This window comes from Chitinophaga silvisoli, assembly GCF_003412465.1.
GTDB lineage: Bacteria > Bacteroidota > Bacteroidia > Chitinophagales > Chitinophagaceae > Chitinophaga > Chitinophaga silvisoli.
This window is the reverse complement of sequence record NZ_QTJV01000004.1, coordinates 865,073-910,679: the sequence shown is the minus strand read 5'-3', so window position 1 is coordinate 910,679 and position 45,607 is coordinate 865,073. Positions and strand designations below refer to the sequence as shown.

The 45,607-nt window shown below is 35.8% G+C and carries 36 protein-coding genes and 4 pseudogenes (1 of these 40 only partly in view); 20 read left to right on the top strand and 20 right to left on the bottom strand.

What is annotated here, in order from left to right; genetic code table 11:
- Positions 1 to 372: 372 nt before the first annotated feature.
- The 5 genes and pseudogenes from DXN04_RS35800 to DXN04_RS15725 form a co-directional block, all read right to left on the bottom strand.
- Positions 373 to 762: pseudogene (locus DXN04_RS35800) on the bottom strand (transposase); the annotation flags it as partial.
- A 148-nt stretch (positions 763 to 910) separates the two neighbouring features.
- A complete protein-coding gene (locus DXN04_RS35795) occupies positions 911 to 1,201 on the bottom strand; it encodes a transposase family protein (RefSeq protein ID WP_394337841.1) in 291 nt (96 codons plus the stop codon).
- Between the two features lie 287 nt (positions 1,202 to 1,488).
- Positions 1,489 to 2,156: pseudogene (locus tag DXN04_RS15735) on the bottom strand (ATP-binding protein).
- 230 nt (positions 2,157 to 2,386) lie between these two features.
- Complete coding sequence (locus DXN04_RS15730) at positions 2,387 to 2,827, bottom strand: DDE-type integrase/transposase/recombinase (protein ID WP_158569039.1); 441 nt, start codon at positions 2,825 to 2,827, stop codon at positions 2,387 to 2,389.
- 132 nt (positions 2,828 to 2,959) lie between these two features.
- Positions 2,960 to 3,259, bottom strand: a complete 300-nt coding sequence (locus tag DXN04_RS15725; RefSeq protein WP_116854295.1) for a hypothetical protein — start codon at positions 3,257 to 3,259, stop codon at positions 2,960 to 2,962.
- Positions 3,260 to 4,094: 835 nt separating this feature from the next.
- On the opposite strand from DXN04_RS15725, the gene DXN04_RS35615 reads away from it, so the two are divergent.
- Entirely contained in the window at positions 4,095 to 4,322 is a 228-nt protein-coding gene (locus tag DXN04_RS35615) for a transposase (protein ID WP_116854293.1), read from the top strand.
- Positions 4,323 to 4,511: 189 nt separating this feature from the next.
- Here DXN04_RS35615 and DXN04_RS35790 read toward each other — a convergent pair.
- Positions 4,512 to 4,706 (bottom strand): annotated as a pseudogene (locus DXN04_RS35790) (ISL3-like element ISAzs13 family transposase); the annotation flags it as partial.
- Between the two features lie 779 nt (positions 4,707 to 5,485).
- Here DXN04_RS35790 and DXN04_RS15705 point away from each other — a divergent pair.
- Together DXN04_RS15705 and DXN04_RS35610 are read left to right on the top strand one after the other, a co-directional pair.
- Positions 5,486 to 8,128: a lanthionine synthetase LanC family protein gene (locus DXN04_RS15705; RefSeq protein WP_116854292.1), complete on the top strand. Its 2,643-nt coding sequence runs from the start codon at positions 5,486 to 5,488 to the stop codon at positions 8,126 to 8,128.
- Between the two features lie 182 nt (positions 8,129 to 8,310).
- On the top strand, positions 8,311 to 8,754 hold the full coding sequence (locus DXN04_RS35610) for a transposase (RefSeq protein ID WP_116854341.1): 444 nt from the start codon (positions 8,311 to 8,313) through the stop codon (positions 8,752 to 8,754).
- Between the two features lie 32 nt (positions 8,755 to 8,786).
- On the opposite strand, the pseudogene tnpC reads toward DXN04_RS35610, so the two are convergent.
- Positions 8,787 to 9,476, bottom strand: a pseudogene (gene tnpC / locus DXN04_RS35395) (IS66 family transposase).
- Positions 9,477 to 10,010: 534 nt separating this feature from the next.
- Here tnpC and DXN04_RS15685 point away from each other — a divergent pair.
- From DXN04_RS15685 to DXN04_RS15670, 4 genes are all read left to right on the top strand, one after another.
- Positions 10,011 to 10,625, top strand: a complete 615-nt coding sequence (locus DXN04_RS15685) for a transposase (protein ID WP_116854289.1) — start codon at positions 10,011 to 10,013, stop codon at positions 10,623 to 10,625.
- Between the two features lie 39 nt (positions 10,626 to 10,664).
- Entirely contained in the window at positions 10,665 to 11,555 is an 891-nt protein-coding gene (locus DXN04_RS15680; RefSeq protein ID WP_158569037.1) for a Mu transposase domain-containing protein, read from the top strand.
- Between the two features lie 38 nt (positions 11,556 to 11,593).
- Positions 11,594 to 12,331 (top strand): IS21-like element helper ATPase IstB, encoded by a 738-nt coding sequence (gene istB / locus DXN04_RS15675; RefSeq protein ID WP_116854287.1) that lies wholly within the window; start codon positions 11,594 to 11,596, stop codon positions 12,329 to 12,331.
- A gap of 76 nt (positions 12,332 to 12,407) precedes the next feature.
- Positions 12,408 to 13,901, top strand: coding sequence for an ISL3 family transposase (locus DXN04_RS15670; RefSeq protein ID WP_158569036.1), 1,494 nt, complete (start codon positions 12,408 to 12,410; stop codon positions 13,899 to 13,901).
- On the opposite strand, the gene tnpA is transcribed toward DXN04_RS15670, so the two are convergent.
- Together tnpA and DXN04_RS15660 are read right to left on the bottom strand one after the other, a co-directional pair.
- A complete protein-coding gene (gene tnpA / locus DXN04_RS35785; RefSeq protein ID WP_116854285.1) occupies positions 13,838 to 14,110 on the bottom strand; it encodes an IS66 family insertion sequence element accessory protein TnpA in 273 nt (90 codons plus the stop codon). The genes DXN04_RS15670 and tnpA overlap by 64 nt on opposite strands.
- A gap of 235 nt (positions 14,111 to 14,345) precedes the next feature.
- The gene (locus DXN04_RS15660; RefSeq protein ID WP_116854284.1) at positions 14,346 to 16,985 is read right to left on the bottom strand and encodes a S9 family peptidase; all 2,640 of its coding nucleotides are present in this window, start codon (positions 16,983 to 16,985) and stop codon (positions 14,346 to 14,348) included.
- Positions 16,986 to 17,385: 400 nt separating this feature from the next.
- Here DXN04_RS15660 and DXN04_RS15655 point away from each other — a divergent pair, with 400 nt between their 5' ends.
- A complete protein-coding gene (locus DXN04_RS15655; protein WP_116854283.1) occupies positions 17,386 to 18,384 on the top strand; it encodes a helix-turn-helix domain-containing protein in 999 nt (332 codons plus the stop codon).
- A gap of 209 nt (positions 18,385 to 18,593) precedes the next feature.
- On the opposite strand, the gene DXN04_RS15650 is transcribed toward DXN04_RS15655, so the two are convergent.
- Positions 18,594 to 20,129: a hypothetical protein gene (locus DXN04_RS15650; protein ID WP_116854282.1), complete on the bottom strand. Its 1,536-nt coding sequence runs from the start codon at positions 20,127 to 20,129 to the stop codon at positions 18,594 to 18,596.
- A gap of 101 nt (positions 20,130 to 20,230) precedes the next feature.
- Positions 20,231 to 21,751 carry a hypothetical protein gene (locus DXN04_RS15645; RefSeq protein ID WP_116854281.1) on the bottom strand — a complete coding sequence of 507 codons (1,521 nt, stop codon included), beginning with the start codon at positions 21,749 to 21,751 and terminating at the stop codon, positions 20,231 to 20,233.
- A 195-nt stretch (positions 21,752 to 21,946) separates the two neighbouring features.
- Between DXN04_RS15645 and DXN04_RS15640 the strand changes: the two genes are divergently transcribed.
- The 4 genes from DXN04_RS15640 to DXN04_RS15625 all read left to right on the top strand — a co-directional run bounded on the left by DXN04_RS15640 (position 21,947) and on the right by DXN04_RS15625 (position 25,927).
- Positions 21,947 to 22,429 (top strand): TlpA family protein disulfide reductase, encoded by a 483-nt coding sequence (locus DXN04_RS15640; RefSeq protein WP_116854280.1) that lies wholly within the window; start codon positions 21,947 to 21,949, stop codon positions 22,427 to 22,429.
- Positions 22,430 to 22,483: 54 nt separating this feature from the next.
- A complete protein-coding gene (locus DXN04_RS15635) occupies positions 22,484 to 23,992 on the top strand; it encodes a hypothetical protein (protein ID WP_147319944.1) in 1,509 nt (502 codons plus the stop codon).
- Positions 23,970 to 25,481: a hypothetical protein gene (locus DXN04_RS15630; RefSeq protein WP_147319943.1), complete on the top strand. Its 1,512-nt coding sequence runs from the start codon at positions 23,970 to 23,972 to the stop codon at positions 25,479 to 25,481. The genes DXN04_RS15635 and DXN04_RS15630 overlap by 23 nt, the downstream gene beginning before the upstream one ends.
- Positions 25,482 to 25,720: 239 nt before the next feature.
- Positions 25,721 to 25,927: a YjzC family protein gene (locus DXN04_RS15625; RefSeq protein WP_116854277.1), complete on the top strand. Its 207-nt coding sequence runs from the start codon at positions 25,721 to 25,723 to the stop codon at positions 25,925 to 25,927.
- Between the two features lie 231 nt (positions 25,928 to 26,158).
- On the opposite strand, the gene DXN04_RS15620 is transcribed toward DXN04_RS15625, so the two are convergent.
- Positions 26,159 to 27,220: a hypothetical protein gene (locus tag DXN04_RS15620; RefSeq protein ID WP_147319942.1), complete on the bottom strand. Its 1,062-nt coding sequence runs from the start codon at positions 27,218 to 27,220 to the stop codon at positions 26,159 to 26,161.
- A 636-nt stretch (positions 27,221 to 27,856) separates the two neighbouring features.
- Between DXN04_RS15620 and DXN04_RS15615 the strand changes: the two genes are divergently transcribed.
- The 3 genes from DXN04_RS15615 to DXN04_RS15605 are packed head-to-tail and all read left to right on the top strand — an operon-like array spanning position 27,857 to position 30,797.
- The gene (locus tag DXN04_RS15615) at positions 27,857 to 29,179 is read left to right on the top strand and encodes a sugar porter family MFS transporter (RefSeq protein WP_116854275.1); all 1,323 of its coding nucleotides are present in this window, start codon (positions 27,857 to 27,859) and stop codon (positions 29,177 to 29,179) included.
- Positions 29,176 to 30,009: a phytanoyl-CoA dioxygenase family protein gene (locus tag DXN04_RS15610; protein WP_116854274.1), complete on the top strand. Its 834-nt coding sequence runs from the start codon at positions 29,176 to 29,178 to the stop codon at positions 30,007 to 30,009. Before DXN04_RS15615 ends, DXN04_RS15610 begins: the two co-directional genes overlap by 4 nt.
- A 59-nt stretch (positions 30,010 to 30,068) precedes the next feature.
- The gene (locus tag DXN04_RS15605) at positions 30,069 to 30,797 is read left to right on the top strand and encodes a sugar phosphate isomerase/epimerase (RefSeq protein WP_147319941.1); all 729 of its coding nucleotides are present in this window, start codon (positions 30,069 to 30,071) and stop codon (positions 30,795 to 30,797) included.
- On the opposite strand, the gene DXN04_RS15600 is transcribed toward DXN04_RS15605, so the two are convergent.
- The 4 genes from DXN04_RS15600 to DXN04_RS15585 all read right to left on the bottom strand — a co-directional run bounded on the left by DXN04_RS15600 (position 30,772) and on the right by DXN04_RS15585 (position 34,770).
- Positions 30,772 to 31,503, bottom strand: coding sequence for a class I SAM-dependent methyltransferase (locus DXN04_RS15600; protein WP_116854272.1), 732 nt, complete (start codon positions 31,501 to 31,503; stop codon positions 30,772 to 30,774). The genes DXN04_RS15605 and DXN04_RS15600 overlap by 26 nt on opposite strands.
- Before the next feature lie 10 nt (positions 31,504 to 31,513).
- A complete protein-coding gene (locus DXN04_RS15595) occupies positions 31,514 to 32,335 on the bottom strand; it encodes a glycosyltransferase family 2 protein (protein WP_116854271.1) in 822 nt (273 codons plus the stop codon).
- A 548-nt stretch (positions 32,336 to 32,883) separates the two neighbouring features.
- The gene (locus DXN04_RS15590; protein ID WP_116854270.1) at positions 32,884 to 33,144 is read right to left on the bottom strand and encodes a hypothetical protein; all 261 of its coding nucleotides are present in this window, start codon (positions 33,142 to 33,144) and stop codon (positions 32,884 to 32,886) included.
- 444 nt (positions 33,145 to 33,588) lie between these two features.
- A complete protein-coding gene (locus DXN04_RS15585; RefSeq protein ID WP_116854269.1) occupies positions 33,589 to 34,770 on the bottom strand; it encodes an acyltransferase family protein in 1,182 nt (393 codons plus the stop codon).
- Between the two features lie 370 nt (positions 34,771 to 35,140).
- On the opposite strand from DXN04_RS15585, the gene DXN04_RS15580 reads away from it, so the two are divergent.
- A complete protein-coding gene (locus tag DXN04_RS15580) occupies positions 35,141 to 36,661 on the top strand; it encodes a hypothetical protein (RefSeq protein WP_116854268.1) in 1,521 nt (506 codons plus the stop codon).
- Positions 36,662 to 36,972: 311 nt separating this feature from the next.
- Complete coding sequence (locus DXN04_RS15575; RefSeq protein WP_116854267.1) at positions 36,973 to 38,625, top strand: NAD(P)/FAD-dependent oxidoreductase; 1,653 nt, start codon at positions 36,973 to 36,975, stop codon at positions 38,623 to 38,625.
- A 6-nt stretch (positions 38,626 to 38,631) separates the two neighbouring features.
- On the opposite strand, the gene DXN04_RS15570 is transcribed toward DXN04_RS15575, so the two are convergent.
- Positions 38,632 to 39,540, bottom strand: a complete 909-nt coding sequence (locus DXN04_RS15570; RefSeq protein WP_116854266.1) for a helix-turn-helix domain-containing protein — start codon at positions 39,538 to 39,540, stop codon at positions 38,632 to 38,634.
- Positions 39,541 to 39,855: 315 nt separating this feature from the next.
- Between DXN04_RS15570 and DXN04_RS15565 the strand changes: the two genes are divergently transcribed.
- From DXN04_RS15565 to DXN04_RS15555, 3 genes are all read left to right on the top strand, one after another.
- Positions 39,856 to 40,296, top strand: coding sequence for a MauE/DoxX family redox-associated membrane protein (locus DXN04_RS15565; RefSeq protein ID WP_116854340.1), 441 nt, complete (start codon positions 39,856 to 39,858; stop codon positions 40,294 to 40,296).
- Positions 40,297 to 40,354: 58 nt separating this feature from the next.
- Positions 40,355 to 41,338 (top strand): hypothetical protein, encoded by a 984-nt coding sequence (locus DXN04_RS15560; RefSeq protein ID WP_147319940.1) that lies wholly within the window; start codon positions 40,355 to 40,357, stop codon positions 41,336 to 41,338.
- A 103-nt stretch (positions 41,339 to 41,441) separates the two neighbouring features.
- Positions 41,442 to 41,669 (top strand): DUF6520 family protein, encoded by a 228-nt coding sequence (locus DXN04_RS15555; protein WP_116854264.1) that lies wholly within the window; start codon positions 41,442 to 41,444, stop codon positions 41,667 to 41,669.
- A gap of 35 nt (positions 41,670 to 41,704) precedes the next feature.
- Here DXN04_RS15555 and DXN04_RS15550 read toward each other — a convergent pair whose 3' ends face one another.
- The 3 genes in view from DXN04_RS15550 to DXN04_RS15540 are tightly spaced (at most 29 nt apart) and all read right to left on the bottom strand, a layout consistent with a single transcriptional unit that may run on beyond the window.
- Positions 41,705 to 43,033, bottom strand: a complete 1,329-nt coding sequence (locus tag DXN04_RS15550) for a TlpA family protein disulfide reductase (protein ID WP_158569035.1) — start codon at positions 43,031 to 43,033, stop codon at positions 41,705 to 41,707.
- A gap of 10 nt (positions 43,034 to 43,043) precedes the next feature.
- Positions 43,044 to 44,411, bottom strand: a complete 1,368-nt coding sequence (locus DXN04_RS15545) for a RagB/SusD family nutrient uptake outer membrane protein (protein ID WP_116854262.1) — start codon at positions 44,409 to 44,411, stop codon at positions 43,044 to 43,046.
- Positions 44,412 to 44,440: 29 nt separating this feature from the next.
- On the bottom strand, positions 44,441 to 45,607 hold the 3' end of the coding sequence (locus tag DXN04_RS15540) for a SusC/RagA family TonB-linked outer membrane protein (RefSeq protein WP_116854261.1). The gene runs 2,091 nt beyond the window's last position; the window shows 1,167 of its 3,258 coding nt (coding positions 2,092-3,258); the start codon falls outside the window, past its right edge; its stop codon occupies positions 44,441 to 44,443.

Sequence of the window (45,607 nt, the reverse complement as noted above, 5' to 3'; positions counted from 1 at the left end):
TGGTTCTCGGTGAATCGTACTTTTTTCATAATTGTATTTAAGTTAGAGATTTTTCTCTAACCTCACCGGACCATTTTCGGGGAATCTTACACCTCCATTGATAATTGCTTTCTTTTCCGATAAAGTAATAGACTTACTTTTCTTGCAGACCAGTATGGCATTGAAGAGGATGAGATTGTTGGATATCGTTTCCCTTTCTGATATCCCTTTAAGTGTTCATAGAATACGCTTTTGCATCCCTTATATCCTCTTTCTTTGACTTCATTCCATAACTGTATGATGCCTACCTCTGGTTCTTCTCTCAATCTAGACTGGATATAATCTACATATCTGGTTAAGTTACTTCTGGCGGGTGTCTTAGGTGGGGGCTCGTTAAGGTGTAAATTTTTTTTTTACTGTATTCCTACTAGCCCCTACTAATCTTGAAATGGTTCGTATTGGTACTCCGTCCTTATAATATTTCCTAATTTGTTCGAACTGGGAAAATCGCTTCGGCAATGAGCCATGGGAGGATTCTTTCAATACCTGATTTCCTGACTCCAGATATTCGTTTGCGGCTATCGCCTTTGTTAGCAATTGGGGCTTCATGCTTTGCCGAATCCGTTCTAATAGTTTAGTCAAGGCATCGCCCATATTCTTTATCAGATGCCAACGGTCTGCAATTTGTAATACCTGCGGAGCACCTTTTGACACTCCTTTGGCATACCTGGCAAACCGATCCCGGGTTACTATTTTTATTTCAGGGGGTTGTTTTAACCAATCTTCTACGGTTTTAGCTCCCTATCAGGTAATAAATCAATGATCTTTCTTGATGCCCAATCATCGATCCCTATTTCATTTACTTTAAAGTTTTGAGGAAATTTCTGTTTGTGTATTAATCTGATAAATGTGGAGCTACTCGTTGGTATATTTAGAGTTTGGGATAACTTTGCCCCCATATTGCCCCAACTAATATTGCTATTTTCAATAGCTTTCTATTCAGCCTATTGGTAGCTCTACTATATTTAGAGAAGGTATTATCAAGAGATTCAATAAAGATTTTCCTGCTAAATGATTGGTTTTCAAAGTAAAGTTTCCTACATCTCAATTTTATCAATACTTTATTCTCAAATACTGGTAAACCTCTGAAGGATCGATAATAGTAGCTATGGAGTTTAGTCGCAGGAATATTACAAAGAGGGCATAACTGCTCCACTTTCATACTTCTCATAAATAGGGTGATATTACCAGCATCTACTTTGTAATCCAGTAAATCAAAGCCAGACTCCTTACAGTCAAATATTAAATTTTGAGGCCACATGAAATTTATCACCTATGTTACATTAATTCTCATTATGTAACACTTCCTTACCACCAAAAGTGACGAAGAACCGGAAGCTGACCAGTGATGAGGCATCATGACCACCTTTATAACATAATAATATTCCTGCCGAATGCAGGCCCATCCATAAGAAGATTTCGATTTATTACTAAAGTAATTAAGTCATACTATTTGCTTCCTAATTTTCGCATGGATTCTCCCGGAAGTTCAATTCTATGTGCTTTATAAAGTATTGCGTTTGCTATAGCACTTTCACCGATAACTTCATACGATACATTTACTGACAGCTGTGATGCGATAATTGTAGAGAGACGGCCATGCCTGTCTTCAATAATTTCCATTAATGTATTGGAATATGATTGTCTACCGGCTGCAAAGCAAAATCATCCAGGATCAGAAGGTCGAATTTCTCAATTTTATTGATCTCTTTGATATAAGATCCGTCACCTTTTGACATTTTCAATCTTGAGAAGAGCTTTTGTGTATTAAAGTACAATACCCTATATCCTAATTGGAAAGCCTGGTAGCCGAGAGCTGATGCGATGTAATTTTTTCCGACAACAGAGGCTCCTGTTATATGCAAGTCTTCCTTTTCTTGAATGAAGACACCTTCAGTAAGTCGCAGGAGTTGCGTCCGGTCGAGATTCCTGCTCTTATCAAAATCTATTTCTTCGATGCTTGCCCGGTAGCCAAACTTTGCACCCTTCATATAACGATTGATCTTTCTGTTTTCTCTATTTTCCCATTCTGCCTGTACAAGCAAATGGATTAGTTCATCATGTGTAAGAGAATCTGGGCGCTTATGTGCCAATACTGCAGTATAGGCTTGTTGCATTACATAAAGCTTCATTTGGCCCAATTGCTGTTTAATAACTTCTTGCATAAATATTGATTTATAAACTTATTGGAAGTGATCCTTACCTCGGATATTATTATGAAGTGGCAGTTTTCTCTGTTGCTCTTCCAGTTCTTGTTCAAATAACATTTCTAGTCCTCCATCCAGGATTTTCTTTATCGTTTTATAATTATATATCTGGTAATAGCTTGCGCGCTCAACAGCCTTTATCAACCTTTCTTTCTTTGACTTATTCCCAATTTTTGTAATAATTCATTGTTATGTCGCTCCAACAGTTCATGAATAGCTGTATTTAATTCCTTCAGATTAAAGAAGTTCTTATTCCTTAATGGCGCGTAAACTCTTTTATACATGATGTTTACAGCACTTTCCACAACCGCTTTGTCTTTTAGTCGTCTACTCTTGGTTGGATAGATCGTTGTTTGGTAATGGTTTCCAAAATCGAGGAAGCTTTCATTAATCTCCGGCTCACAATTGTCCGTTGATGTCACGGCGGATTTCAAGGTATCTGTAATTAAGGCACGTGGCACACCTCCGAGATAACTTAATTCATCAGCCGTGGCATGCAAAAAGTCTTCCTTTCTTTGAGTGTAAAGAGCCTCAATGTATGCCAACTGACTATAGCCAAGGATCGCAATATAAACTTCCACTTCTGTAATTAAACCATCTTCATAGTTTATGAGATGTGGCTTTTACCTGCGGAGTCAATGAAAAGCTTATCACCTGGCTGATGTTCAAGATGCATAGTCGCACCCCGATGTTCTAACCATTCACGATAATACTCACAAAAATTGTGTATATGCATAACCATCTGGATAACGGGCCTTATACTCGCCCCATAAAATCCAGCGGGTTACTCCCGTTCCCTTCAAGTCCAGTTCAATCCAGACATACATCTCTTCGAGTTGTTCATATCTGGGTTTGCTTACTACCGTCGGTTCAGCAAAAAGCCGCTCCAATTTATGGTCTTCCACTGAAGCTAATTCCACAATGTTCAAACCCTTTAATTGAGCTAAACGAATATACTTTTTTACGGTATTACGAGAGGTGGACATATCTCTGTAAATGTCTTCCAGAGCCATTTCATTCCTTCGATGCAAAAGATCAGCTTTAACTTAATCATGCTGATAGTTTCTCCTGACATCTTCAGGGGATTTAATACCCCAAAATAAATAAACCCCTGGAAATTACGGGTGGTCAATATGCCGCAAGACGTATTGACCACCCAACAGGATAAATTATTTATGTCGTTCCGGCATGTTGCCACCTATTGAGTGATGATAATCAATATGATAATACAGGAGTATAATCACGGGGGCCCAGACTGGCGCTATTTGTAATTATGTAAGTGGATGGTGATGAAAATTTATGCCCAAATACCGAGGCAAATGAAATATTGGCACGAATTTTTAATATTATCTTTATAAATTCTTTTTAAATCTATTTAGTCAAATTATGGTTCTTTACATATTATAGTCGAAGCTTTACACGGAAGCGGGTTTTACATACATTTGCATCACCCCAAAAGAAAAGCCCAAACAGCAGAAACCGAACGGGCTTTTATTAATAAACAAAAATATGAGTCGAAAATAAGCAATTTCTGGCTCGTAGAAAGTCGGTTGTTACAATTTCTTCTCAGCTTCACATTTTACTTCAAGAGCAGGACAAAGGACGGAACATCAAATGCAGCTTCTTATTTGAAGGGGTTAATTGTTAGTCGTCGACGTAATTACCAGGTCATGGCTCAGGAACTTCAGAATTCCAGCCAGCAATGCTTACACCATTTTATAACAAATGGTAAGTGGTGTTATTCAAAGTTGATGGATAGGATAACAGTGGATTTTGGGTGTCTTTTTGCAACGGAGTGGACCTGAAGATGATACCTGTTTAATAATCGACTAAAGCGGCAATCCTAAAATAGGGAAGCTTTCTGCTGGGGTGAAGAGGCAGTACTGTGGGCAGATTAGTAAGACCGAAAACTGTCAGGTAGGTGTATTGGCGCTTTGTGCGGAGGCAATCTTGTTAATCTTGATTTCTTTTAGTGCCGTGATGCTAATCTCATTGTGCCATCTGAGAAAGATGGGCTTACCGTTTGTAGCTGATATTTCTGACAGTCATAGAGTTGACTGGAGGCATTTCAAATGAGAGTTCCAGGTAACGTACCAGGAAAAAGAGGGTGAAAAAGTAACAAAGGATGATTTTAGAAATGTTTGATTCTCTCTCTCCAAATTTTCATTGGCTTCCTGCGCCTTTATTACCTAATTGGGATTTCATACTTTGACGAGTACGCTCTAATAATTTAATCAAAGCATCACTCATATTCTTAATTAGGTCCTACAGATCAGCAATTTGAACTGCCTGAGGAGAACCACTTGGAACACCTTTTGCATACCGGCCAAAGCTATCTCGTGTAGCAATTCTGATATACTGCCTTTGCCTGAAGCAATCCTCTATCGTTTTGGATTCACGATCAAATAGCAGATCAATTATCTTTCTTGAATTTAAATCAATGATTCCAGTACCATAATGGTGATCTTTCTCATTTACCTAATCATCATTTCTACTGTATCTGCCTCAAAATTTTGAGATATTTTTGGTCTGTATATCAATCTGATAAAGGTAGAGTTGCTCGTAGCAATATTGGCGGTCACAGATAACTTAACCCCCATATTTCCATCAACTAATAATGCTGTATTCAATAGTTTCTTACTTAATCTATTGGTGTTCTAACGATACCAGGAAGATGTGTTATCCAAGGATTCAACAAAAATTTTTCTAGCACAGGTCTCATTCTCGCAGTTAAACCTCCTTCATCTTAATCTTATCGGAACTTCGTTATCAAAAACTGGTAAGTCCTTAAATGCTCTATAATAGTAACTATGAAGCTTTGTCGCCGAAACATTGCTAAGAGAATTACTGCTGTGCTCTCCGATTTCTCATGAGTATAATAACGTTTCCTAAATCAAATTTATAGTCTAATAAATCAAGCTCAAATGAATCAAAATCAATATTAAATCTCAATTAAAATGAAAATTATTCCATGTTAATTGGTCTTAAGTACGTAACAGAGTCTAAGCACCAAAATGACGAAGAAAGTATACTCCGTAATGGTGCTAAACTTTGTAATGCAATGAAAGGTAATGGTTAAGGTAGAACATTGGTAAATGTATACTCTAGAATATGCAAGCAAATTTTTGCTATAATATTTCAGTGTAAAATTGGTAATCTATTTACGTATTCTTTTTTAATTTTTTTTTAAATTCATGTAACATTATATACAACATTTACTTTCTCAATTTGTTAAGCCCATGTACGAAAAAAAAATAAATCTAGTAGAAAATACCGCCAATGTGATCGTTATTAGTTATGAAGATTTACTTAAGACCTTTGGAATACAGCAATTTTCTTCTGTTGGTTTCTATTTAAAAGTTGGTAAGTCTGATCAATTAGAGGGCTGGATATTTCATATATCTTTTAGACTAAGAGATATTGATTTATTAGCAAGGAACCTACTTCCCTATCTAATTAGACATAATCTCTCTTTCCAGCTTCCTGTTAATTCAGATATTCATAGTATGATTTTGAACTGTCATTTAGGATATTCAAACCTTGGTAAGGTTTTAACTATTTTTCCAAACCGAACTTCAAATTTATCAATCTTAGCCAACGAACTTATAGAGATTTCTACTAATTTAAAAGGCCCTGCGATTCCAACTGATATATTATTAGGAAATCAAGTATACACTAGATATGGAAGCTATGAAAGTTATGAACCCAAATACATTACTAATCCCGAGGGTGTAAAAATACTTGATCAGGAGACAATTCCGTTTAAAAAATATCCTTGGCTTTCATGGCCCTTCAAAAATCCGCAGAAAACAACTTTTATCCAGAAAGGAGAAATTTTAAATGGCAAATATTTCATAAGTGAAATTATAAAACCTGATGCTAAAGGGTTTGTAATAAAGGCACTATTTCAAAAAAATCTGTTTACTTATAAATATTGTATTATCAAGGAGGGAAAGATGGGAATGGCAGAAGATAAATATGGAAGAGAAATAGGACATCGCCTTATTTGGCAAATGGACCTGCATAAGAAACTACAGAATTTTATACCCATACCCCAAGTATTAGATTTTTTCCAGGAGCAATCTAATTCGTACTTGGTTTTTAGCTATATTAAAGGAATAACACTTGGAAATTTATTGTATAAATTGACAGCAGGAAACCATTGGGATGATATTGCTCAGAAATCAAGAATTCACATTATAGATATAGTATTGAAATCTATTTTAATCGTAAAAAATCTGCATAAGAAAAATTTTGTCCATAGAGATTTGAATGCTGAAAATTTTCTAATAAATAAAGAAAATAAAGTATGGATAATCGATATGGAATTAGCTTATGATCTTACTTTAGACTATCCTAATCCTCCATTTGAAAAGGGTACGGAAGGATATATGTCGCCGGAACAAGAATCCTTAGCTATTCCAACGTTCGAACAAGACATCTTTAGTATAGGTGCATTAATGGTAAAATGCTTTATACAATTTGAGCCTTCGAAATTTGATCTATTAGATTCAAAATTGCTAAAAAATAAGTTCGACTTTTTCTGCAAGGATACCTTTCTAGTTGATTTAATTTTATCTTGCTTTGAAACTGAAAGTAAAAATAGACCCTCACTTGATAAAATACAAAAATCTTTAGAAGAATTCAAGACAAGAACAATCAAAAATAACTCCACAAGAAAAACAAATAGTCTAGACCGACAATTTTTAGGTGATATTATTAGTCAGTCGATTAGCTCATTAACAACTAACGGTGCTACTAGTTCCGATGGAATTTGGAATTGCTCAAATTCTAAGAATGATAATTTTGTTGGCAATGCAAGGTATGATAGAACTATAGATCTTGGATTAGACAAGGGAATTTCAGGAGTTTTCTATCTTTTGTCAAAAGCCAAATCTATTGGATTTTATATTGATCTGATTTCAGACACAATAGATAAAAATGTTATCTTTTTAGAAAAATACTTTAATTCCCAAAAAAATGAAATTCATTCGGGCCTATATTCTGGGAAGAGTGGCATTGCATTGGCAATTTCATCGTTAATTGAGGCCAATATTATTCCTATTAGTGAGAAGAATTATCAGATAATTTATGATTGCTTTGAAAATATTCCCACCAGTATGGAAATGGAAAATGGAATGGCTGGATATGGGATTTCATTACTTAAATGCAATAGCCTATTAGATAAAAATTTCATGGCAAAAAACATAAATTACTGCATTGACTTTATAATAAATAAACAACTACCTAATGGTTCATGGTCGTTAAATTCAGAACACTCAAAACGGAAGGAAATATTAACTGGATTTAATGAAGGCATTTCTGGTATTGCATGGTTTTTAATTAATTACATGTCCTTTCGGCCGGAAGATTTAATAAAAGATAGAATTTTTCTAGCATTAGATTTTTTAATTAAAGAAAGTAAACCATATAATGGTTATAAAACATGGAGAATCTCTTCGAAAAGAAACGAAATCCACGATTTCAATAATGGAGGGTATAACATTCTAAGGCCTTTTATTAAGGCTTATTCCCTTAGTAACGAAAAAAAATATAAAGATGTTGTCGAGCAAATACTGTATTCATATCCGATACATATAACAACCGAGTTGTTTTCACAAGAAAATGGTTTAGCTGGGTTAGGTGAAGTATACATTGAAGCATGGCAAGCTTTTAAAAATGAAGAATGGTTAACACGAGCAGAATGGATTGCGATGCTATTATCCAACACAACCTATGGAAAGTTACAAAATTCTTACTGGAGACAAGTTAACTCTAATTACCTCAATGTTAGCCTATTTAATGGGAATTGTGGAATAATACATTTTCTACTACGCATGTTTTCACTAAATCAAATTTCCAATTATTTTTCTTATTCTTAATTAATAACTTGATTTGATCAGATTTGAATAAATAAAAATTTCTTTAGTTTCTAGTAATCTGGTGACTGTTTTGCAAGAATATCATCCGTAATATTTCGGATTGATCGCACTGTCAATTTCAGAACAGATCTTATTAAAAGTTATTTCATAAATGCTATTTAGATTTTTGAGATCTTTACAGTATATCAAGATGGGAGAATTTAACTGATGATCAATGGGCTATCATTAAACAACTTATTACAGAAACACCAACTCGAGAAGATGGCAAAGGTCGTTCGCGTATACATAGCGACAGAGAAATTCTTAATAAGATTCTTTGGATTCTAAGAACCGGTGCATCATGGATTGATTTACCTGGGCGGTTCTCCTCTTCTTCAACTTGCTGCAAACGTTTCAGCAGCTGGAGTAAAAGTGGTGTACTTTCGCCAAATGCTCGAAACGCTGGCCAAAGACCTTGGAACAAGAGGCGGAATAGATCTATCAGAATGTTTTATAGATGGCACCTTTGCGGTGGCAAAAAAGTGGCCCCATGCGTTGGAAAGGCTAAGCGCGGCAAAGGTACGAAGCTCATGGTTATTACTGAGTATGCCTCCGGGAAGTTTAAGATTGAATACAAATTTTCATAGTAGCTTTGCGTAAGGCGTGTATTTCCTAAACATTATTGTTCTTTCCAGTTATATGGTAGTAATGTTTTGATCTGATTGATAGGCATTTCATTAATATCCCTGCTTAGAACATCTTTCAGCCAGTTATATGGATTAACATTGTTCAGTTTGCAGGTAACTAATAAAGAGTAGAGTAAGCCTGCTCTTTGCGCTGCATCATGGGATCCACAGAAGAGATAGTTTTTTCGGCCCACAGCCACATTTCTCATGCACCTCTCAATCGCATTATTATCGATCATCAGGTTACCAGTATGAGCATACAGACTTAGTTTTTCCCACCGTTTTATACTATATGCAAACGCTTGTGCGATAAGGGATTTAGGTCTCAGTTGTTGGTATTCTTTTTTCATCCAGTCATCCAATGCTTTTAATATGGGCAGACTTTCCTTCTTACGGCGATCTTTTATTTGTTCTTCATTCAGTTGTTCTTCCTGGCAGGCCTGTTCAATCGCATACAGTTTTGCAATCTCCTGTTATGCATATGATGCAAGCTTTTCATTATTACTCTGCGCATCATAAATCTTACGGCGCGCATGAGCCATACAGTAGAAGACTGTGATATCCTCTAATGGCAACTCGTCGTACACGGCGTAACCATCAGCCTGCAGATGGCCTTTAAAATCCTTTAAAATATTCAGTGGTCTTTCACCTCCACGACCAGGCTGATAATCATAATAAATCATTTTGCCATCACCTGTTGTCTAAAACGGAGGTCATTGGTTCTTCTTCAATTTTGGTGATAGATAATATCATAATACCTTTGAATTAGAGAAACGTACGCCCCAAATGAATTTAAATTTTCTTTCTTTTGAAAGCCATAGTCAATTTGTCATAAAAGTCATAAGTATTGTAAATAATTAAGTGAATCTACATGTTGAGTCCAGGTTAAAGACAGCAAAATGCCCAAAATGTTCCCGAAAAAGCTCTACTGTGTCTAAAACGGAGGTCATTGGGCCATCCGTAATGGAGCATACCGGGCCAGTCAAAACGGTAATATTGGGCCAAAAAGAACGATCCGTATCTGCCTAAAACGGATTTTAGGTGCCGATCTTAAGATTTCACTCACTAAAACGGAGGTCATTGGGCCAAAAATAAGGTTTCCATCCACTTCAAACGGAGGTCACTGGGCCAATTCAATATCCGTAGCCCCAAAACGGAGGTCATTGGGCCACTTTCCATGATTTGCAATAGTCTTGTGCCTAAAAAGCAATAGGTATATGGCGGGTCAAAGAATCAATGTCATGGAAATACGTACATTAATTTCACTGAAACAGAAGGGATGGAGCAATCGTAAGATTGCGGATTACATTAAGGTCAACCGTAAGACTGTAGACAGTTATATGACCCGCTTTAAAGCATTGGAGTTATCCTGGGAGGCCTTATTTCAACTGGAAGATGCTGAACTTGCAGACCTTTTTACAGAAGATAGCCAGACAGAAAAAGAACGCTATGAGACATTGGCCGGTTACTTTAGCTACTTTGAAAAGGAACTGCTGAAGCCTGGTTGTACACTAGGAGCATTACATCAGGAATACCTGTTTAAACACCCCGACGGATATCGTTATACACAGTTTTGCTGGCATATAAGGCAGTGGAACAAAAGAAGTACTCCGGGAGGAAAACTATTACATAAAGCTGGAGATAAGCTGTATGTAGACTTTTGCGGGGATAAGCTCTCCTACATTGATAAAACAACAGGAGAACTGAAAGCCGTGGAAGTGTTTGTTGCAGTGCTGCCCTGCAGCCAATATACTTTTGTAAAAGCAGTATCATCACAGAAAAGGGAGGATCTGATCACTTGCTTATCATCCTGCCTGCAGTGGCTTGGTTGAGTACCACAGGCTATTGTATCAGATAATCTCAAAAGTGCAGTGAGCAAAGCACATAAATATGCACCACTGATCAATAAGACATTGGCCGACTTTGCACTGTTCTATGGGTGTGCGGTAGACCCTGCCCGCCCATATCACCCACAGGACAAGGCCTTAGTTGAACGTGGAGTAGAGTTGGTATACCAGCGAATTTATTATCCCCTATCCCGTCATACCTACTTTTCTCTTGAAGAGCCCAATGCTGAGATCAGCAACATGCTGGTCACTTATAATGATTACCTGTTTGCTCATGGTGGTACAACCCGTCGACAACAATTTATTGATACTGAAAAAGAATGGTTGCAGCCATTACCACAGGGGCGTTATCATCTGCGGCAATACAGACGCGCCAAGGTGCAGAAGACCAGCTATATCTATCTCAGTGAGAATCGCAACTACTATAGCGTGCCCTATCGATATCAGGGACATCATGTAGAAGTACAGTATAATCAGGTGTCAGTAGAGATCTTCTACAACCATACCCGCATAGCTAGTCATCGTCGCTGTTTTACACCTGGCCATTATACTACAGTCAGTGAACATATGCCCTCTACTCACCAAGTTTATAATGGCTGGAGTCCTCCGTTTTTTGAGGATAAAGCAGCACTTGCAGGCAATAACACGCTTCTTTATATCCAAAGATTGTTAGGTCAGTATAGCTATCCGGAAATCGCTTATAAGCAATGCCAGGGCATACTTGCCTTAGGAAAGGATTATACTATACAACGCCTTGAACAGGCCTGTCATCGTGCTCTGGAATATCATAAAGCCGGCTATCATACTGTTGAACGCATTTTAAAGGCTGGGCTTGACCAGTTGGAAGAGCCGCCAGCGGCTCTTCCAACTATCCCGGAACATGTTAACATCCGTGGAGCAGCAGCATACCGCTAAGTTCACTATCAGCAATATTTATTAAAAACAGATCATAAATGAACGAAAACAACACCGTAGAGAAACTACGCCGGATGCATCTGAGAACTATGGCTCATCTTTACCATCAAACCCTTACTGACCAGCATTATGCACATTGTACAGCAGATGAACTTCTGGCATTGCTGGTGGATGCTGAATGGGAGCATCGTCAGAAAACCCGGATAGAAAGCCTGATCAGACAGGCTGGTTTTAAACAGATCGTATCACCACAGGATATTGATTATATGACTAATCGTAATCTTGACAGGAATGTACTAGAGCGATTACTTAATTTACAGTTCCTGGATAAGGCTGAGAATATTATTATTACAGGCCCTACGGGCTGTGGTAAAAGCTTCCTCGCACAATGTCTGGGTGTAAAAGCATGTCAAATGCTTAACCGCACACATTATTACCCTGCCACCCGCTTCCTTGACAAAGTTAAATTAGCCAGGCTGGATGGATCTTACTCTAAGATGATACGCACAATAGGCAAGCTGCCCTTATTGATCATAGATGATTTTTTATTAACTCCGGTAGATCAGCCCACACGAACAGCCTTACTTGACTTAATAGAAGAACGATACGAGAAGGGAGCTACTATTATATCTACTCAGATACCCGTGGAACAGTGGCATCCCTTAATAGGAGAAAGCACAATGGCTGATGCGATATTAGATAGACTTGTGTACTCTTCCCACAGAATAACACTGACAGGAGAGTCTTTGAGAAAGAAAAAGAAACTTACTGCTTAACTTTTAATCAATACCCGTAATATTGCAATGGAAAGTGGCCCAATGACTCCGTTTTGCCTGGCCCCATATCCTCCGTTTGGGCTGGCCCAGCATCACCGTAATAGACACTACTGTACATAGTTTTTATAGAAGAAGAATAAAAGATCTCCCAGCTTTTGGCAATGAAGTAATTCTGAATTTGCTGTGTAAAAAATTCTTTTGTAAAAACGATGATTGTGATCGATCTATATTCACAGAGCGATTTAACGATCATTTTAAGCCCTATTCACGGCTGAGTATTAGATTGACAAGCAAATTACTCAAGACCGGGCTATTAACAGGAGGAAACGTGGGCTCAAGAATATGTAGACTCCATTGTATTAATATTAGTGCCTCAACAATTTTACGTATCGTCCATAAAACACCTATTGTACCATTAGTTGCTCCCAAGATACTTGGAATAGATGATTGGGCCTATAAAAAAGGTGATCGATATGGAACAGCTCTAGTTGATCTTGAAAAACATCGGATAATTGAACTCCTCCCTGACAGGGATTCAAATACAATCAAAAATTGGCTAATCAATAATCCTGGAGTAGAAATTATCACAAGAGACAGGTATTCAAATTATGCAAAAGGAGCTACTGAAGGCTGTCCAGAAGCTACACAGATAGCTGACAGATTTCGCCTATTACAAAACCTTAGCGAAGCATTGAAAAAGGTACTTGATCGAAATTACAAGACATATAAGCAAATGTTTGAAACAACCAACCTCATTAAGAGATGCGAAAATATTAGTAAGCCATTAGATATATTGCCTATTTCCTTACCCCTAGGTTATAATAAACGATTGATTCAAATGGAAGAAGTGAAAATGCGGCACCGAAAGGGTGAATCACTTCGAAAGATAGCATCTTCAGTAAATCTTGACAGAAAAACTGTAGCTAGATATCTTCAGCTTGAAGAACCACCAATAAAGGTAACTCCCCCGAAATATAATTTTTCAGAATTTACCAGTTATATACTAGAATTTATCAATAAATCTGAGGGCACCCCAATTAAATTATTGATTAATGAGATTAAGAAGATGGGATATAATGGAGGTTTCACAACTGCATATAAATTCATTAGAGAAAATTTCAAAGTCCACAATGCGAAATCCAAGCCTGCCATTGCCAAGCATTTATATTTTCCGGCAAAGGCCGCTTTATTATTATCCCAGTCCCCTTCAAAATTAAGTACCCTACAGAATGAAATAGTAACAACGATTTGTTCCGCCACTCCAGATATAAAGCAAGCCAGTATTCTATCCAGACAATTCAGAAACTTATTGATATTAAAAAGGGGAGGACTTACTAAGAGGTTTGAAATTTGGATTGGAAAAGCCCTTAGATGTAAAGCATCGGAAATTAGATCTTTTGCAAAGGGATTATTATCAGATTTTTCAGCAGTGCATAATGCCATTTTATACAAATGGAGTAATGGGCAAGTTGAAGGGCAAATTAATAAACTTAAAACCATTAAACGTCAGATGTACGGAAGATGTAGTTTTGATCTTCTAAAACGTAGGCTGATCATGGGTTTCGAATAATATAATGAAAGGGTTTCCTTCACCAAAATTGAAGAAGAACCTTTGATCCCATATTTTTTGCGCCAGTTGTAAAATGTAACTTCACTAATACTATATCTCTGGCAAAAGTCTTTTATGCTCTGACCCTGGCGCTCAAAATTCTCTATAAGAGGCCGAATTTGTGCGGGTGTTAATCTGGATTTGATTGTCTTTTTCGCTTTGGAACTCATAATACTTTTGAGATCCAAATTATCACAATGGAATTTTATGACCAGCGAGGGGCTGCTTGGAGGTTTACATATTACTGAGGTAACTCATTTAAATTTTGGACTCAGTTAAGAAAATCATTTTTGCAGTAATAAATAAGGGAATCATGCTTTTGACATGATTCCCTTATTATTACCGTTCTCTAAAAAAATAATATATATGTATTATTTTTTACATGTATACATATTTATGAACATTTTAAATTGAATCAATTGGAAGTCCAGAAGGTGGGCTTGGAATTACATAATCATATTCAGTTGATGATCGCATATGAGTTTGTTGCGTAGAAATACTTTCGGTCATCCATTTAGGAATTGGTTTTCCTTTTAAGTAAAAATCAAAGAATTGAGTCATTCGGATATAAAGATCTCTTTGATCATCTATATTTGAGACACCATGGGTGCTGTTTTCACTTAGGTATCGAATTAGCCAGGCTTTCTTTCCACATCTTCTTAAGGAAATAAAGAATTCTATGCCTTGTTGAATATTAACATTTCCATCTATTTTGGTAATCACAATTAATAAAGGGGTATTTACATTTTTTGTATAAGTTATTGGCGAGTTACGTAGGTACCTTTCAGGATCCTTTGCCAAGCTGACTCCCATTCTAACCTGCCCATTTTCATATATTTCTTCCCTTAGTCCAGGAATATTTCCATAAGCACTTACAAGATCACTCACTCCAGAAATGGAAACAAGCGCTGAAAATTTGTGGCTTAAGGCTGCCAAGCAATTTACACCATATCCTCCGAAACTACCTCCACTTGCACCATAATGAGTGCTATCTACATATGGCAAGTGAGATATATAATCTGCAGCGCCTTCTACGCAATTTACAATACTATTTGCTGTTTCCCCTATTTTAAAGTGAATGTCTGGAACACAAACCAAGTAGCCATGGTTTAACATAAGAGGGATGTTAAAATAATATATACTTGTATAACCAGGAAGACGAAAATGATTTAGCTTAAAGCTTTCTTGTTCATAGAAATTGAAGAGAACTGGGTATTTTTTGGTAGAATCGAAGTTCTCGGGTTTATATAGCATTGCATTGTAGGTTTCTCCCGTCTTAGTTGTATATTTAATTAATTCAGTTGTAAACCAATTGTATTTTTTTTCAGGTTCAATATTGGATAAAGGTTGGAAAGTTTTAAAATCATTAGTCCAAAAGTAATTAGGAGAATTTGTAGCGCTCATTCTTTTTACTACCCAAATGTTTGCACTTTTTGCCTTTTTTATTTCATCATAAGTATAATTCCCCATTGATAATAATTCCGGATCTTTTTTAATCCCAACTTTGATCTTATAAAATCCAGTTTGCTTATTTTCTTCATTAAAAGCAGATATTATTATGTCTTCATTTCTTTTGCATGATAGGTTATCAGGAATCGTGCGAAAGATAATGTGATGCTTTCTGCCCAAACCATTGGTGAGGTTAATCGGGGAAAAAGAATTTTTACAATTTATCATCCACAAATCGTAATAATCGGAAACTATTATATTTGAATCCGTGCTCATGAAATTTTTAAAAAATAATCCACGACTCCTCTGCGTTTGTGGTTTTTCCTGGAAATTGTTAAATTCCGGAATTGGCAATTCAGAAGTTAAATTAGAGACTACTTTTTCACTGACATCGGTGCTAAATATATTGCCCCAGGGTTGATAGCTTCCGATGACGAAATTACCTGATGGGGACATATTATTATCAATATAATCGGTTTGAATTCTAACTGTATCTTCAGTATCAATAAATAAAATATAATCTTTATGGTGACTTTTCTTATTCCAGTAAAACTGAATACCAGGAGCTTCAGAGCTTTCAATAAAGATTTTTTTTTCATCTTCTGATACTTTTTTGATACTTTCATTTTCATGTTCTATTCTTTTAAATTTATGGGTGATTGAATTATAGGCACAGGTGTAGCGAGTTGGACTTAACGGTAGGTTGATATTAAATATTCCATCAAGATAGCTGGAAATTCCTACTTGGGTTGCTGAAGATGCTTCGGTAGGAACAGGTTGGGTCATATTAAAAAACAATAATTTTCCACTATTACTGAAGCGCACCAGATCAGGACTAACCAACCCCAAAAATTCTTTTACGTTTGGTATTTCCAATGGGGTGATTTTTTTACCATTATTTATATCATATAAAAAAAGGGCTGAGTTTACACTGAAAGCAATATGATTACCTTTGGAGTCCAATATCAGATTCTCAATAATATTATTACCTTTCCAGATTAAGTTTTTTTTTCCTGTTTTTATGTCGACTTTATATAGACAATTTAAGTCATTTTCATGAGCTACAAATGCAATAACTTTACCATCATAGGATTGCTTATAGTATAAGCAATTTTCAAATTTCTTCTTTTTATTATTGTTTAAATCAAGAATTACAAGATTATTTTCTTTTTCGATAAAGGAAATCATAGATCCACTTTCATTTATTATTTGATCATCTTTCACGTTGGGAAATGAATCTATTTTATTAGTTCCTAGTTCTAAACTAGTTAATACTTTATTTGAGTATTTTTTGAAAATTAAATACTTGCTATCAGATGTAAATGTAGCGTTTCCATCTAAATCAATTTCTGTTTGCCAATTTCCATTAATTGCCTTGACAATTGCAATTTTGGATGAAACGTTACGTTCAACTACGGGTCTTTCCTTATCAAAACAAATATATTTCCCATTATTTGAAATAAGATAATAAGAATAGATTAAGGTTGGAAAATTTTTAAGATCGCTGGTGTCTAATAATGGCTTAGATAAATGTTGTCCATAGTCAAAATGAATAAATATTAATATAATTAAAGATGTTAAAATAGACTTTTTCATAAAATTTAGTTTGGATTATAAGTTTCTTTTTGCGGTTGTTTTTAGGCCTAAATAAATTGTTATTATATGGCTGACATTGTGAAATTTTAATATCCTCAATATTTATTTAAAACTAAGAAAATACAATGCGATCAGACGTTATTAACATGTCATTTATAAATAAAAATAAGTACAGATAAACACCGGGTTTATCTGTACTTGGAACCATACTGTAAGCTTGATATTGCAATAGAGAGACATTCATAACATCTATGAATTAAATTGTCTATATTCTAATTCGATATTTTTACTCATCGGGAAGGACCATCCAAATAAAACCGGTTGATAGTTTCTCTAGTCTATAAACTCAAAATGCATAAATAGAAGTTAGATAGCAGTATATCATCTTAACTTAGTATTAATGACCCTACCATTGTCCATTACGACCCTTATCGGGCAGCCTATATTGTTTACCCCAGGTATGCCTGAAATTTATTCCAGCTACTACTTAAGAGGAGCCAAACCCTACTATGCCTATAGTGAGAGTTTTGGTTATCTTATTTGCCAGCAAATATCAAATCACAGTTATACAGGATGGCTTACTCACTTCATTCTATCTAAACCTGTAGAAATGAAAATTTCTTCCAATGTGGATGATTTATTAATGTATTACACTATTAAAGGGAATTTATACTATGTATTTGATAACCAGGAAAGCTTATCCAGTGACCATCATTTAAACCTGGTGGTTTCACGAAAACTAAAAAGTATAATACGATTCAAGAACCCCGGTATTTATAGTGCATTACATATTCATGTTCCAATTGTAGGATTACAGGAACTTTCTGAGAGCTTTCCTGTCGTAAGTACATTTCTTGACAAGGCCGAAAATGGTCATGCAGTCCCATTACTGGACCATAACATGGCTGCTCATGGCCGCTTAAGAAATATTGTCGAAGATATTTGCGAGCGGCAATTACCGAATATCGCCGGAGAAAAATACAGGGAACAGAAAATTGGTGAATTAATCATAGAATCTTTAGATATGCTCACACGATACCTTACAGACACCAATGGCCTAAGTACGGCTGATCATGAAAGAGGAGAAAAAACTGAGGTACATCTCCTAAACCATCTTCATCAACCATCGCCACCTACATTACGCCAGCTTGCAAGGTTTGCAGGTACTAATGAAAAGAAACTTGAAGATATCTTCAAGCTTCGACATGGTGTGACGGTTTATGACTTTTTTCAGAATGCCAGGATGAGTATAATTTATAGAAAACTTACAGAATCTACAATCCCTTTACAGGATCTGGCAGATGAGTTTGGGTATACGGATTATTCCAGCTTTTCATATGCTGTAAAGAAAAGATTTTCTTTAAGTCCCAGAGAATTGAGGAAAAGAAACCCTGTGTGAATTTTCAGGTTTTCGATAACTCTATATTTTTGAACTTCGCCCCTAAAGGAATTAATGTAGACTTCAACTAACTTTAATAGGGAGAAATTTAATGTTAAGTAATTTCTCTGCTTAATACGAAAAGAACATTTAATGGTATATTGAGGAAAACTAAACGTCCTGGTTATCTAACCGGGACTTTTTCAAAGAATCAATTTCATGTTGAATTATTATATCGAAGTTGAAGCTTTCATGTCCATCTCATTTTCATCAATAGCAACCTCTTTCCTGGTTTCCTTAATAAGGCTCCCCATAAAAATAACTGCGAAAGCCAATGTATAGATAAATGGAAAAACCTGATATCTTAAAACGATTGGAGACGCTAAGACGCTAAAGGCTAAATTTACTCCCCAAACAAATATCAGTAGTATTATAATTTTCCTTGAAATAATATTTATTTGATTAAAACCATTCATAAATATAAAACCTAAAAAGCAGGAGATAAAAAGAACATTAATAATGGCCAGTAATGTGGGAAATATGCTTGTTACCGTTATTATTTTGTCCTTCGAAAATCCATGTACTTTGTTTGTTTTATATTTAAACCAATCTACTGCGCTTGTATTGATAGTATCATCACCCATGTTATAAGCAGCCAGAAATTCTGTTGAAGGAGAGTAATAATTAATTAAATTCGGTATAAGATAGTATTTTGTAAATTCAATCGGATATTGCCTTATAAGCCAGGATCCATATTTTTTATACAACGGAGCCAGCTGGACCCACTTCTTAATATAAGGTGTTGTTGAATCTCCGATGGAATATTCCGCAAGATAACGCTTCATTGGAGCATTGTCATTCCATAAATAATAAATACCAAGCGATTGGTCTGGTCTTTTTAGTTCATTTACTCCATTCAATGAATCCATATGATGACGGGTGAGTTCATGTAGTTTCACTAAAGAAGGAGGTACTTTTGTTGGAGTTTTGGGTGCTACATGTGCATACATATACATTGCATTACTTGCTAATTGCCAGCCACCAAATGGTGAAAATTGAGTTGAATCATATTTTTTATTGTAAAGCCATGTAGTATAAGCTATGAAACAGCATACAGGCAGGCATATGATAGCCAACCTGGTTATTTTTATCTTATGACTAACTCTTGATAGTAATACAACTACAATACTAAACATCGGATAATAAAGCGCATTGTATCTTACAGAAAATACTATAAATAGAACTAATCCATGAATGATAAAAAGATCTGTTGTAGGCTTATATATTATCCACAATAAAGTGGTCAACCATAATAAACTAAGTGCTGCAAATAAAGCATCGCTACCAACGAAATCACTGACATATAACCAAAGCGGATTTAAGATGAGTAAGATAAATAGGATCCTCACTGGCCACTTACCTGGATTTAAAATATACCTGATAGTTAAGATAAAAAAAATAATACTCCCTTGTAAAAGAATATATTGTATAAAAAACAATCCCATCCCGGTATGATTAAATACACTAACAAAACGCAGGAACTTAGAATATCCAACGGGCCAGGTGTTTATATCAAAATTGTAAAAAGCAGCTTCAATATAGGAATAAGAGTCAGGTAAAAAATTGGGGAACGGATACAGGTTTTTAAAAATAAAATACTGGGTAAGTACTGCTATTATTGATAAAAATAGTATCAGACGGGTTTCGGAATCATTTGAAATGAACTCTTTGAAAGGAGTGGGTAACATATGTTTATTAAAAAACATAATTTGGGGATTTAATTTTTAGCTATAAGTAATTATCAATCCAGGTGTTTTTAGACAGCTAATTGTAAACAATTAATTTTTAAATCCTTAATCTCAAGGACCTAAACATCTTCGTGTATGTTAGGCTGCAGATTATTTTGAGTTATTTTCTCGAGGAAAATTATTGCAAATGAAAATTCTATTATGGAAATAAAAATTTGGTAACGCAAAACTACCGCCGCTGCCAGGATATTAAACCCAAAATCAAATATCCATAGTAACCCTATTATAATAATCACTTTTCTATGCCTACTGCTCATATTCTTTAAACCGGTCGTTGCGGCTAATGAAATGAACGTAAGTGTAAACATAAAGTGAATAATGATATTTAGTATAGGATAATTCATGAAAATCGTATACCTCAGATCTATAGTTGATTGCTTTGAAGATATTGTCTTTAAATTGAACCATTTTCTGGCGGCCATTCCTAAGCTATCCGTTCGGATTGTAAACGGATTTTCATTATCAGTATAAACTTCCGGAGGAGAAATAAAGTACCGTTGAATATTGGGCCATATAAAATATTGAAAGAATGCGATTGGATTTTTTATGATCAACCAAAAACCATAGTCCTGATAAAGCGGAGCCATTTTTGAAAAGGTATCCAAATCCAGTGGGGAACCTACTTTTCCAGATACTGAATCTCTATAGGTTAATAAAGGAGAAGGATGAATATACATATAGTAACTGCCACTGGTAGGATCAGGAGTAAACAAGTCTATGGTGTCTTTTTCTCTCTTAAAATAGCTTCTCACGTGTACATCGAGTGGTTTTAGTCTTTGAGGAACCGCGTATTCGTTATTGCGATATATATGTTTATACATGTATAAGGCATCATTAGCTAACTTCCAGCCTCCAAAGGCAGAAAATTGTTTTACTTTAAACGTAGATTCATTTTTTTGAATTGTGAATAGTATGAAGGCTATTAGTAGCGTATATTGGAGAACTATGCCAGTCAATTTGTAGAATAATTCTCTTTTAAGAAATAAGAATGCAATCGTTGATAAGATGGGATAATACAGTGCATTATATCTAACAGTGAATACTGTTAAAATAAGTAGGGAATGGGTTATGAGAAACCAATACTTTGGACTTATAAAGAGCCAGATAATATTTGTTATCCATAAAATGCTTAAGGTAGTAAAGAGGGTGTCAGATAAAATCAGATTACTTGTATATAATAATATTGGATTGAAAATAAGGAATGCAAAAAATACAATTGATACCCATTTCGGAGGATTAAATAAATACTTTAAGGTAAAGAAGTAAATCAAAAGGGAACAGTTCAGTAAAAAGTATTGAATAGTCACAAAAAAAGTTGGCGAATGTGAAATTGTGCCTATTAACCTGACAAACCAGGAGTAACCAATGGGCCAGGCATTTACTACAGCATTAGATGCGGTTGCGTTTAAGTAATAATATGAATCAAATATGACATTGGGATGCGGGTAATTTTTTTTGAAATTCCACCAGAGTAAAATTGTTAATATAAATGCTGATATTAAATAAATGAGATTTTCTCTGGTATAAATAGTATTATAATGGGTTTTATGCTCCGGTTTTTTAGACCTTGATCTTGACATTGATATTTCCGGTTTGGGGGTTAATAAAAGGAACCAAAATTTAATGTCAATAAGCGCAAAACACTTAGTAGATTCAGAATTTTTCCGTGATTAAGGAACCTTAACATGAAACATACTCTTTATCTCCAAACATGTTTATTTTTTTAGAAAATTACATTTGTTTTGTTCAACTACAATAACCCCATATTTAGCAATATGAAAAATAGACTTCTTCCATTGGCCTTACTTTTCTTTTTATACTCATGCACAACACAAGATCCTATTAAAACAGACAAGGAAGGTAAACCACTACCAAGTTTTACTTATCAGGTTGCTAATGATGAGTATCATAATACTTCTGAAATTAATTCGGAGAAAAAGACCGTGTTTGTATATTTTCGAACATATTGCCCCTATTGCCAGGCAGAAACTGATGATATCTTAGATAATATTGATAAAATGGATGATTATCATTTCTACTTTATTTCTGCTGATACGCTGCCCCTGATACAACACTTTGTTGCACAACATAAATTGGATAGGTATCCTAATGTAACTGTAGGCAGGGATACTGCCCGTTTTTTTACCAAATATTTTAACACAATTGGTGCTCCATATACGGCTATTTATAAAAAGGATAAAAGTCTGGCAGCACTTTTTATGGGTAAAATTGGTGCCAGAGAAATAAGGAGTTATTAGGATAAAGATCTTTACTAAACTCCTGACTTAATAAAAGTACCTCACAATATTGAAATGAATAATTTTCCTGATTTACCATTTAGAGTAAGGGAAGGAAGTATCGGTTCGTCTAATATCATTTATTCAATTGTTGGGATTGGAATTAGTGTGTTTTTATGGTGGTTATTTAAATATTATTACCCTTACCCTAATCTGACTTTTGACTCCTATCATTATTTGATGAATATGTATTTAGATACCAATGCGGCTGGTTGGCCGGTGGGGTATTCTAAATTTATCAGATTATTAGGTTCAGGTTCTCATTCAGCTAATTTCCTCGTGGGGATTCAGTACTTTACTATTCAGATTTCTTTTTTGTTTTTTTTTATTACGTTCAGGTTATTTTTTTCTCCAGGGAAGTGGGTATCATTGCTAGTCTTTATTTTCCTATTTGTTAGTCCAATCAGTCTATTCAATAGTAATCATATTCTTTCAGATCCGCTTTATTTAGGGATAAGCACTATATGGATCACTCAAATACTCTGGATCATATTCAGGTTTAGACCATTCATGATTATTACGCAGGCGATTTTGCTTTTTATTTTGTTTTATTTAAGATATAACGCTTTATATTTTCCAATCATTACTGTATTTGCATTTGTTATATCAAATACAAAGATATCATGGAAGATCGCGGGTATAGTATTGTCAGTCATTTTGATTGAGGGACTTATTCAATATACCAGCAATGAGATGAAAAAAATAACAGGAGTAAGGCAGTATGCTTATTCAAATGGATGGAAGCAGGCCAGTAATGGGTTGTATATTTATGAACATTATTATAATAAAGAGAAAGCACCCCCAAAAGGCAAATTTACAGAACTAGATAGTATGGTCCGTGATTACTTTGACCACCCACATCAGAATGTAAGTTTATTTTATCCGGATCAGGAAATTACGCTGGGCAGTTTTTACATGGCAGTTGGAGGCACACCTTTATATGACTATATGCAAAAGAAATCCGGGTATACAGACTGGAGCCTGGATTTCCACCGAACGGCTCCATATGGACCCTTATATCGTGCTTATGGTAACTATTTAATATTACATCATCCTATTGGTTACCTTAAGTATGTAGTGCTTCCGCATTCATTATCATACCTGACCCCATATCCTGAAATTTTTACGGAAAATCTACCAGCATTTTCTCTCTGGACAGACAGCACATATGGTAAAGTAGCCCGCGACTGGTATAAATTAACTACACTGAAGGTGCCGGATCGATATATATTATTAAGGGAATATATTATGCGTCCCTATCCATCTATTTATACTATTGTTCATCTTTTATTCGTCCTGACACTCTTGTTGTTTATTTATTTTAAAGGGTTTAGGCTATTAGGTGGAATACATACTTATGGTTTGCTTAGCTTGATTCTATTGTGTGCAGGTAATTTTGTATTTACAATTTTATCCACAACAAGTGTGTTGAGATACCAGCCAACAGTAATAGCTATTGAATTTACCCTGGTTTGTTATTTTATTGAGTTAATATTATTGTTTGAAAAAAATAGACCAAATTGAAATGCATTCATCTAATTATAAATCCCCTCAAATTAGCAGTACCGGAATTTATAGCCTGGTTGCTATAATAATTAGTTTTTCCTTTTGGTCATTATTTAAAGTATACTATCCATTTCCTAATTTAACCTTTGACTCCTACTACTATATTGAAGCCGCCGTGTCAAATTCAGCGGTTAGCACCTGGCCGGTAGGTTACTCAAAGTTTATTAGATTAATTGGGATTTTCACTCATTCGGGAAATGTATTGGTTACTATTCAATATATTATTTTACAATTTTCATTTCTTTTTCTTTTCCTATCTATTTACAGGCTGATTGTTCTAAAGAAATGGATTTTTAATCTGATTTTTATTTTTCTGTTTATTAATCCTTTATTCCTGTTTGGTAGTAACCATATAATGTCGGATACATTGTTTACCGCACTTAGTGTATTGTGGGTTACACAGCTGATTTGGATAGCATATAGACCTAAGCCTTATATGGTATTTACTCATGCTATTCTTTTGTTGATAATTTTTACAATTCGTTATTCTGCATTATACTATCCGGTCATTTCAATATCTATCTTTTTGTTAAGTCCCCAATCTTTCAAATGGAAATTATTGGGAATTGTGGTTATGATTTTATTTCTACTGGGGTTTGTCCAATACACCAGTTATAAAATGGAGGTAGTTACAGGATCCCGGCAATTCTCCTATACGGGTGGGTGGAAGCAAGCTAATAATGCATTGTATATGTATGAGCATGCTTTCAGACAAAATAAAGGTACCGTACCCGATAAGTTTAAGGTAATTGATAGTATTTCTCAAAGCTATTTTAGTAAGCCACATGCACTGGTGGATTTATTAGAACATATGGATGTTACTACAGGGACATGGTATACTTCTTTTGATCCCTCTCCATTAAGGCAATATATGAAGGTAAGTAAGGGGATTGATCCAGCGACATCTGATTTTAAAAAGTTAGCTTATTTTGGTCCATTTTATAATGATTATGGGAACTATCTTATTAAAAAGTATCCGCTGACGTTTATAAAATATGTGGTTACACCTAATATAATCACCTATTGGTTTCCAATTTTAGAAATTTATGATAGACATCTGCTTGCATTTTCCTTAATGGATACAGAATTTGGCAAAATGGCAAGGCAGTGGTTTGGACTTAGAACAATAGCCGTTCCGGAAAACCTTATTAATTTAAGAGCTGAAATATTGGCTCCTTATGGAATGGTATTTACAGTTGTTCATATTCTTTTTCTGTTTACGTTTGTGGCATTTTTATTAGTAAAAGGGTATAAAGGAATAAGTAAAATTTATGTTACTACTGTTTTTATGTTGGCTGCAATTTGTATAGTCAATTTCTTCTTTATAATATTAGTAGCCCCAAGTGTATTGAGATTTCAGTTGATTGTGTATATTCTTGAGTTTATTAATGCATTGCTTATTATTAATGTTATTACTTCCCAGGATAATCTAAAGAAAGGCTGTTAGATTTATTGTTTTGTCTCACTAATATTTTGGGTATGAAATATCCATTTAATTGCAGATATGTCTAACTACCATAGTCTCCCTGGCTATAAAACCAAGTTAACAAAATTTTGATTTCTTATAAACTGCTATTTAAATGAGCCGGGTTGTCATTGAAATCGATGTTATATGCTATTTTGTCATTGAAATGTTATACACGCATTATAAATGCAATAAGTAGTTCTCATCAAATTATATATTTTATGGCAAATGAAGTTTACAAACCAGGTCAAGAAGTACCTAAATCAGGCATTTACAAAGTTACTCATGATACTAATCATAATGAAGAGCATGAGGTCACTGCTGTCATGGGCGAGCGTTTTCCACCTTGTAATCATTGTGGCAATCACCCTCGTTTTGTATTAGTTCGTGCAGCTCATCATATTAAGAATCACGAAAATTTTAGGTGATAACTTCTTTTTCTTTAATAGCTTTTATCTCCACTGAGTAATCACCATTTTCCAACTTTTTGTATAAATTATCTGCACTTTAGATGGTTTATAGCATCCTCTATAAGCGGGGCTATTACTTTTTTGTTGCTTGTCTCATTTTAAGATAACTCCCCATATTTACCTTTATTTACTATTCAGATTTCTGTTTATAATCAGCAAAATAATGAACAAGGACTTCGTCAAAATTATTTAATTGTGTAAATCATCTGATAGTACCCTTTTTTCGATCTGTTCTTTATCATTCCTAATAAATGTAATTGATATTAATGCGGTCAGAAATTCTATTATTATAAAAGTGAACTGAAACCTAAGTACAGATGCTGCAGATAGTATTGTGAAGAGAAAGTTGGCAATGCAGATGGCAGAAATAAACAGATACGATTTTCTTGTATGTGTATCCCATTGTCTGTATTGTTTCTGAGAAATGAGTGCGATGAGAGACAATATGAAAATTGCATGGATAATAAAAAATAATAACGGATAAGGACTTAAAATAACTGCCCTGATTTCAATAAATTTCTTAGGTATAGTTATAGAACTTAGCCCAAACCAACTCTTAGCCATCTCCCCTAAATGATTTGACCAAAGATAATAAAGGTCATTAGGTGTTCCATAAATTTCAGGAAAGGGAAATAAGTAAGCCATGACATCTGGCAGCACTACATATTGGAGATAAGGAATGGGATGGTGAATAATCAAATATGTGCCATATGAATTGAAGAAAGGTCCAAATGGTGCGATGTTTTTGAATTCAAAAACATCGGCATTCTCTCCTAGTTTGATCCGGAGATATTGCATAAGAGGGGATTCATAAGCTGCAACATAAAAACTACCGGTTGTGAAATCCTGATCAATATTATAGAGGTCTACATGTGTATGTGGGCCATTAAAATAGTTTTTAGTCAGCTGATGGAGTAATTTGAATTTATCGGGCACAGGTGTGTTGTCCACTGCTGCGATATGTTCATACATGTATAATGCATTAGATGCCTGCTTCCAGCCGCCTGCAGATGAGAACTGGCGGACACCACCCACTTCTTCCATTTTGATTCTGGTGAATTGAATAAAAGATCCCAGTAACAAAAAAGTTAGGCCAATTCCTGCAATTTTACGCCAGGTGGATTGAGGACTAATAATGTAGACAATAATGGTGAATAGCGGGAAATATAAAGCGGTATACCGAATGGAAAATATGATGGTTAACAGGATAGCTTGTGTAAATATCATATACGGTTGAGGACGTTTTATCATCCATAAAAGTTGACAAATCCAGCAGATTGCCAGACTGCAAAAAAGGATATCCGACATGATGTGGTTACTGCCATATATAAACAGTGGATTAAGGAATAGAAAAATGAAGAGGATAATAGATTGCCATTTGCCTATTTGGAAAATATTGTGAATAGTAAGAAAAAGATAGATAAAAGAGGCCTGGAGTAAAAAATATTGAACAGTAACTAATAGTTTGTGAGAATGAGAGATATAGCCTACAAGACGAATGAATTTGGAATAACCTATTGGCCAGGATCCTACAGCTGAATTTTCATAGGCAGCTCCTATATAATAATAGGAGTCGATTGTAATAAATGGATAGGGGTAAATGAGTTTAAAAATGAACCAGATGATGAATGTAACAATAATGGCAGTGGTAATATAATAATAGGTTGAGCTCCTTTGGGACTGAAGAACAATGGATGGTAACGACATTTAATAAGAGGTTTGTAGTGAAATATAAGGTTTGGGAAGGAAGATATGTTTTGGAGATCAGGAATATGAAGCAGGTAAACGTTATGATGCTAATTTAAATAACACGTAACAATTTGGGTCATGCATTATAATGACAATATGAAGATGTTACCTTTACCCATGTAATGCAACCATCAGTTTATGAAAAACGGATTTGTTATCCTCATTAGTGCCACTGCAGCATTAGGTGGCTTGTTATTTGGTTTTGATACAGCTATCATCTCCGGTGCAATTTCATATATACAGAGTTATTTCAATATGGATGCTGTGGCGCTTGGTTGGGCTGTAGGATCTGGTTTGATTGGATGCGCACTTGGATCAGTAACAGCGGGATACTTATCTGACAGGTATGGCCGGAGACTTTGTTTAATAATTTGTGCTTTATTGTTCGCAATATCTGGCCTTGGGGCTGCAGTTTCACATTCCCTTTTTTCTTTTATATTATTTAGAATTATTGGCGGCATTGGAGTGGGTTCTGCGGCAATGGTGTCTCCAATGTATATAGCTGAGATTGCCCCTTCGTCTGAGAGGGGAAGATTGGTAGCCTTATACCAGTTGGCGATCGTAACGGGTATATTGTTGGCTTATTTTACTAATTATGGACTAAATGAGACTGGCGTAAATAACTGGCGATGGATGTTTGGCAGTCAGTTAGTTCCTTCTTTGTTATTTTTAATTATGTTGTTTTTTGTACCCGAAAGTCCTAGGTGGCTGGTAGGTAAAGACAGGATCAATGAATCTATGGTGGTATTAAAGAGAATAGTCCCATCGTTTCAATTACACCAGGAGTTGGAAGACATTAAAAAGAGTTTTTCCAGTCATGAGCAGATCTCCATTGGTCATTTATTTGAGAAGAAGTATAGCAGGGTAATAATAGCCGGTATTTTATTAGCGGTGTTCCAGCAGGTGACGGGGATTAACGCCATCCTGTATTATGCCCCTGTAATATTTAACCAGACCGGGATCGGTAATAATGACTCCCTGGTATATACAATTATCATCGGCATAGTAAACGTTGTATCCACATTTATTGCAATAGGTTTGGTAGATAAAGTGGGAAGAAAGCAGTTTTTATTAATTGGAAGTATATTAATGGGACTCTCACTTGTGATAGTAGCAGTTTGTTTTTACCTGAAATATTTCCAGTATTATATCATCCTGATAGCAGTATTGGTTTATGTAGCCAGCTTTGGTTGCACATTAGGTGCAGTGACCTGGGTGTATTTGTCCGAAATTTTTCCTAACAGAATCAGAGCTTTAGCCTTGTCTTTATCCACGTTTGCATTATGGATTGCTGATTTTATTATTAGCTATAGCTTCCCTATTATGACTACACACATGACTACATCAGTTACGCTGGGTATTTATGCGTTTTTCTGTGCGATTGCATTTGTTTATATGGTTACAAACATCCCTGAAACCAAGGGTAAATCATTAGAAGAAATAGAAACATTATTTGTATGAACACTGATATAAATGCTTACAAAGAATTAGGGTATGTAGTGGTACCTGATCTTTTCACGTCTGATGAAATTGCTTCTTTGAAAAAGGAGACTGCTGATATATTCAGAGGCAGGAGAGGAGTGATAGAAGGTATGCTTGATACTGATGATAGTATCGGTGATGAAGATGTACTCAAACAGTATGTAGCGATTCATTTTCCGCATAAACTGTCCCCTGTTATCTATAAATCCTTGTTTCATAAAGGTATAGTAGATGTCCTGACTAAGATTATTAGCCCAAATGTTAAATGCATGCAATCTATGTTGTTTGTAAAGGGGCCAGGGAAAGCTGGGCAATCATGGCATCAGGATGAATTTTATATTCCTACAAGAGACAGGACATTGACCGGTGTATGGATCGCTATAGATGATGCAACAGTAGAGAATGGCTGTCTCTGGATTATTCCAGGAAAACCAGGGTACATTATGAGGCGGGTAGATAATAGTAGTAATGAATATGCAGATGTGGATACCGTTGATGTAAGCTCATTTGCAGGAGAAGCTATCCCTGTGCAGGTGAAGAGCGGATCAGTCGTGTTTTTTCATGGATATACACTGCATAGTTCATTAAGAAATAAGACGACAAACTGTTTCCGGACAGCATTGGTAAATCACTATATGAGTGCAGAATCAATGTTACCATGGGATCAGGATGGTAATTTACCACCAACGGAGGATTTGAGAGATATCGTTATGGTAGCGGGGGATGATCCTTATTCCTGGAAAGGTACAGTAGATGCAACAAAACCATATTTAAGGCCTGAAAAATTGGTAATTAAAACAACTATTTAGTGCAACTGAAATTCTTTTGTCCCAGATGGGGGAGTGAGAACCTTTCCTGGGAGGCTTTTATGGTTAAGGTAAAGCGGGAAGGATATGATGGTATTGAATATGCCATTGCAACCGATACCACGGATGCTATGCTGGATGAGGTCTGGAATTTGGCAGAGAAGAACCAGCTTCAAATATTACCGCAGCATTTTGATACTAATTCTCCCGATTTCAATAGACATTTTGATTTGTATGCGAAATGGATGGAAAGAGTGAAGCAATATCCTCATGATAAAATTAATTCCCAGACGGGGAGAGACATCTTTTCTTTTGAACAAAATAATGCTTTGATTAAACTTGCCGGAGCTGGGGTGATTCATGAAACACATCGCGGAAAATTTAGTTTTGCAGCGCATATAACAAAGCCATATCTGGAAGCTAACCCTGAGCTGCAGCTTACATTTGATATCTCTCACTGGGTAAATGTTGCAGAATCTTACCTTGAAGACCAGGTCGAGGCTGTTGACTTAGCTATCAGCCGGACTGCTCATATACATTCCCGGGTAGGTTTTCCGGAAGGGCCACAGATTCCGGATCCGAGATTACCGGAATGGCAGGATGCTGTAAATAAACATGTGGCATGGTGGCTTAAAATAGCCGAACGATACCAGGAGGATGAGACATTGACTATCACTACGGAGTTTGGTCCATTTCCGTACCTTACTCATAAAGTAAGTCAGTGGGATATTAATGTGTATATGATGGCGTTACTCAGGAAAAAACTTACTCCGGTTTCTGCCCGACAATAATGACAGACAATCCAGCCTGGTTTAGTGTTATGCGATCTATTACACGGAAAATAGGAACCAATTTATTATAGAAGCTCAGTTGTCCTGATGGCAATTGTCTTTTACGGAGAATAGTACCGGAAACAAACCAGCCTAAGATGCCTGCCAAATTAAAATACCAGGTTTGCAGGATATTTATTTGCTGGGAAATGAATAGTTCGCTGACCGTTTTTCGGGTATACCGGCGGTAATGTTCCAATTCTACATCAAAACCGTTATATAAGGTTTGGTAGGCAGGCACTAATATGATAAGGTGGCCGTCTGGTTTTAATAATTTTTTGCAATTTGCAATTGCCAGCTGGTCATCCTTGATATGCTCGATAACATTTAAGGCGAATACAGTATCGAATTTTCCTGTCAGTAAATTATACCTGCTTTCAAAATCTGCATCGGCCAGGTCAATCTGGAAGATGCCTTCTACCAGTGGTTGATTGGCGAACTTCTTATCCAAATGGTTGCAATAATAGTCACTATAATCACTGAGGGTAATAGCCAGGTTGTTTTTAACAAAACACTCAGAGATATTACCAATACCACTACCTATCTCTAGCACCCTGCCTTTGACAAAGGGGAAAATACTTTCAAACATCCAGTCGTTCAAACGATCGACAACACTTAGGTTTTCAAGTGTGGAGAGGCCTATTTCATCAACTGTTGATCTTGCCATTGGGGCTAATTTATAGTTGGGATACTTGTTTTGTCTTTACTGTTGCTTCCTGTTTAAGGTGTCGGGAACTGAGCAAACCATATTTTATTATACACCAGACGGTTCTGACTCCATCTTTCCAGTTTATTTTTTTCCCTTCTTTGTAAGTGCGTCCGTAATAGGATATGCCTACTTCGTAAATCCGAAGATCTCTTATTCTGGACATTTTGAGGGTTACTTCCGGTTCAAATCCGAAACGCTTTTCCTCAAGGTATAACCGCTGGATAACATCTGTCCGGAATAACTTATAACCTGTTTCCATATCAGTCAGGTTGAGGTTGGCAAACATATTGGCGAAGAATGTAAGAATACGGTTTCCCAGGGTATGCCAAAAGAAAAGTATTCTGTGAGGGCTGCCGCCCATAAAACGTGATCCATAGACGACATCAGCAAATCCATGTACGATAGGCTTTAGTAAGACATTGTATTCGAAAGGATCATATTCAAGGTCTGCATCCTGAATGATTAGGTATTCCCCGGTCGCCAGTAGTATTCCCGCCTGAATAGCGGCACCTTTACCGCTATTTACAGGGAGAGCATGGTATTTTATCCTGATTTCCTTGTAGAGATTCATATATTCCAGAATCAGCTGTTCGGTATTGTCGCCGGAGCAGTCGTTGATAATGATTATTTCTTTTTCAATGTCGCGGATGAGCAGAACGGATCTGATTTTGTCTAAAATTTGGGTAATTGTTTTTTCTTCGTTGTATGCGGGAATAATAATGGAAAGTGTTTTTAGTTCTTTCCAGGGATTGGCTTTTGGCGGGGCTGCAAGGTTAAGCGTATTATGCATAGGAGCAACATTTGAATTTAAATGTATTCATGGGTTAATTCAAATAGAAGATCCCTGGGGTTAGGAAAATTCTTAGTTATACAAATAAAGAGGAAAAGGCTGAAGTGTCACATCAGTTATGAAATTTTTGATTATTTAGAAACTATACAGGCTAATGTCTAATACAAAGTAGTGTATCTGTTCCATCATTAATTAATTGGGGAAATTGAAGCCGTCAGGAATGGCTAATTATTATTCGTGGATAATGATATTATATACACATTGGAGAAAAATATCCTTTGAGGTTAATTAATAAAGGGTTCATTCAGTGTTGTGATCAGGATATTATTCTTTACCTAATGCAACATTGTAGATTGTAATGAGGTAAAGAATAATTTCTGATCAAGTTAATTTTGATTGTCGGATAGGCTTTTTTTACAAAATTTATGTAAGTAATTAATTGAAATTCCTCAATAATAATTCTTTTTGAAGGAATAATTGTAATTCTATTTTAATGGGGCACGTTGGAGACTGCCTCTTTTAACGTGCTTAAAATTTCATGTGTTGAATTAAAGGGATGTTTCAACTTTTACCGCAATATATGTTTTATTGGGACCAGGAATGGTGCAAAATAATGTAGTTCCAGTTTCGATGTGAATATATTTGGTAATTAATACAGGAACATAAATCCGTTTGTTGCCAATTATTATTCCTATAGTGGTATAACAAAAAAGTGTTCCGGTAAATCTGTTTTGGGCTTTAAATGCTAAGACACCGCCTATAATGCTTATTAAGCCAATAGCGCTGAGAATAAGATTTGATTTTTTCATAGTATTGTTTTTTTAGTTATAATTTAAAATGGATTTTGGTTTTAGATCAATGAGGTCAATTGCAGTTCAAAAAGCCATTCTGTTATCTCTAATGTGGTAGGTTTTTTTCTGTTGGGCGGGATGGGATTGTTATTTTTTATTGAAAGAATGTCAAATTCAATTAACATTCTTTTTAATTTTTATAAAGGTATTTATTTCATTCTTGGAAATATTTGGATCACGATGACTTTACTTAGTTTTACAGGAATATAATTAAAACAATATGGAAAGTATATTCGAAAAACAATAAACATCCAGGTGGAAAAAGGTAGTTTCTTGATTTTAAACCCATACGAACTATGATGGAAGGATTGAATAGGCTTATTAATACACCGTTTATATGCTAACTGTTCTATTATAAGAGGCGTAAATTCATTTGGACTTGAGTAGGAAAAATATGTGATATTAAAGGCTTAAAGTGACCTTTTTTCCCTGATTTATTTTTGATGTTTTCACAATAAATGGATGTTCTATAAACTTATAAGATATGGCACTTACTAAGACCAGGATTGTGCAATTAAAGGATATGAAAATCCAGTAATTTATCGGTGATGCAATTACAATAGATTTTAATCCTGGGATAAAATTTAACGTTGTAAATAATAGGATACCATGAAGAAGATAGATACTATATGAGATGAGTCCCAGTAATTGAGAATAAGGATGTAGTAGAATGCCAAATAAAGAATTGCCGAGTGCAAAGGAAATGAATATTATCACGATTAATAAAAATGGAACTATTGAATATGCATCCCTGAAGAAAAATAATGTAATTAAGATTAAAATTGCAATATTTATCGACAGATAATTTGACCTCGATAGTTCTTTTAAACTATTGGTTTTATAAGCAAAAACAGCTGCTATGCCCCCTAAAAATGGACATAACCTTTTGACTGCACCTACAGGATAAAAGTTCCAGATGATATATGCATAAAGGGCAAATAATAATAATGACAAAATAAAAGTTAATTTCGAAGCCCTTACTCTAAAGCATAGCCAACCAAATAATGGCAAGCTAAAATAAAATAGCCATTCAAAAGCTAAACTCCATACTACTCTTGCGACTATAATTCGGGTGTCTGCATAGTTATTTATATCTACCTGAATAAAAGATATCCATTGTATAATTTCCTTTGTAATATTTTCAATAGGTTCAATTAATATCCAATTTGATTTTATCAACACTATTGTGAATACCACTATGCAAATAGTTAAATACAAAGGTAATATTCTCAATACCCTTCCAATATATAATTGCTTCCAGTTTAATTTACGGTTTTGGCTATTGGCTATCTTTGAAAAGAATAGAAACGAAGTAATCATAAAGAAAAATCCCACACTTGTTGTTCCAAGGTGATTATATAAATTGGAGGGGGTAAAAGCCCAATAACCGTTTTTTAGAAAAAAATACCAAACGATTGAATGATGAAAGAATACGAAGATTGCCAGGTAGCCTCTTAACCCGTCAATAGATTGGTTTCTTCCTTTTGGCAATTCTATTTTTAGGATTGTTTTATTGAAAATATTCAGGATAAATAGGGATAACAATAAGACAGGGATTATTGGGATGAAGCTTGTAATCTCCATGATAGATATAATTTTTTGCTTAGTGCATTAAGTGTCAATTTAATTTAAGATGCTGCGACCCCTTCTCATTGCATTTATTTCTTACGTTTTTTGATATTGATAACTGTAAACTTTTAAAACGGTGTTAGTATATCGATAATGCCACCGGATAGTACTAGATTATCTACATCAAATTGGTAAATCGTTTGCTATTGAATTTATTGGTGATGAGACATGCGACAGGATTAAGGATTCTCGACCGGTATTTAGCTAGTACTGTAAATAACTTCAAAAACCCTCATAATTTTTAGAATATTTATAACTTTTCTTCATTTCCTAAGTACAAAGCAAAATTGCAGATTTATATTTTCATAATTCAACCGTATTTAATATGACACTATCTAACGATTTAGTATTTAATTCATCTAAAGAAAAATCCCTTATTGAATACGTTTTCAAATGCAACCATAACAAACCACTGGTTATTTTTTCAATTGTGGTGTTAATTATTCAAATTATTACATATAAATTATTATATCCTTATGCAAGCTTTATTTATGGAGACTCATATTGCTATATTGATGAAGCATCCAGAAATGTTCAAATTGATACCTATCCAATAGGTTACCCTATGTTTTTAAGAGCATTTAGCGCCATTACAGTTTCAGACACTGCACTATTTATATTTCAATATTTATTATTACAAGTTAGTATATTATCCTTGATCTTTACCATATTCTATTTTCATAGTCCACAAAACTGGGTTAAATATACCTTAGTATTAATTACAGTACTGAATCCAATATTTCTACATTTAGCTAATACTGTTTCAAGTGATAACTACTTCTTCTCCCTGAGCATAATTTGGTTTACTTTACTGATATGGTTAATTTTTAAGCCAACATTGAAAGTGGGGATATATCATAGTATCGCACTTTTCATAGTATTTACAGTCCGATATAATGCACTTTACTATCCTTTTATATCCTTTATAGGTATATTTTTCATCAAGGAAAAAATAAAACTAAAAGTTCTGACTTTGCTATTAAGTTTAGCATTTGTCGGTGCATTTATTGAATATAACAGATATAAATATTATGAATTATGTCATATCCGACAGTTTACACCATTTGCAGGCTGGTTAATGGCTAATAATGCATTGTATGCCTATAGATATGTTCCTGATTCTGCTCATAAAATGGTTCCTCAAAGGTTCGAAAATTTAGATAACGCTGTTAGAAAATACTTTGATACTACTAGAAACAACCCGAGACATTCTGAAGAAAAAGTAGAAGCCTATTATGACTATATGTGGAAAGATTCCAGTCCATTATCGGTTTATTGGAGAAATGAATATCTCAATAAAGATAGCCTTCATGCACAAAAAAGTTGGGCATTGGCAGGGGCCTTATTTAGCGATTACGGCAAATGGTTAATTGTACATTATCCCATGCCATTTATCCAGCATGTAATATTCCCAAATTCAAAAAGATGGCTTATGCCACCAATTGAGTTTCTGGAACATTATAACTCGGGTTTTTCAGATGTCCCCGATTATGTCCAACAATGGTTCCATTATGATACTAATATTCTAAGAACAAACATTAGAAACACTCAAATAATAGAATTTATAAACGGATTATACCCATTGTTCGCCGCTATTATGAACTTATTATTCTTACCTGTCTTTATTCTGTATTTCTACTTAAATGTATATAAATCTAATGCCTTGATTACAAAAATTTTACTGCTTGTATTTATCTTATGGATAACAAATTATGTTTTTAGTGTTTTTGCATCTCCTATTGCATTAAGACATCAAATGTTTCCAATCCAAATTACTATATTATTTACTATCATAATGATTGATCTAATTATAAACCAAAATAATTATAGAAAATCTAATCCTTGACTTATTCGCAACTAAATTTATATTTAGGTATTTATTCATGAATAGAAATTGCGGCTTATCTTAATTATACTTTATTTTTTTGAGATGCTTATCCAACAGAATAAAATGCTCAAAAATGATGCATTGTTAGCCTGTTTATGATGCGTGTGTATTCATGAATAAAATGGAACTTTATCTGAGAAGTAAATTGTTACAAAGGCACTATGATTATTACCGGCCTATCTCGGAATCCAAACGCTGATGGAAAGTAGACTAGTATATTTGCTAACTTACTTCGATGATATATTTGTTATACCCCTAATCCACACTACATGACAAAAAAGGCCATTATAATCGGTGCAGGCCCAGCCGGTCTGACCGCAGCCTATGAATTTCTGACCAGAAGTGATATTGTTCCTGTTGTACTTGAGAAATCCGGCGATATAGGCGGGATTTCAAAGACGATTAATTACAAAGGGAATAGGATGGATATTGGCGGGCATCGCTTTTTCTCTAAATCTGATCGTGTGATGAAATGGTGGCTGAATATTTTGCCTGTGGAAACAAGCGGAGAAAGCGCACATACAATCACCTATCAAAATAAAAGCCGGGTAGTATATCATGACGATGCAGGTATCGGGAATGACCCTGATAAGGTGATGTTAGTAAGACCCAGGCTATCAAGAATATACTTTCTCAGAAAGTTTTTTTCCTACCCTGTACAATTATCTATTGATACTTTGATGAAACTCGGCGTATTTCGCACAACCGCTATCTTGTTTTCTTACCTGAAAGCGCAGATCTGGCCTAATAAACCTGAGCTGACACTGGAGGATTTCATGATCAATAGATTTGGGAAGGTTTTATATGGGTTGTTTTTTAAAGACTATACTGAAAAGGTGTGGGGAGTGCCTTGTAACGAGATCCCGGCAGAATGGGGCGCACAAAGGATTAAAGGTGTTAGTATTACCAAGGCCATTGAACATGCGATAAAGTCCCTAAAACCAAAGAAAGCAACTGGTGATGTAGCGCAAAAGGACACAGAAACCAGTCTGATCGAGCAGTTCTTTTATCCTAAGCTAGGTCCAGGGCAATTGTGGGAGGAGGTTGCCAACAGGGTGCAGGCAATGGGCGGTGAGATCCTGATGCACCAGGAAGTGATAAAAGTAGAGGTAGAGGGTGACCTGGTTAAGGCCATTACTACCAGGAACTCAAAAACAGGCGAAACCCAGGTGATAGAAGGAGACTACTTCTTTAGCTCTATGCCGGTGAAAGAACTAGTAGCTGCAATAGGAGAGCAGGTGCCGGAAAACGTACAATATATAGCCAGGAACTTACAGTATAGAGACTTTATCACTGTAGGACTATTATTGAATAATATGTCGTCTCCTGATAAACATACAGGGGAGATCAAGCGCCTTGAGCTAAAAGATACCTGGATTTACATCCAGGAACGTGACGTGAAAGTAGGTAGATTACAGATCTTTAATAACTGGAGCCCTTATCTGGTAGCGGATCCGCATACCACCTGGGTAGGAATGGAATTCTTTTGCAATGAAACAGATGATTTCTGGAAACTGTCTGATGAGGATATAAAAGAAATTGCCATCACGGAATTGGAGAAGATCGGGTTGGCAACTGCCGCTAATGTGATCGATGGGACTGTGCTGCGGGTAGAGAAAACCTATCCTGCCTATTTTGGCACTTATGAGCACTTTGGTGAAATCCGCACTTATGTAGATAACATTCAGAATTTATATTTAGTAGGCCGTAATGGCATGCATAAATACAACAATGCTGACCACTCTATGCTTACAGCCATGACGGCCGTGGATAACATACTGAACGGAGTAGAAGAAAAGGAGAATATCTGGGCGATTAATACAGAACAAGATTACCACGAAGAGAAGAATGATCATGGGGAAGATGAAGGAAAAAAAAAGTTTGCTGTTCCTCCCGGGAACCCGGTAAGTGAGAAAGTGTAATACCTGTTATTTTCTTAATTCATGTGGCTGCTGCCGGAATTGTTTGTAAAAATGACGCGAAAAATTTGTCGCCTGATTGTAGCCAAAGTATTCAGATATTTCAGTGATAGACATTGTTGTCTCCAAAAGGAGCTGTTTTGCATTGATCATTATTTGTGTATGCAAAAATTGAGTGAGCGTAGTGCCATAGGTTGTTTTGAAATTTCTTGACAAGGTAGACCTGTTACTTAGGTATTCCTTGGCTAAACGTGAGTAGTGAAAATCTTTAATATTGGGTTTTTGAATAATCCGCTCTTTTATTTCCTCGATTATATTATGATCTGAGCTTTGATTTTTGGAGATTGTATAAGAACTACCTGATTTTGAATATAGAGATAGAAGATCAATGATCAGGTCCAACATTTTTAACCTAATTAAGGTAGGATTTAAATATGGAAGCAATACCGTTTTTAATTTAGAGCTAATTAAATTATGCTGTTCCAGCAGTTCTGGTACTTCAATGCAGCAATTATATCCTATTAATTGTTCCAGGAAATTTTTTTCGATTGTAAATAAGTGGATAACGTTTCCAGGACATAGTGAGATGTTGAACAGACTTGACGAGCTAAAAAGGACTTTTTGAGTCCTGGTATTGTTGTACTGACATTGACGGTAGTCGTATTCGGTGAAGATCTGTATAACGAGATCCTGGGAGGGGTTTTTAAATTGGATGGTTTGTGGATCATTCAGTTTAGTTTGTGATACGATGTTGTTGTAATAAATAGGAGTAGTGCCAAAATATTGGACCAGGATTAACTTTGAACTGTCACAATATAGATCCTTAACCGCCCAATTCAAAAGAAAAGGACTGAGGTCATTGGGTAATTTGGTTAAATTGGTTTGTTTCTCAATATTGGTAATATTAAGTGATGTCATTCGTACTATAATTTAGCAACTAAGGTTTCTAAATTAAGGATTCCCATTGCTTGTGTATTGCAGTTAAATAATAACCCTGATACTTGAAATTCCCGATGTCCTAAATATTTTCTTTGGTAGGTCTACTAACTTAGCGATATGAAATCAAAACAAGTATTCACAAACAAGTATTCACGTTGCTAGTAATTTACTATCCTGATTGAAAAATTTATTACTGCTTAATATAGTGGTGAAATGTAATTTTCCACGAATTTGTTTTATTAATTAATTTGTTAGGAAAATAGGGTATGCACCTTAATGTTAACCTTTACAGTTATGTCTATTCAAAAAACTGCAATCTCTACTTGCAAGAACCTGCTTGTAATGTTGTTTTTGTATACTGCCATTAGCAAGCTGTTAAATTATTCAGAAACAGTATTGCAGATGGAAAAATCGCCTTTTATTACACAGTATGCTTACCTGCTTTCGTGGGGCATGCCTGTGCTGGAAATAATAATAGCTATATTATTAATAGTAGATAAAACAAGGTTGTACGGATTTTATGCGTCCTTATTTTTGATGGTTTTATTTACTGCATATGTTTTTGCAATGATGCATTATAGTTATTATTTGCCTTGCAGCTGTGGAGGCATACTCTCATTGCTTACATGGACACAACATTTATGGGTAAACGTATTTTTCATATTTGTAGCCCTTACCGGGACTATATTTGAAAAGATGAATCATGCAGACACAAAAGTTTTCCACGTGGCCTGAAAATGGGTTCCTGAAATGGTTACCTACCATACTAATGATGATAATTCCCCTGGGAATTATGGCAATGCTGGTAAAGATATCGCCTGATATTAATAAGCAAAGCCATGGGTTTAACAGGAATTTCATTACCCAGGAACCAACGCTGTTGAAAAAAATACCGGTGGGGAAACTGAGTAAGTATATTGCTGGAGTAACTCCAACGGATGTTTATTTTTCAAGTATGAAGCCTGGACAGATAGAGCGACTGGAACTTAATACTGGAAATTACTCCAGTATTATGGTGGTGACAAATCCAGTTTTACAGAAACGTTTATCTGCATCCTGCCAGGCTGAAATAAATGGCCCTTATGTGAGATTGTTTGATTCTCCTTCTGGTTTAATGATTACGGGAAATCGGCTTACACATAAAATGGAGGTGCATCAATCGCCAGAACTCTTTACCAGATTTGTTTCAATTTCACCGGAAAAGGTTTTTTTGAGGAAGTTTGTCAATGGAGAAAAAGATCAGTCATTTTATAAGTATGATCTTCAAACAGAGCAATTTTACGGAAAAATGAAGATCACTGATAATAAGACAGATGGTGGGCTTTCTACCGATGGAGAACTGGTTTTTGATCATGTAAACGGAACGCTGGCATATGTTGAACATAACAGTAACAGGATCACATTATTTGATACAAGCGGGCAGGTTTTAAAGGTGTCTCACAGTATAGATACTTTCGCGACCAACCTGTTTCAAACAAACAAGTTTGGATATCAAACGGATGGAATAATTACGAATAACGCACCTGTACAATTTGTAAATCAAAGTGCTTCTTTTGAAAATGGAATTTTGTATGTACAATCCGGTGTGAGATCAGATAATCAGAATTTGATTGATTTTAATGAAGCCGTAGTAATAGACCGTTATGATGGCAAAGACGGAACATATATAGGCAGTTTTCAATTGAAAGGTGTGAAGGATGGTATCCGAAACTGGGTAGTACGTGATCAGAAATTATACTTATTGAGTAATAGCAGACTTTCCATATACAGTCTCTAAAAGATATGCGCATAAAAGGGGAATCCGAAAACCTGTATAAAAGAGTAGGAATTAGTTAACCATTTAAAGTTTTTGCCTTTTGATTCTAAAAGGTATTAAAGCCATGAAAAAACATATGATGACAGCTATCGCTGTAGTATTCGCTATTGGTTCTGCATTTGCTGGTTCTAGAGTAGCAACTGGTTGGTATCTGAATCCTACTGGTACTGGTACTCCAATTACTGAAGCTCAGGCTACTGCAATGTGCCCTAATGGTTCTGCCAATCCTTGTGCTTACCATTTCACTCAAGGTGCAAGCACTTATGATCAGGTTAAATATTATGCATTATAAGTAATGAAAAGCGCCGGATTACCGGCGCTTTTTTATTATAATTTATCTTTGATAACCAGGCAGTTTATTTCCCGGTATTGTAGTTCCAACTGCAGATGATGTTTTTTAAGTTCATTCCTGATTTCTTCAGGATCCTTTAAATTAGCATTGAATATAATGTCTATCTTTCCTTTATAACCTGTTTCGTCAATTATTGGAATATTGGGCATATGCCAATTGCCCGATTTGGTAAGATTGCTGTACTTGCTCAATGCAAATATGAAGTCACTCATGCTTGAATTACTCAAGTGTATAAAATATACAGAAGCATTATAAGAGGTCTCCCCTCCCTTTGATTTAAGAATTGATGTGTCTCCATTTGATCTTACAACATAGCATTTAATTTTCCGTTTTTCAATGGCAGCGGTATAATTAAAATGATTGCTTATGTCCCGCTGCATGGTCGCCATAAATTGCGCACTGTCAGTATCGGGTGCCATGATTAACCTGTAGGAATAAGTATTGGATTTTTCCCAGTCATTCCTTTTGTTCATGGATACACCTACTGGTTCCAATATGGTAGAATCATGAAATTCATATATTTTAGTAAAGGAGGGATAGTTTTCCAGTCCAAGGTAAGCAATGCTATATAATGATGGAATTGGAAAGCGCCTGATATCAATCATTTTTGGCTGTCCCGGAATTACATTCCTGGATACACCAGGTGAAACCCTTTCATCATATTTGGTAATAACTGATTGGAACTGCACTAATGGATTGAACGATACCCTGTTTTCCCCATATATTTTTTCAACACTGTCAATCACTAAACCATTATAGTTTGGGGGTGTCACAAATTGCTCTCTTTTATTTTCAAGGCTGAGTTCATCACCGTCTACAAATTTCTTCAGGTTTTCTTCACTTGCCTGTTCAGCACCAGTAATACCTATTATGTATCCTTCCTTGTTTATCCATATATAATGAGGAACAGATGTATGTGGAAACAACCTGGTTATTGTGTTGTTTTTGTCATTTGGGCTAATAACCTCACTTGGAATATTCAATCCCGACCGGCTGTCGAAAAACTCGGTCACTAGGTGTTTATCATCTTGTGCAACCAGTATGATTTGAAGCTTTTCATTATTGTCTTTTTGGAATTTATTCAGTTTCGGGAAACTGGCTACACAAGGAGCACACCATGTTGCCCAGAAATCAATGAGTATATATTTCCCATTAAAGTCTGATAATTTAGCTTTAGTGGATTTATAGTTTATAAGGTCGTTAAATAATATATCAGGAACTTTGTCACCTACTTTGAGTTGGGGAGCAGCGATAGTTGTTTTGAATACAAACACTAACAGCATTCCTAAAATAATTGTACGCATATAAGTAGATTTAGAAGTAACCATTATTTTGACTAAGGCTTTTATTCAACAGGATTTGTTGGGCAGGAATGGGCCATAATACATCGGTAGATTGCCAGTTATTCCCTTTGATTGCTGGTAAAACCTGGTCTGCAGTATTCCATCTTTTCAGGTCCAGCCACCTGTTTCCCCATTCAGCAAATAATTCATGGATACGTTCTGTTTCCAATGCCTGTAAGCCATCCTCTTTGGAACCGATATTTATACCGGCCAATCCTGCTCTGCTACGGATTGTATTAATGTCTGCCTCTCCATCTGCAAGTTTACCCGCAGCAATATTTGCTTCTGCCCTGATCAGGTAGATTTCTCCCAGGCGGAATATGATGTCACATTCCGTAATATCGCTTGCTTGCTGTACCTGGTATTTGTATGGATAGCTATAGGTGGAATTATTAACCGTTGTGCTATTGATCCAGGAAGATTTCCTTTTGTCAGCTGATTCAAATGAATGAACCAGAGAATCTCTTAGTGCAAAGGTGGGAACCTGATCCGGGTATGGAATAAAGATGGTAGCATCCCAGGAATTTGTATACCCCGTCACGGGTACGATTTGCCAGATGGTTTCGCTACTTTCCTTTTTAAATACCAGGTTTAGGTCAGCAAGATTGTACATGCCAGATTGATTGATAATGTTGGTGGCAATTATACTTGCATTGGTGTAGTCTTTGGTATATAGATAGGTACGGGCAAGGAGTGCTGCAGCGGCCCATTTATTAGGTCTTCCCCTGTCAGCAGTAGGGTAGTCTTCCGGTAGGTCTGCCTGGGCAGTCACCAGGTCTGAAATGATTTGGGCATAGACTTCAGTGACGGCGCTTCTGCCTTTGATTGCATTGGATTGATAGGCAGTACTTGTAATAAGCGGAACATCTCCCCAGTAATTAACCAGGTAGAAGTAGCAGAAGGCTCTTATGAACAAAGCTTCCGCTTTTAATTTTGCTTTGGCAGAAGGGATAATACCACTGGAGCTATTTACCCCTTCATAGGCAGCATTTGCCCTATATATTTGTGCATAGAGGTCTGTCCAGATATCATTCAGTTGGCTATTGTTAATCTGAAGGTTGTTGTCCTGGAAATTTGTATAAGAGTCATTATTACCTGTAAAATATAGTTCGTCAGCTGCAAGGCCGGCGGTAATTGATTTTTGTCCAAGCAGGCCAAGGTTACCACTGGTCAGCTGACTGTAAATCGCAATGATTGCATGGGCTGCACTTGTGCTGTCTGCGAAGACGGAAGAGGTTTCCAGTTTGTCATTGGGAGGAGCGACTTCCAGGAATTTTTTGCAGCTTGTAAGGATTGCAAGCAGCATGAAAAGATAATATTTTCTATGTATAGTGATCATGTTAATACCTGTTTAATAATCATTAATGTTTAAAGCGACACTTGTAATCCTGCACTCCATACGCGCATTGTGGGCAGCGAATTGGATCCAACAAAGGTGTTTGTCTCCGGATCCAGTCCTTTATATTTTGTGAAGGTCAGGAGGTTCTGCCCCTGCAGGTATACTTTTAGCATTTGTATCCCAATTTTCTTCGATAGCGTAGCCGGTAGTGAATAAGAGAGGTAGGTATTTTTGAGTCGCACGTAGGATGCATTTGCTATAGTTCCATCGGAGTATTGTAGGAAATTAACATAAGCAGTGAAGGCGCTACCAGTGATGGTATATCGTTGAATATTAGTTTCATCGCCTTTCTTTTGCCATCTGTTCAATACTTCTATTGGTTGGTTATTCCTGGTGCCTGGTGGATTGATTTGGTTATAACTGTAGCCATCTTTTACTACCAGTTGGAATAAGAAGCTCAGGTCAAAGTTCTTATAGCTGATGTTATTAATGATTCCACCGTATAACCTGGGTGCCAGGTTATTGATTTTTACCTGGTCATTTGGAATGTTAGTACCGTTAAACTCATAGATACCTGTAGTGGGATCTACCCCTTTGAAATCGATGGTTTTAACGATGCCAATAGGTTGGCCGATAACCAGGGTATTTGCGTAGGTCGAGTTTTCCAGACCTGGGAAAGCGACCAGTTTATTTTTGGGGATGGTAAGATTCAGTGAGGTACTCCACCTGATCGCCTGGTGTTGGATGTTGGTGCTGCTCAGCTCAAACTCCCAACCGGTATTTTGAACGGTGGCATCAAAGTTCTTCAGAATGTCGGTAAATCCCGTTTGGGCAGGGAGTTTATAATTAATCAGTTGATTATTGCTCCTGTTGCGGTAATAATTGACATTCAATAAAATTCGATTATCGATGAAACCCAGTTCCAGTGCGCCTTCAATTTTTTTATTTCTTTCCCATGCATAGTCGGAGTTAAAAAGGCGGGAAGGGATGTAGCCGGACTCTCCCTGGTATGGGTAATAACTGTTCGTATAGTTATCGCGGTACTGGTAATCTCCAATTTGGTCATTCCCTGTAATACCATAGCTTCCTCTTATTTTTCCATAACTCAGGAAAGATAAGCTGTTTTTAATAAACTGTTCTTCACTGAATACCCAGCCAAGGCCAAGAGCCCCGAAGGTATTAAATTGTTTCCCCGG

Coding starts and splice junctions, on each gene's coding strand:
- DXN04_RS15610 (WP_116854274.1), top strand. CDS start 29,176: ATGAACACTGATATAAATGCTTACAAAGAATTAGGGTATGTAGTGGTA.
- tnpA (WP_116854285.1), bottom strand. CDS start 14,110: ATGAGTTCCAAAGCGAAAAAGACAATCAAATCCAGATTAACACCCGCA.
- DXN04_RS15560 (WP_147319940.1), top strand. CDS start 40,355: ATGGCAATGCTGGTAAAGATATCGCCTGATATTAATAAGCAAAGCCAT.
- DXN04_RS15590 (WP_116854270.1), bottom strand. CDS start 33,144: ATGAAAAAATCAAATCTTATTCTCAGCGCTATTGGCTTAATAAGCATT.
- DXN04_RS15635 (WP_147319944.1), top strand. CDS start 22,484: ATGAATAATTTTCCTGATTTACCATTTAGAGTAAGGGAAGGAAGTATC.
- DXN04_RS15645 (WP_116854281.1), bottom strand. CDS start 21,751: ATGTCAAGATCAAGGTCTAAAAAACCGGAGCATAAAACCCATTATAAT.
- DXN04_RS15565 (WP_116854340.1), top strand. CDS start 39,856: ATGTCTATTCAAAAAACTGCAATCTCTACTTGCAAGAACCTGCTTGTA.
- DXN04_RS15605 (WP_147319941.1), top strand. CDS start 30,069: ATGGTTAAGGTAAAGCGGGAAGGATATGATGGTATTGAATATGCCATT.
- DXN04_RS15550 (WP_158569035.1), bottom strand. CDS start 43,033: ATGCGTACAATTATTTTAGGAATGCTGTTAGTGTTTGTATTCAAAACA.
- DXN04_RS15685 (WP_116854289.1), top strand. CDS start 10,011: ATGGCGGGTCAAAGAATCAATGTCATGGAAATACGTACATTAATTTCA.
- DXN04_RS15555 (WP_116854264.1), top strand. CDS start 41,442: ATGAAAAAACATATGATGACAGCTATCGCTGTAGTATTCGCTATTGGT.
- DXN04_RS15625 (WP_116854277.1), top strand. CDS start 25,721: ATGGCAAATGAAGTTTACAAACCAGGTCAAGAAGTACCTAAATCAGGC.
- DXN04_RS15585 (WP_116854269.1), bottom strand. CDS start 34,770: ATGGAGATTACAAGCTTCATCCCAATAATCCCTGTCTTATTGTTATCC.
- DXN04_RS15705 (WP_116854292.1), top strand. CDS start 5,486: ATGTACGAAAAAAAAATAAATCTAGTAGAAAATACCGCCAATGTGATC.
- DXN04_RS15615 (WP_116854275.1), top strand. CDS start 27,857: ATGAAAAACGGATTTGTTATCCTCATTAGTGCCACTGCAGCATTAGGT.
- DXN04_RS15640 (WP_116854280.1), top strand. CDS start 21,947: ATGAAAAATAGACTTCTTCCATTGGCCTTACTTTTCTTTTTATACTCA.
- DXN04_RS15660 (WP_116854284.1), bottom strand. CDS start 16,985: ATGAAAAAGTCTATTTTAACATCTTTAATTATATTAATATTTATTCAT.
- DXN04_RS15545 (WP_116854262.1), bottom strand. CDS start 44,411: ATGATCACTATACATAGAAAATATTATCTTTTCATGCTGCTTGCAATC.
- DXN04_RS35795 (WP_394337841.1), bottom strand. CDS start 1,201: ATGAAAGTGGAGCAGTTATGCCCTCTTTGTAATATTCCTGCGACTAAA.
- DXN04_RS15595 (WP_116854271.1), bottom strand. CDS start 32,335: ATGCATAATACGCTTAACCTTGCAGCCCCGCCAAAAGCCAATCCCTGG.
- DXN04_RS15725 (WP_116854295.1), bottom strand. CDS start 3,259: ATGGCTCTGGAAGACATTTACAGAGATATGTCCACCTCTCGTAATACC.
- DXN04_RS15655 (WP_116854283.1), top strand. CDS start 17,386: ATGACCCTACCATTGTCCATTACGACCCTTATCGGGCAGCCTATATTG.
- DXN04_RS15620 (WP_147319942.1), bottom strand. CDS start 27,220: ATGATAAAACGTCCTCAACCGTATATGATATTTACACAAGCTATCCTG.
- istB (WP_116854287.1), top strand. CDS start 11,594: ATGAACGAAAACAACACCGTAGAGAAACTACGCCGGATGCATCTGAGA.
- DXN04_RS15580 (WP_116854268.1), top strand. CDS start 35,141: ATGACACTATCTAACGATTTAGTATTTAATTCATCTAAAGAAAAATCC.
- DXN04_RS15575 (WP_116854267.1), top strand. CDS start 36,973: ATGACAAAAAAGGCCATTATAATCGGTGCAGGCCCAGCCGGTCTGACC.
- DXN04_RS15650 (WP_116854282.1), bottom strand. CDS start 20,129: ATGTTTTTTAATAAACATATGTTACCCACTCCTTTCAAAGAGTTCATT.
- DXN04_RS15570 (WP_116854266.1), bottom strand. CDS start 39,540: ATGACATCACTTAATATTACCAATATTGAGAAACAAACCAATTTAACC.
- DXN04_RS15600 (WP_116854272.1), bottom strand. CDS start 31,503: ATGGCAAGATCAACAGTTGATGAAATAGGCCTCTCCACACTTGAAAAC.